Source organism: Bacillus sp. MN7755 (genome assembly GCF_054771475.1).
Window position 1 is genome coordinate 1 of the sequence record NZ_BTRL01000036.1, and the last position, 56626, is coordinate 56626.

General features: G+C 39.1%; 72 protein-coding genes, 1 rRNA gene and 2 other annotated features (1 of these 75 cut by a window edge). Of the genes, 72 read left to right on the forward strand and 1 reads right to left on the reverse strand.

Translation table 11 applies throughout. The features are described from left to right. The 71 genes from rrf to ACYVEC_RS29705 all read left to right on the forward strand — a co-directional run. Window positions 1–100 (forward strand): 5S ribosomal RNA (gene rrf / locus ACYVEC_RS29355); the annotation flags it as partial. A 209-nt stretch (window positions 101–309) separates the two neighbouring features. Then, window positions 310–771, forward strand: a complete 462-nt coding sequence (gene ctsR, locus ACYVEC_RS29360) for a transcriptional regulator CtsR (protein ID WP_060629196.1) — start codon at window positions 310–312, stop codon at window positions 769–771. Between the two features lie 173 nt (window positions 772–944). Further along, window positions 945–1493, forward strand: coding sequence for a UvrB/UvrC motif-containing protein (locus tag ACYVEC_RS29365; RefSeq protein WP_063222339.1), 549 nt, complete (start codon window positions 945–947; stop codon window positions 1491–1493). 4 nt (window positions 1494–1497) lie between these two features. After that, window positions 1498–2562 (forward strand): protein arginine kinase, encoded by a 1065-nt coding sequence (locus ACYVEC_RS29370; RefSeq protein ID WP_063222340.1) that lies wholly within the window; start codon window positions 1498–1500, stop codon window positions 2560–2562. A gap of 22 nt (window positions 2563–2584) precedes the next feature. After that, complete coding sequence (gene clpC / locus ACYVEC_RS29375; RefSeq protein WP_060629199.1) at window positions 2585–5020, forward strand: ATP-dependent protease ATP-binding subunit ClpC; 2436 nt, start codon at window positions 2585–2587, stop codon at window positions 5018–5020. Between the two features lie 96 nt (window positions 5021–5116). Then, complete coding sequence (radA, locus tag ACYVEC_RS29380) at window positions 5117–6493, forward strand: DNA repair protein RadA (protein WP_063222341.1); 1377 nt, start codon at window positions 5117–5119, stop codon at window positions 6491–6493. A gap of 3 nt (window positions 6494–6496) precedes the next feature. After that, window positions 6497–7570, forward strand: a complete 1074-nt coding sequence (gene disA / locus ACYVEC_RS29385) for a DNA integrity scanning diadenylate cyclase DisA (protein ID WP_063222342.1) — start codon at window positions 6497–6499, stop codon at window positions 7568–7570. 160 nt (window positions 7571–7730) lie between these two features. Then, window positions 7731–8840, forward strand: coding sequence for a PIN/TRAM domain-containing protein (locus ACYVEC_RS29390; RefSeq protein WP_063222343.1), 1110 nt, complete (start codon window positions 7731–7733; stop codon window positions 8838–8840). Between the two features lie 16 nt (window positions 8841–8856). After that, window positions 8857–9537, forward strand: a complete 681-nt coding sequence (ispD, locus tag ACYVEC_RS29395; protein ID WP_063222344.1) for a 2-C-methyl-D-erythritol 4-phosphate cytidylyltransferase — start codon at window positions 8857–8859, stop codon at window positions 9535–9537. 115 nt (window positions 9538–9652) lie between these two features. Beyond that, window positions 9653–10129: a 2-C-methyl-D-erythritol 2,4-cyclodiphosphate synthase gene (gene ispF / locus ACYVEC_RS29400; RefSeq protein WP_063222345.1), complete on the forward strand. Its 477-nt coding sequence runs from the start codon at window positions 9653–9655 to the stop codon at window positions 10127–10129. A gap of 89 nt (window positions 10130–10218) precedes the next feature. Further along, window positions 10219–11676: a glutamate--tRNA ligase gene (gene gltX, locus ACYVEC_RS29405; protein ID WP_098557118.1), complete on the forward strand. Its 1458-nt coding sequence runs from the start codon at window positions 10219–10221 to the stop codon at window positions 11674–11676. A 47-nt stretch (window positions 11677–11723) separates the two neighbouring features. Further along, window positions 11724–11969, forward strand: a binding site (T-box leader). A gap of 147 nt (window positions 11970–12116) precedes the next feature. Then, window positions 12117–12782 (forward strand): serine O-acetyltransferase, encoded by a 666-nt coding sequence (gene cysE, locus ACYVEC_RS29410; RefSeq protein WP_063222347.1) that lies wholly within the window; start codon window positions 12117–12119, stop codon window positions 12780–12782. Further along, entirely contained in the window at window positions 12763–14160 is a 1398-nt protein-coding gene (gene cysS, locus ACYVEC_RS29415) for a cysteine--tRNA ligase (RefSeq protein ID WP_060629205.1), read from the forward strand. The genes cysE and cysS overlap by 20 nt, the downstream gene beginning before the upstream one ends. A gap of 2 nt (window positions 14161–14162) precedes the next feature. Continuing rightward, window positions 14163–14570: a Mini-ribonuclease 3 gene (locus ACYVEC_RS29420; RefSeq protein WP_000564261.1), complete on the forward strand. Its 408-nt coding sequence runs from the start codon at window positions 14163–14165 to the stop codon at window positions 14568–14570. Then, on the forward strand, window positions 14567–15310 hold the full coding sequence (gene rlmB / locus ACYVEC_RS29425) for a 23S rRNA (guanosine(2251)-2'-O)-methyltransferase RlmB (RefSeq protein WP_063222348.1): 744 nt from the start codon (window positions 14567–14569) through the stop codon (window positions 15308–15310). The genes ACYVEC_RS29420 and rlmB overlap by 4 nt, the downstream gene beginning before the upstream one ends. A gap of 3 nt (window positions 15311–15313) precedes the next feature. After that, window positions 15314–15826, forward strand: a complete 513-nt coding sequence (locus tag ACYVEC_RS29430) for an NYN domain-containing protein (protein WP_063222349.1) — start codon at window positions 15314–15316, stop codon at window positions 15824–15826. Window positions 15827–15893: 67 nt separating this feature from the next. Beyond that, complete coding sequence (locus ACYVEC_RS29435) at window positions 15894–16553, forward strand: RNA polymerase factor sigma-70 (RefSeq protein WP_000387198.1); 660 nt, start codon at window positions 15894–15896, stop codon at window positions 16551–16553. A 128-nt stretch (window positions 16554–16681) separates the two neighbouring features. Continuing rightward, window positions 16682–16828 carry a 50S ribosomal protein L33 gene (gene rpmG / locus ACYVEC_RS29440; protein ID WP_002070160.1) on the forward strand — a complete coding sequence of 49 codons (147 nt, stop codon included), beginning with the start codon at window positions 16682–16684 and terminating at the stop codon, window positions 16826–16828. Window positions 16829–16860: 32 nt separating this feature from the next. Continuing rightward, window positions 16861–17040, forward strand: coding sequence for a preprotein translocase subunit SecE (gene secE / locus ACYVEC_RS29445; RefSeq protein ID WP_001241321.1), 180 nt, complete (start codon window positions 16861–16863; stop codon window positions 17038–17040). Window positions 17041–17171: 131 nt separating this feature from the next. After that, the gene (nusG, locus tag ACYVEC_RS29450) at window positions 17172–17705 is read left to right on the forward strand and encodes a transcription termination/antitermination protein NusG (protein WP_000415794.1); all 534 of its coding nucleotides are present in this window, start codon (window positions 17172–17174) and stop codon (window positions 17703–17705) included. A gap of 167 nt (window positions 17706–17872) precedes the next feature. After that, window positions 17873–18298: a 50S ribosomal protein L11 gene (gene rplK / locus ACYVEC_RS29455; protein WP_001085872.1), complete on the forward strand. Its 426-nt coding sequence runs from the start codon at window positions 17873–17875 to the stop codon at window positions 18296–18298. 176 nt (window positions 18299–18474) lie between these two features. Then, window positions 18475–19167, forward strand: coding sequence for a 50S ribosomal protein L1 (gene rplA / locus ACYVEC_RS29460; protein ID WP_063222350.1), 693 nt, complete (start codon window positions 18475–18477; stop codon window positions 19165–19167). Window positions 19168–19216: 49 nt separating this feature from the next. Then, window positions 19217–19360, forward strand: a sequence feature (ribosomal protein L10 leader region). Window positions 19361–19399: 39 nt separating this feature from the next. Next, window positions 19400–19900 (forward strand): 50S ribosomal protein L10, encoded by a 501-nt coding sequence (gene rplJ, locus ACYVEC_RS29465; RefSeq protein ID WP_029439120.1) that lies wholly within the window; start codon window positions 19400–19402, stop codon window positions 19898–19900. 67 nt (window positions 19901–19967) lie between these two features. Further along, window positions 19968–20327 carry a 50S ribosomal protein L7/L12 gene (gene rplL / locus ACYVEC_RS29470; protein WP_000159737.1) on the forward strand — a complete coding sequence of 120 codons (360 nt, stop codon included), beginning with the start codon at window positions 19968–19970 and terminating at the stop codon, window positions 20325–20327. 76 nt (window positions 20328–20403) lie between these two features. Further along, window positions 20404–21003, forward strand: a complete 600-nt coding sequence (locus tag ACYVEC_RS29475) for a class I SAM-dependent methyltransferase (protein ID WP_063222351.1) — start codon at window positions 20404–20406, stop codon at window positions 21001–21003. 291 nt (window positions 21004–21294) lie between these two features. Further along, window positions 21295–24828: a DNA-directed RNA polymerase subunit beta gene (rpoB, locus tag ACYVEC_RS29480; protein ID WP_060629208.1), complete on the forward strand. Its 3534-nt coding sequence runs from the start codon at window positions 21295–21297 to the stop codon at window positions 24826–24828. A 37-nt stretch (window positions 24829–24865) separates the two neighbouring features. Beyond that, window positions 24866–28477, forward strand: a complete 3612-nt coding sequence (rpoC, locus tag ACYVEC_RS29485; RefSeq protein ID WP_063222352.1) for a DNA-directed RNA polymerase subunit beta' — start codon at window positions 24866–24868, stop codon at window positions 28475–28477. 113 nt (window positions 28478–28590) lie between these two features. Continuing rightward, window positions 28591–28839, forward strand: coding sequence for a 50S ribosomal protein L7ae-like protein (locus ACYVEC_RS29490; RefSeq protein ID WP_000121828.1), 249 nt, complete (start codon window positions 28591–28593; stop codon window positions 28837–28839). A gap of 114 nt (window positions 28840–28953) precedes the next feature. Continuing rightward, window positions 28954–29376 carry a 30S ribosomal protein S12 gene (gene rpsL, locus ACYVEC_RS29495; protein WP_001142341.1) on the forward strand — a complete coding sequence of 141 codons (423 nt, stop codon included), beginning with the start codon at window positions 28954–28956 and terminating at the stop codon, window positions 29374–29376. A gap of 29 nt (window positions 29377–29405) precedes the next feature. Beyond that, a complete protein-coding gene (gene rpsG / locus ACYVEC_RS29500) occupies window positions 29406–29876 on the forward strand; it encodes a 30S ribosomal protein S7 (protein WP_063222353.1) in 471 nt (156 codons plus the stop codon). A 207-nt stretch (window positions 29877–30083) separates the two neighbouring features. Continuing rightward, window positions 30084–32162 (forward strand): elongation factor G, encoded by a 2079-nt coding sequence (gene fusA, locus ACYVEC_RS29505; RefSeq protein WP_063222354.1) that lies wholly within the window; start codon window positions 30084–30086, stop codon window positions 32160–32162. 117 nt (window positions 32163–32279) lie between these two features. Then, complete coding sequence (gene tuf, locus ACYVEC_RS29510; protein WP_001029617.1) at window positions 32280–33467, forward strand: elongation factor Tu; 1188 nt, start codon at window positions 32280–32282, stop codon at window positions 33465–33467. Between the two features lie 483 nt (window positions 33468–33950). Next, window positions 33951–34259, forward strand: a complete 309-nt coding sequence (gene rpsJ, locus ACYVEC_RS29515) for a 30S ribosomal protein S10 (RefSeq protein ID WP_001040595.1) — start codon at window positions 33951–33953, stop codon at window positions 34257–34259. Window positions 34260–34293: 34 nt separating this feature from the next. Then, window positions 34294–34926 (forward strand): 50S ribosomal protein L3, encoded by a 633-nt coding sequence (gene rplC / locus ACYVEC_RS29520; protein ID WP_000160209.1) that lies wholly within the window; start codon window positions 34294–34296, stop codon window positions 34924–34926. Window positions 34927–34951: 25 nt separating this feature from the next. Beyond that, window positions 34952–35575, forward strand: coding sequence for a 50S ribosomal protein L4 (gene rplD / locus ACYVEC_RS29525; protein WP_001127258.1), 624 nt, complete (start codon window positions 34952–34954; stop codon window positions 35573–35575). Further along, complete coding sequence (gene rplW / locus ACYVEC_RS29530) at window positions 35575–35865, forward strand: 50S ribosomal protein L23 (protein ID WP_001205558.1); 291 nt, start codon at window positions 35575–35577, stop codon at window positions 35863–35865. The genes rplD and rplW overlap by 1 nt, the downstream gene beginning before the upstream one ends. A 28-nt stretch (window positions 35866–35893) precedes the next feature. Then, complete coding sequence (gene rplB / locus ACYVEC_RS29535; protein ID WP_000511584.1) at window positions 35894–36724, forward strand: 50S ribosomal protein L2; 831 nt, start codon at window positions 35894–35896, stop codon at window positions 36722–36724. A 60-nt stretch (window positions 36725–36784) separates the two neighbouring features. Beyond that, the gene (gene rpsS, locus ACYVEC_RS29540; protein ID WP_000124454.1) at window positions 36785–37063 is read left to right on the forward strand and encodes a 30S ribosomal protein S19; all 279 of its coding nucleotides are present in this window, start codon (window positions 36785–36787) and stop codon (window positions 37061–37063) included. A 17-nt stretch (window positions 37064–37080) separates the two neighbouring features. Further along, complete coding sequence (gene rplV, locus ACYVEC_RS29545; RefSeq protein ID WP_001148024.1) at window positions 37081–37422, forward strand: 50S ribosomal protein L22; 342 nt, start codon at window positions 37081–37083, stop codon at window positions 37420–37422. Between the two features lie 3 nt (window positions 37423–37425). After that, a complete protein-coding gene (rpsC, locus tag ACYVEC_RS29550) occupies window positions 37426–38085 on the forward strand; it encodes a 30S ribosomal protein S3 (RefSeq protein WP_000529958.1) in 660 nt (219 codons plus the stop codon). 1 nt (window position 38086) lies between these two features. Further along, the gene (gene rplP / locus ACYVEC_RS29555) at window positions 38087–38521 is read left to right on the forward strand and encodes a 50S ribosomal protein L16 (RefSeq protein WP_000928969.1); all 435 of its coding nucleotides are present in this window, start codon (window positions 38087–38089) and stop codon (window positions 38519–38521) included. Then, the gene (gene rpmC / locus ACYVEC_RS29560) at window positions 38511–38711 is read left to right on the forward strand and encodes a 50S ribosomal protein L29 (protein WP_000855718.1); all 201 of its coding nucleotides are present in this window, start codon (window positions 38511–38513) and stop codon (window positions 38709–38711) included. Before rplP ends, rpmC begins: the two co-directional genes overlap by 11 nt. A 20-nt stretch (window positions 38712–38731) precedes the next feature. After that, window positions 38732–38995 (forward strand): 30S ribosomal protein S17, encoded by a 264-nt coding sequence (rpsQ, locus tag ACYVEC_RS29565; RefSeq protein WP_000004106.1) that lies wholly within the window; start codon window positions 38732–38734, stop codon window positions 38993–38995. Window positions 38996–39038: 43 nt separating this feature from the next. Then, window positions 39039–39407 carry a 50S ribosomal protein L14 gene (gene rplN / locus ACYVEC_RS29570; RefSeq protein WP_000615912.1) on the forward strand — a complete coding sequence of 123 codons (369 nt, stop codon included), beginning with the start codon at window positions 39039–39041 and terminating at the stop codon, window positions 39405–39407. A gap of 38 nt (window positions 39408–39445) precedes the next feature. After that, complete coding sequence (gene rplX, locus ACYVEC_RS29575; RefSeq protein WP_000558200.1) at window positions 39446–39757, forward strand: 50S ribosomal protein L24; 312 nt, start codon at window positions 39446–39448, stop codon at window positions 39755–39757. 26 nt (window positions 39758–39783) lie between these two features. After that, entirely contained in the window at window positions 39784–40323 is a 540-nt protein-coding gene (gene rplE / locus ACYVEC_RS29580) for a 50S ribosomal protein L5 (RefSeq protein WP_001080830.1), read from the forward strand. A gap of 33 nt (window positions 40324–40356) precedes the next feature. Beyond that, the gene (gene rpsN, locus ACYVEC_RS29585; protein ID WP_001085700.1) at window positions 40357–40542 is read left to right on the forward strand and encodes a 30S ribosomal protein S14; all 186 of its coding nucleotides are present in this window, start codon (window positions 40357–40359) and stop codon (window positions 40540–40542) included. A gap of 29 nt (window positions 40543–40571) precedes the next feature. After that, a complete protein-coding gene (gene rpsH, locus ACYVEC_RS29590) occupies window positions 40572–40970 on the forward strand; it encodes a 30S ribosomal protein S8 (protein WP_000245511.1) in 399 nt (132 codons plus the stop codon). A gap of 32 nt (window positions 40971–41002) precedes the next feature. After that, a complete protein-coding gene (gene rplF / locus ACYVEC_RS29595; protein ID WP_063222355.1) occupies window positions 41003–41542 on the forward strand; it encodes a 50S ribosomal protein L6 in 540 nt (179 codons plus the stop codon). Window positions 41543–41573: 31 nt separating this feature from the next. Beyond that, complete coding sequence (rplR, locus tag ACYVEC_RS29600; protein WP_000628818.1) at window positions 41574–41936, forward strand: 50S ribosomal protein L18; 363 nt, start codon at window positions 41574–41576, stop codon at window positions 41934–41936. Window positions 41937–41957: 21 nt separating this feature from the next. Further along, the gene (rpsE, locus tag ACYVEC_RS29605) at window positions 41958–42458 is read left to right on the forward strand and encodes a 30S ribosomal protein S5 (RefSeq protein WP_000554646.1); all 501 of its coding nucleotides are present in this window, start codon (window positions 41958–41960) and stop codon (window positions 42456–42458) included. Window positions 42459–42471: 13 nt separating this feature from the next. Further along, complete coding sequence (gene rpmD, locus ACYVEC_RS29610) at window positions 42472–42654, forward strand: 50S ribosomal protein L30 (RefSeq protein WP_001085231.1); 183 nt, start codon at window positions 42472–42474, stop codon at window positions 42652–42654. A 33-nt stretch (window positions 42655–42687) separates the two neighbouring features. Next, window positions 42688–43128 carry a 50S ribosomal protein L15 gene (rplO, locus tag ACYVEC_RS29615; protein ID WP_000766083.1) on the forward strand — a complete coding sequence of 147 codons (441 nt, stop codon included), beginning with the start codon at window positions 42688–42690 and terminating at the stop codon, window positions 43126–43128. After that, on the forward strand, window positions 43128–44429 hold the full coding sequence (gene secY, locus ACYVEC_RS29620) for a preprotein translocase subunit SecY (protein ID WP_060629212.1): 1302 nt from the start codon (window positions 43128–43130) through the stop codon (window positions 44427–44429). Before rplO ends, secY begins: the two co-directional genes overlap by 1 nt. Window positions 44430–44485: 56 nt before the next feature. After that, window positions 44486–45136, forward strand: coding sequence for an adenylate kinase (locus ACYVEC_RS29625; RefSeq protein WP_063222356.1), 651 nt, complete (start codon window positions 44486–44488; stop codon window positions 45134–45136). Continuing rightward, window positions 45136–45882, forward strand: a complete 747-nt coding sequence (gene map / locus ACYVEC_RS29630) for a type I methionyl aminopeptidase (RefSeq protein WP_000582539.1) — start codon at window positions 45136–45138, stop codon at window positions 45880–45882. Before ACYVEC_RS29625 ends, map begins: the two co-directional genes overlap by 1 nt. Before the next feature lie 68 nt (window positions 45883–45950). Then, window positions 45951–46169: a translation initiation factor IF-1 gene (infA, locus tag ACYVEC_RS29635; RefSeq protein WP_001029884.1), complete on the forward strand. Its 219-nt coding sequence runs from the start codon at window positions 45951–45953 to the stop codon at window positions 46167–46169. A gap of 35 nt (window positions 46170–46204) precedes the next feature. Then, complete coding sequence (gene rpmJ, locus ACYVEC_RS29640; protein WP_000868344.1) at window positions 46205–46318, forward strand: 50S ribosomal protein L36; 114 nt, start codon at window positions 46205–46207, stop codon at window positions 46316–46318. Window positions 46319–46339: 21 nt separating this feature from the next. Continuing rightward, window positions 46340–46705, forward strand: a complete 366-nt coding sequence (gene rpsM / locus ACYVEC_RS29645; RefSeq protein WP_000090790.1) for a 30S ribosomal protein S13 — start codon at window positions 46340–46342, stop codon at window positions 46703–46705. Between the two features lie 24 nt (window positions 46706–46729). Next, complete coding sequence (gene rpsK, locus ACYVEC_RS29650; RefSeq protein WP_000101797.1) at window positions 46730–47119, forward strand: 30S ribosomal protein S11; 390 nt, start codon at window positions 46730–46732, stop codon at window positions 47117–47119. 180 nt (window positions 47120–47299) lie between these two features. Then, the gene (locus ACYVEC_RS29655) at window positions 47300–48244 is read left to right on the forward strand and encodes a DNA-directed RNA polymerase subunit alpha (RefSeq protein WP_000569643.1); all 945 of its coding nucleotides are present in this window, start codon (window positions 47300–47302) and stop codon (window positions 48242–48244) included. Window positions 48245–48279: 35 nt separating this feature from the next. Then, entirely contained in the window at window positions 48280–48642 is a 363-nt protein-coding gene (rplQ, locus tag ACYVEC_RS29660; RefSeq protein ID WP_000331490.1) for a 50S ribosomal protein L17, read from the forward strand. 103 nt (window positions 48643–48745) lie between these two features. Next, window positions 48746–49588 (forward strand): energy-coupling factor ABC transporter ATP-binding protein, encoded by an 843-nt coding sequence (locus tag ACYVEC_RS29665; protein ID WP_142332871.1) that lies wholly within the window; start codon window positions 48746–48748, stop codon window positions 49586–49588. Further along, window positions 49564–50445: an energy-coupling factor ABC transporter ATP-binding protein gene (locus tag ACYVEC_RS29670; protein ID WP_063222358.1), complete on the forward strand. Its 882-nt coding sequence runs from the start codon at window positions 49564–49566 to the stop codon at window positions 50443–50445. Before ACYVEC_RS29665 ends, ACYVEC_RS29670 begins: the two co-directional genes overlap by 25 nt. Further along, the gene (locus tag ACYVEC_RS29675) at window positions 50433–51227 is read left to right on the forward strand and encodes an energy-coupling factor transporter transmembrane component T family protein (RefSeq protein WP_063222359.1); all 795 of its coding nucleotides are present in this window, start codon (window positions 50433–50435) and stop codon (window positions 51225–51227) included. Before ACYVEC_RS29670 ends, ACYVEC_RS29675 begins: the two co-directional genes overlap by 13 nt. A 14-nt stretch (window positions 51228–51241) precedes the next feature. Then, window positions 51242–51985: a tRNA pseudouridine(38-40) synthase TruA gene (truA, locus tag ACYVEC_RS29680; RefSeq protein ID WP_060633077.1), complete on the forward strand. Its 744-nt coding sequence runs from the start codon at window positions 51242–51244 to the stop codon at window positions 51983–51985. A 152-nt stretch (window positions 51986–52137) separates the two neighbouring features. Continuing rightward, entirely contained in the window at window positions 52138–52575 is a 438-nt protein-coding gene (rplM, locus tag ACYVEC_RS29685; protein WP_001260793.1) for a 50S ribosomal protein L13, read from the forward strand. Between the two features lie 21 nt (window positions 52576–52596). Beyond that, window positions 52597–52989, forward strand: coding sequence for a 30S ribosomal protein S9 (rpsI, locus tag ACYVEC_RS29690; RefSeq protein ID WP_000079986.1), 393 nt, complete (start codon window positions 52597–52599; stop codon window positions 52987–52989). A 162-nt stretch (window positions 52990–53151) separates the two neighbouring features. Next, window positions 53152–53580 carry a YbaK family protein gene (locus ACYVEC_RS29695; protein WP_001101006.1) on the forward strand — a complete coding sequence of 143 codons (429 nt, stop codon included), beginning with the start codon at window positions 53152–53154 and terminating at the stop codon, window positions 53578–53580. 66 nt (window positions 53581–53646) lie between these two features. Beyond that, window positions 53647–54360 (forward strand): N-acetylmuramoyl-L-alanine amidase CwlD, encoded by a 714-nt coding sequence (gene cwlD / locus ACYVEC_RS29700; protein ID WP_060629217.1) that lies wholly within the window; start codon window positions 53647–53649, stop codon window positions 54358–54360. Window positions 54361–54505: 145 nt separating this feature from the next. Then, a complete protein-coding gene (locus ACYVEC_RS29705; protein ID WP_016089666.1) occupies window positions 54506–55573 on the forward strand; it encodes an Mrp/NBP35 family ATP-binding protein in 1068 nt (355 codons plus the stop codon). A 56-nt stretch (window positions 55574–55629) separates the two neighbouring features. Here ACYVEC_RS29705 and gerD read toward each other — a convergent pair whose 3' ends face one another. Then, window positions 55630–56247, reverse strand: a complete 618-nt coding sequence (gerD, locus tag ACYVEC_RS29710; protein ID WP_048562644.1) for a spore germination protein GerD — start codon at window positions 56245–56247, stop codon at window positions 55630–55632. Between the two features lie 139 nt (window positions 56248–56386). Between gerD and kbaA the strand changes: the two genes are divergently transcribed. Further along, window positions 56387–56626, forward strand: the 5' end (the start) of a protein-coding gene (gene kbaA, locus ACYVEC_RS29715; protein ID WP_001088507.1) for a KinB signaling pathway activation protein KbaA. Its footprint extends 372 nt past the window's final position; 240 of the gene's 612 nt are visible here — the first part of the coding sequence; it begins with the start codon at window positions 56387–56389; its stop codon lies off the right edge, out of view.

Genomic DNA, 56626 nt, shown 5'->3' on the forward strand with positions numbered 1-56626 from the left:
GAGAGGTCACACCCGTTCCCATACCGAACACGGAAGTTAAGCTCTCTAGCGCCGATGGTAGTTGGGACCTTGTCCCTGTGAGAGTAGGACGTCGCCAAGCAAGCTAAAACACGAATCAAATGATTCGTGTTTTTTTGTGTTTTCTTTTATAATCCATAGTAATTAAAAAATGTGTTTAAATAATAATTATTTTGATTAAATACAAGGGAACGTGGCTAGGATAGTGAATAAGCAAAAGAGTTGCAAATTTTATTAATACGTATATAATTAAAGTCAAAGATAGTCAAAGTCAATAAAGGTGGCGGATAAATGAGAAATATATCTGATATCATTGAGCAATATCTAAAGCAAGTTATTGACTTAAGTAATAATAATGTGATTGAAATCAAAAGAAATGAGATTGCGGATCGATTCGAGTGCGTACCATCTCAAATCAATTATGTAATCAATACCCGTTTTACGTTAGAAAGAGGATTTGTAGTAGAAAGTAAACGTGGTGGAGGAGGTTACATTCGCATTATAAAAGTCAAACTGCATGATGATATAGACATTATTGATCAAATGCTTCATATGATTGATCATAGCATTGCACAAGGGAATGCAGAGAGTATGATTATACGTTTAATAGAAGAGGGAATCATAACAAATCGTGAAGCTAAACTTATGCTAAGTGTACTAGATCGTTCTGTATTATCAATGGATGTTCCTTCTCGAGATGAACTTAGGGCTCGAATATTATGCGCAATGTTAAGAACACTGAAATATAAATAAATACAGCTGTTGTAAAAGAATAATAACTAAGAGATAAGGTAGTTAAATATTGTAGAGGTTTTGAAAAAAGAACACGCACTTTTATTTAAACGAATAAAGGAAAGTGAACCATCTAGTAATGTATGAAAAGTACTATGAGATAGATCGTTCCTGTTATAAAGGTGGGGATAGTGATGACTTGTCAAAACTGTAATATAAGACCAGCAACTTTACATTATACAAAAGTAATCAACGAAAAGAAGGCGGAAGTTCATCTTTGTGAGCAATGTGCAGAACAAAGTGGCTATACGTCTTTCTTTCAATCATCGCAGTCTAACTTTTCATTTCATGATTTATTTGCTGGGTTATTACACGGTGAATCAACAATGTTTGAAGAAGGAAAAAACGGGTTTTCGAATACAAGTATATTAAGATGCCCAGATTGTAAGATGACATATGAACAATTTACAAAGGTGGGACGCTTTGGATGTGCTTCTTGTTACGATACATTTAAGGAACATTTAAAGCCATTATTAAAACGTCTTCACGGGGGACATACAGATCATTGTGGAAAAATTCCGGAACGTATAGAAGGAAATGTTCACTTAAAGAAAGAATTAGATGAACTAAAACTCATTCTGAAACAATACGTACAGAAAGAGGAGTTTGAGAAAGCTGCTGAAGTAAGGGATAAAATTCGAGGTCTTGAAAATCAGCTTAGTGAGCATAGAGAGGGGGAATAGTTCTATGTCACTGGACAAAATTATGAATGAAGCGATTAGTCCATGGATGAAGGGGGATGGCCCTGATTCTGATATTGTTTTAAGTAGTCGAATTCGTTTGGCTCGTAATTTTAAAAAATATCAATTCTCTACTATGCAAAGCGAAGAAGAAGCTAAACAGATTCATGAATTATTTAAAAAGGAATTTATAAATAAAACGGTAGAACCTTTTGGAGAGTTTGAACTATTAAAAATGAATGAATTAACACCTCTTCAAAGGAGAGTATTAGTTGAAAAGCATTTAATTAGTCCCAACCTTGCAGGAACAGAATATGGAGCATGTCTATTGTCAGAAAGCGAACATATTAGTGTTATGCTTAATGAAGAAGACCATATTCGAATTCAGTGCTTATTTTCAGGATTGCAATTATCAGAGGCTCTTCAAAGTGCCAATCAAATAGATAATTGGATAGAGGAAGAGGTTGAATATGCTTTTGATGAATCACTTGGATATATTACGAGTTGTCCTACTAACGTTGGTACTGGATTAAGGGCTTCTGTAATGATTCACTTACCAGGACTCGTTTTAACGAAAAGAATTAGCCGTATTATACAAGTAATTCAGAAATTAGGGTTAGTAGTAAGAGGAATATACGGTGAAGGTAGCGAAGCGTTAGGTAATATATTTCAAGTGTCAAATCAAATGACGCTAGGAAAATCTGAAGAAGATATTATTGCAGATTTAAAGAGTGTCATTCAACAAATCATACAACAAGAAAAAATGGCTAGAGAATTAATTGTACAAAATTCAAGCATTGAGCTTGAAGATAAAGTTTATCGCTCTTATGGCATACTAGCAAACAGTCGGTTAATTCAATCTGCGGAAGCAGCCACTTGCTTATCAGATGTACGACTTGGTATTGATTTAGGATATATAAAAGGTGTATCGAGAAATATTTTGACTGAGCTAATGGTCCTTACACAACCAGGCATTTTACAACAATATGCAGGAGGACCTTTGGGACCAGAAGAAAGAGATTATCGAAGAGCAACCTTAATCCGTGAGCGATTACGTATTGAAAAAAACTAAGCGCAAGTAGGAGGCGATTTCTATGATGTTTGGAAGATTTACAGAAAGAGCACAAAAAGTATTAGCTTTATCTCAAGAGGAAGCAATTCGCATTGGGCATAATAATATTGGAACAGAACATATTTTACTTGGGCTTGTACGCGAAGGGGAAGGAATTGCAGCAAAAGCGTTGATTGCTCTAGGATTAAGTCCAGAGAAAGTTCAAAAAGAAGTAGAAGCGTTAATTGGACGCGGAACAGAAGCTTCTCAAACGGTACATTATACACCGCGTGCTAAAAAGGTTATTGAGTTGTCTATGGATGAAGCTCGTAAATTAGGTCATTCTTACGTTGGAACAGAACATATCTTACTTGGTTTAATCCGTGAAGGTGAAGGTGTAGCAGCGCGTGTTTTAAATAACTTAGGTGTTAGCCTAAATAAGGCAAGACAACAAGTATTGCAACTTCTTGGAAGTAATGAAGCAAGTTCAGGTCACCAAGGTGGCTCTTCAACAAATGCAAATACACCAACACTGGATAGCTTAGCACGTGATTTAACAGTTGTTGCACGTGAAAATCGTTTAGACCCTGTTATTGGGCGTGGTAAAGAAATTCAACGTGTAATTGAAGTGTTAAGCCGTAGAACAAAAAACAATCCTGTATTAATTGGAGAGCCTGGTGTAGGTAAAACGGCGATTGCTGAAGGATTAGCACAACAAATCGTAAATAATGAAGTTCCTGAAACTTTAAGAGATAAGCGTGTTATGACATTAGATATGGGTACAGTGGTAGCTGGAACGAAATATCGTGGTGAATTTGAAGATCGTTTGAAGAAAGTAATGGATGAAATCCGTCAGGCGGGAAATATTATTCTATTTATTGATGAACTTCATACATTAATTGGTGCAGGTGGAGCAGAAGGTGCTATTGATGCATCGAACATTTTAAAACCTTCTTTAGCTCGCGGGGAGTTACAATGTATTGGGGCGACAACGTTAGATGAATATCGCAAATATATTGAAAAAGACGCGGCTTTAGAGAGACGTTTCCAACCAATTCATGTTGATGAGCCAAGTTTAGACGAATCAACTCAAATCTTGAAAGGTTTACGTGATCGCTATGAGGCACATCACCGCGTATCTATTACAGATGATGCAATTGATGCAGCTGTAAAGCTTTCAGATCGTTATATTACAGATCGTTTCTTACCAGATAAAGCAATTGATTTAATTGATGAAGCTGCTTCTAAGGTTCGCTTACGCTCTTATACAACACCACCAAATTTAAAAGAGCTTGAAGTGAAGCTTGAGGAAATTAGAAAAGAAAAAGATGCAGCTGTACAAAGTCAAGAATTTGAAAAAGCTGCTTCCTTACGTGATATGGAACAACGCTTGCGTGAGAAGTTAGAAGATACGAAGCGTCAGTGGAAAGAGAAACAAGGACAAGAAAACTCAGAAGTAACAGTAGAAGATATTGCAAATGTCGTATCTACGTGGACGCGTATTCCGGTTTCTAAACTTGCACAAACAGAGACTGATAAATTATTAAACTTAGAATCCATTCTTCACGATCGTGTTATTGGTCAAGATGAAGCGGTAGTAGCTGTAGCGAAAGCCGTTCGTCGTGCTAGAGCAGGATTGAAAGATCCGAAACGTCCGATTGGTTCATTTATTTTCTTAGGACCAACAGGTGTAGGTAAGACGGAGCTAGCAAGAGCGTTAGCGGAATCTATGTTCGGTGATGAGGATGCAATGATTCGCATCGATATGTCTGAGTACATGGAGAAGCATTCTACCTCTCGTTTAGTTGGATCTCCTCCAGGATATGTTGGATATGAAGAAGGTGGACAATTAACAGAAAAGGTTCGCCGTAAGCCATATTCAGTTGTCCTATTAGATGAAGTAGAGAAAGCTCATCCTGATGTGTTTAATATTTTACTACAAGTATTAGAAGATGGTCGCTTAACGGATTCTAAAGGGCGTACGGTTGATTTCCGTAATACAATTGTTATTATGACATCTAACGTTGGTGCAGACGCGTTAAAACGTAATAAACATCTTGGATTTAACGTACAAGATGAGAGCCGCGATTATTCAGATATGAAAGGTAAAGTAATGGATGAACTGAAAAAAGCATTTCGTCCAGAATTCTTAAACCGTATTGATGAAATTATCGTGTTCCATATGCTTGAGAAAAAACATATTCAAGAGATTGTAACACTTATGGTGAATCAGTTAGTGAATCGCTTAAAAGAGCAAGAGATTGAATTGCATTTAACAGAAGGAGCGATTTCAGCCATTGCTGATAAAGGATTTGACCGAGAATACGGTGCTCGCCCGCTTCGTAGAGCAATTCAGAAACATGTAGAAGATAGACTATCGGAAGAACTTTTAAAAGGTGCTATTGAGAAAGGACAAAAAGTTATCTTTGATGTTGAAGGAGAATCATTTGTCATTCATAGTGCTGAAAAGGTAAAATAAGTATAGACAAACTAAGAGGGCTACGAGATAGCCCTCTTTCTTGTACGAGAAGGATAAATTGTTTATAGATGAAAGTGAAGTGAAATATAAAACGATATGGCTAAAAAGAAAACAAAATTCACATGTCAAGAGTGTGGTTATCAGTCACCGAAATATATGGGGAAGTGCCCTGGATGTGGTCAATGGAATACGCTTGTTGAAGAGATGGAGCCGGTTATATCATCAAGGCGCCTTAATTATGCCAATGCGATTCAAACAGAAGTAACAAAGCCAAGACGTCTTACTGAAGTAGAAACAAAGTCTGAGGCGCGTATTGAAACAAAATTTCAAGAGTTTAACCGTGTACTTGGGGGCGGGATTGTAGATGGGTCCTTAGTACTTATTGGTGGAGATCCTGGGATTGGAAAATCAACATTGTTATTACAGATTTCATCACAATTAGCGGATTCTTCATATGATGTACTATACATATCGGGTGAGGAGTCAGCAAAGCAGATTAAACTTCGTGCAGATCGTTTGCATGTAAAGGGTAGTAATCTATTTGTTGTAGCAGAAACGGATTTACAGCGAATTGCAGCACACATTGAAGAGATGAATCCAGCTTTTGTTGTTATTGATTCTATTCAAACGATACATTTACCTGAGGTGACGTCAGCACCGGGAAGCGTGGCACAAGTACGTGAATGTACAGCAGAATTAATGAAACTTGCAAAAACGAAAGGAATCCCTATTTTTATCGTCGGACATGTGACAAAAGAAGGTGCAATTGCAGGACCTCGTATGTTAGAACATATGGTCGATGCAGTTCTTTACTTTGAAGGAGACCGTCATCATACATATCGTATTTTGCGAGCTGTGAAGAATCGTTTTGGTTCCACGAATGAAATGGGTATTTTTGAAATGAAAGAACTTGGCCTTGCGGAAGTCTTAAACCCTTCTGAAATTTTCCTTGAGGAAAGACCTGTTGGGGTTGCAGGATCAACAGTGGTAGCCTCAATGGAAGGAACAAGACCAGTTTTAGTAGAAATACAAGCATTAATCTCCCCTACTAGTTTTGGAAACCCTCGAAGAATGGCGACGGGAATTGATCATAACCGTGTATCACTTATTATGGCAGTGTTAGAAAAAAGAACAGGTTTATTATTGCAAAATCAAGACGCATATTTAAAAGTAGCAGGTGGTTTGAAATTAGATGAACCAGCAATTGATTTAGCTGTGGCTTTAAGTATAGCTTCAAGTTTTAGAGATAAATCTACGGCACCAACCGATGCAGTAATAGGAGAAGTAGGATTAACTGGAGAAATAAGAAGAGTATCAAGAATTGAACAACGTGTACAAGAAGCAGCTAAATTAGGATTTCAACGTGCTATTATTCCTAGAAAAAATTTGGGAGGATGGACAATTCCGGATGGGATTGAGGTAGTAGGTGTATCTAATTTGGGAGAAGCGCTTCGTTTGACATTAGGAGGCTAGGCTATGGAAGAAAACAAGCAACGTGTCAAAAATATGATTAATATTTTACAGCTCGTGGCTCCGGGAACACCACTGCGCGAAGGGATAGATAATGTACTTCGCGCACAAACAGGGGGATTAATTGTTCTTGGATATAACGAGCAGATTAAAAGTATTGTCGATGGAGGTTTTCATATTAATTGTGCATTCTCTCCTGCTAGTTTATACGAGTTAGCAAAAATGGATGGGGCACTTATTTTAAATGAAACGGGAAGTAAAATTTTAATTGCGAACGCACAATTAGTTCCAGAGGCATCTATTGATTCTATTGAAACGGGAATGCGTCACCGAACGGCAGAGCGTGTAGCGAAGCAGACAGGTAGCCTTGTTGTGGCTATTTCACAAAGACGTAACGTAATTACACTATATCAAGGGAATTTACGTTATACACTAAAAGATATAGGTGTTATTTTAACAAAGGCAAACCAAGCTATTCAAACGTTAGAAAAATATAAAGCTGTATGGAATGATGGGATTACGAATTTGGGCATTCTAGAATTTGAAGAGGTTGTTACAATGTCCGAGGTGGTTCATGTTTTACATAGTGTTGAAATGGTACTACGTATTAAAAATGAAATATTGAGCTATATTCATGAACTAGGAACAGAAGGTAGGTTAATTCGTTTACAACTTACTGAACTACTAGCTGATTTAGAAGCAGAGGCAGCGCTATTAATAAAAGATTACCATCAAGAAAAAACACAAGACCATCATCAAATTTTGAAAAAGTTACAAGAACTTGCAAATACACAACTTCTAGAGGATAGTGATTTAGTTAAATTGCTTGGATATCCAGGGCAAACGAGTTTAGAAGAAAGTGTGACACCGAGAGGATACCGAATCACCAGCAAAATTTCACGTGTTCCACCACTTATCATTGAAAATTTAATTAATCGATTTAAAACTTTGCAAGGTGTTTGTCGGGCAACTATTAATGAATTAGATGATGTGGAAGGAATTGGGGAAGTCAGGGCGAAGAAAATACGAGAAGGCCTAAAAAGAATTCAAGAGCATCTCTATATGAGTAGACACAATTAAGAATATTACATTGATTCCATAATATAACGACACTAGAACACTTTTGGTATATGATATGATATATTGGTAAATAAAACTATTTATAAAAAAACACGTCCGCTTTTGCATTCGGCGTTTTGATTAGCGAAACAATGGTTAATAATGAGTAGGAGGTGGTTGGATGTTAAAACGGATTGTACAGCTCTTCTTTTTAGTAATCGGGGGAGCATTAGGGATTTACTTAATCCCAAAAGTTATTAATGTATTAGACATGGGTGCCGTTCCTTTATTGGAAGGATCGTATGTTCGTGCAATTATTGGTGCAATTATTTTATTTTTAACAACATTTTGGCTTGTAGATTATATCGTTCAACTTATTAAGCATATTGAAGAGGCCCTTGTAAAGGCGCCTGTAGCGGATGTTTTATTTGGTACATTAGGGTTAATCTCTGGTCTTATTGTTGCATATTTAATTTTAATACCAATTCGTGAATTTACAATTCCAGTTATTAGTACAGTGTTGCAAGTGTTCTTTACTCTTTTACTTGGATACTTAGGATTCCAAGTAGGGTTTAAGAAGAGGAATGAATTGCTAGGATTATTTACATTACCACAACGTGGGAAGAAGAAAAATAATAATAGTGAGAATGAAGAAACTGAAACTGAGGTAGAAGAATCTACAACTCATTGGAAAATTCTTGATACGAGTGTAATTATCGATGGACGTATTGCTGATATTTGCCAAACAAAGTTTTTAGAAGGAACAATTGTGATTCCACAATTCGTGTTAGAAGAACTTCAGCACATTGCCGATTCTTCTGATGCTTTAAAGCGTAATCGTGGTCGCAGAGGATTAGATATTTTAAATCGTATTCAAAAAGAGATGCCGATTCCGGTAGAAATTTATGAAGGCGATTTTGATGATATTCAAGAAGTGGATAGCAAACTTGTAAAGTTGGCGAAAATCACTGGTGGAACGGTAGTAACGAATGATTTCAACTTAAATAAAGTCTCTGAATTACAAGGGGTAACGGTGTTAAATATTAACGATTTAGCTAATGCGATTAAACCTGTTGTACTCCCAGGTGAAGAACTAAGTGTTTATGTTGTAAAAGATGGAAAAGAACAAAATCAAGGTGTTGCATATTTAGATGATGGCACGATGATTGTAGTAGAAGATGGTAGAGAATACGTAGGTTCGCAACTTGATGTACTTGTTACGAGTGTGTTACAAACATCAGCTGGTCGTATGATTTTCGCCAAACGTAAATTATTAGAAAAAGCATTATAAGTAGAGGATTATTAATATGTATACATTAATTATTCCAGCAGCTGGTCAAGGAAAGCGAATGGGTGCTGGCAAAAATAAGTTGTTTTTACTTATTAATGAAGTACCGATTATTGTGCATACGTTACGTGCTTTTGAAAAGGATAAAGCATGTAAAAATATTATCATGGCAATTAACGAAGAAGAGCGCCCATATTTTGAAGAGCTAATGCATAAGTATCCGGTTGAAAAGCCAGTACAATTTATTCAGGGTGGAGCTGAAAGACAAGATAGTGTGTATAACGCGATTCAGCATACGAGTGATGTTGAGTATGTTCTTGTACATGACGGTGCGCGCCCGTTCGTAACAAATAAAGTGATCCAAGATGTATTAACTGCAGCAGAAAAATATGGAGCTTCCATTTGTGCGGTGCCAGTGAAAGATACCGTTAAGAAAGTACAGCAGGGTGTTGTTGTCGAAACAGTAGAAAGATCTCAGCTTAAAGCTGTACAAACACCGCAAGGGTTCTCTGTTTCTCTTTTGTTAGAAGCTCATAGAAGTGCGAAGCAGAGTTGTTTCCTTGGTACAGATGATGCAAGTCTCGTGGAACGTATCGGGAAGCAAGTAGGTGTAGTAGAGGGGAGTTACTATAATATTAAAGTGACGACTCCAGAGGATTTACTAATTGCTGAAAGCTTTCTTCACGTTCAAAAGAAATAATAGCAATGATTATAGCGAAGAAAAGCTCGGCAAAGGCCGGGCTTTTCTTTATAGGGATAGCGATATAATATAGAGTCATAAAGCTTAGTAGTTTAGCTTGAGGAGGATGTAAAGAATGTTTCGAATTGGACAAGGTTTTGACGTACATGAATTTGCGGAAGGTAGACCGTTAATTATCGGTGGAATTACAATTCCTCATGAGAAAGGATTGATCGGTCACTCGGATGCAGATGTATTATTACATACGATCGCAGACGCATGTTTAGGTGCAATTGCGGCAGGTGATATTGGAAAACATTTCCCCGATACAGACCCTACCTTTAAAGATGCGGATTCAGCTGTGTTGTTACAGAAGGTTTGGGAATTTGTACGTGAACAAGGTTATGAGCTAGGGAACCTAGATTGTACAATTATCGCCCAAAAGCCGAAAATGGCACCACATATTGAAAGTATGCGTAAACGCATTAGCGAACTATTAGAAACGTCTATTGATAATATCAATGTAAAGGCAACAACAACAGAAAAATTAGGATTTACAGGTAGGGAAGAAGGAATTGCTTCTCAAGCAGTTGTTTTATTACAGAAAAAATAATGGTTTTTAATTCGTAAGATGGATAATCACATTTTTTTGGTGTACAATTATAGAATGTGTTGACATTAAGAATGGAAGGTGTACCAATTATGGAAAAGCAAGTGAGAGTGCGCTATGCGCCAAGTCCAACAGGACACTTACATATCGGAAATGCGCGTACGGCATTATTTAATTATTTATTTGCTCGTCATCAAGATGGTAAGTTTATTATTCGTATTGAAGATACTGATGTAAAACGTAATGTTGCTGGTGGAGAAGAAAGCCAATTAAAATACTTGAAATGGCTCGGTATGGACTGGGATGAAGGTGTTGATGTTGGTGGTGAATTTGGACCATATCGTCAAACAGAGCGTTTAGATATGTATAAAAAATTATATGAAGATTTATTAGAGCGTGGTTTAGCTTACAAATGTTATATGACAGAAGAAGAGCTAGAAGCGGAACGTGAAGGGCAAATCGCTCGTGGTGAAACACCTCGTTACGCAGGTAACCACCGTGATTTAACTGAAGCACAAGTGAAAGAATTTGAAGCTGAGGGACGTATTCCGAGTATTCGTTTCCGTGTACCAGCTGACCGTGATTACACATTTAAAGATATTGTAAAAGATGAAGTTGCATTCCATTCAAATGATTTTGGTGATTTCGTTATCGTGAAAAAAGATGGAATTCCAACTTATAACTTTGCGGTAGCAGTAGATGATCACTTAATGGAAATTACACACGTACTTCGTGGTGATGATCATATTTCAAACACGCCAAAACAAATGATGATTTATGAAGCTTTCGGTTGGGATATTCCGCAATTCGGTCATATGACTTTAATTGTAAATGAAAGCCGTAAAAAATTAAGTAAGCGCGATGAATCTATTATTCAATTTATTGAGCAATATAAAGAGCTTGGATATCTTCCAGAAGCAATCTTTAACTTTATTGCATTACTAGGTTGGTCGCCAGTGGGAGAAGAAGAAATCTTCTCTCAAGAAGAGTTTATCAAAATGTTCGATGCAGCTCGTTTATCAAAATCACCTGCATTATTTGATTCTCAAAAACTAAAATGGATGAACAACCAATATATGAAAAAGCAAGATTTAGATACGGTGGTAGAATTAAGCTTACCGCATCTAGTGAAAGCTGGACGTATAGGTGAAACTTTAAGTGAACAAGAACAAGCTTGGATTCGTGATGTAATTGCGTTGTATCATGACCAAATGAGTTTTGGAGCTGAAATTGTAGAGCTTTCTGAAATGTTCTTCAAAGATCATGTTGATTATGAAGAAGAAGGACAAGAAGTATTAAAAGGTGAACAAGTACCAGAAGTACTTCGTGCATTTGCCGGTCAAGTAGAAGCACTAGAAGCGATGGAACCAGCAGCAATTAAGGCGGCTATTAAAGCAGTCCAAAAGGAAACAGGTCATAAAGGTAAAAACTTATTTATGCCAATCCGTGTTGCAACTACTGGTCAAACACATGGCCCAGAACTTCCTAATGCTATTGTACTTCTTGGAAAAGAAAAAGTGTTAAATCGTCTTCAAAAAGTAATTGGTTAACATTTTCTAGGTTTAGAAATATAATAAGTATACTTAAAACCTAATAAGGAAAAGCGACGAGAAGGAGAAGTAGAAAATCAGGCTTTTTACAGAGAGAACCACCTTTAGGCTGGAAGTGGTTTATAAGCGGATTTTTGAAATGCCCCTTCGAGTCTTCTGCTGAACAGCAAATTGTTTTGTGAAATGTCTTAGGGCGTAAAGTAAGCAGAAGCGGTGTGTACCGTTATCAGAGATGAGTTTGAGGCTTCTTTAGCCTAAACAGAGTGGAACCGCGCTTATAAGGCGTCTCTGTCAATATGACAGAGGCGTCTTTTTTTATACCGTAAAAATGGGTATGAGTATAAGTTTTATCCCCGTGCATAAAGATTTAGGGGGAGAAGTAGGGAGTTAAGGGAGTTAGTTCGCTCGAAAAAGCATCCCATAAAGGGGAGGGAACGTCGATGTTTAAGAGGCTTCGGGAAGATATTGAAGTCGTTTTTGAACAGGATCCAGCGGCAAGAAGTTATTTCGAAGTCATTTTGACTTACTCTGGATTACATGCAGTTTGGGCCCATCGAATTGCACATGCTTTTTATAAAAAGAATTTCTTCTTTATTGCACGTTGGGTCTCACAGGTTAGTCGTTTCTTTACTGGCATTGAGATTCATCCAGGAGCAACAATTGGTCGTCGTTTTTTCATAGACCATGGAATGGGGGTTGTAATTGGAGAAACGTGTGAAATTGGTGATAATGTAACGATCTATCAAGGAGTTACATTAGGTGGTACGGGTAAAGAAAAGGGAAAGAGGCACCCTACAATTCAGGATAATGTATTAATTGCAACAGGTGCTAAGGTACTAGGTTCTATTACAGTTGGAGAGAATTCTAAAATTGGAGCGGGGTCTGTCGTATTAAAAGAAGTCCCTGCACATTCTACAGTTGTAGGTATACCTGGCCGAGTCGTTATTCAAAATGGAGTAAAGATCGGTCAAGAATTAAATCATTCTGACCTTCCAGACCCAATTTTTGATAAATTAAAGGTCATGGAAGTAGAACTTGATAAATTGAAAAAACAACTTGAAGTAAAGGTAGAAAGGAAGGATAAAAATGACTATTCACATTTATAATACGTTAACACGTCAAAAGGAAGAGTTTACTCCATTAGAAGAAAATAAGGTAAAGATGTATGTATGTGGACCTACAGTTTATAACTATATTCACATTGGGAATGCAAGACCACCTATGGTATTTGATACAGTACGCCGTTATTTAGAATATAAAGGGTATGATGTGCAGTACGTATCTAACTTTACTGACGTAGATGATAAGTTAATTAAAGCAGCAAATGAATTAGGTGAAGATGTGCCGACAATTGCTGACCGTTTCGTTGAAGCGTACTTTGAAGATGTAACAGCACTAGGTTGCAAACATGCAACGGTTCATCCGCGTGTAACGGAAAATATGGATATCATTATTGAATTTATTCAAGAACTTGTGAATAAAGGATATGCATATGAATCAGAAGGCGATGTGTACTTTAGAACGAAGGAATTTGAAGGGTACGGTAAATTATCGCATCAACCAATCGCAGACTTACGCCACGGTGCGCGTATTGAAGTAGGAGAAAAGAAACAAGACCCTCTTGATTTTGCTTTATGGAAAGCTGCGAAAGAAGGAGAAATCTTCTGGGAAAGCCCTTGGGGTAAAGGTCGTCCAGGGTGGCATATTGAATGCTCGGCAATGGCGCGTAAATACTTAGGAGATACAATCGATATTCACGCTGGTGGTCAAGACTTGGCATTTCCTCATCATGAGAATGAAATTGCGCAGTCTGAGGCGTTAACAGGAAAAACATTTGCACGTTATTGGATGCACAATGGATATATTAATATTAATAATGAGAAGATGTCTAAGTCACTTGGGAACTTCATTTTGGTTCACGATATCATTAAGCAATATGATCCACAGTTAATTAGATTCTTTATGCTATCAGTACATTACCGTCACCCAATTAATTTCAGTGAAGAGTTATTACAAAGCACAAATAACGGACTGGAAAGAATTAAAACGGCTTACGGTAACTTAAAACACCGTATGGAAAGTAGTACGGATTTAACAGATCATAATGAGAAATGGTTAGCTGAGCTGGAAAAATTCCAGACTGCATTTGAAGAAGCAATGAATGATGACTTCAACACTGCTAATGCAATCACTGAATTATATAATGTAGCAAATCATGCAAATCAATATTTACTGGAAGAGCATACGTCTAAAGTGGTAATTGAAGCGTATGTAAAACAACTTGAAACATTATTTGATATTCTAGGGTTAGAATTAGCGCAAGACGAGTTGCTTGATGAAGAAATTGAGGCGCTTATTCAAAAACGCATTGAAGCTCGTAAAAATCGTGATTTTGCGTTATCAGATAAAATTCGCGATGATTTAAAAGACCGTAATATTATTTTAGAAGATACCGCTCAAGGTACAAGATGGAAAAGAGGATAAGAATGATTGATGCAAAGCAATTAAACAGCTTAGCGTTAGCATATATGGGTGATGCGGTATATGAACAATATATCCGCTATCATCTACTTCAAAAAGGGAAAGTTCGTCCTAATCAATTGCATCGATTAGGGACGAGCTTTGTTTCGGCAAAAGCACAGGCGAAAGTTGTTTATCATTTATTAGAGACAGCATTTTTAACTGAGGAAGAAGAAGCGGTACTAAGAAGAGGGCGTAATGCAAACTCAGGTACTGTTCCAAAAAATACGGATGTACAAACATATCGACATAGTACAGCATTTGAAGCGCTAATTGGCTATCATCACTTATTAAATAATCGTGAAAGATTAGACGAAATTGTATATAAGGCAATTGCTGTTTTAGAAGAAAAGGAAGGGGGCACATCATCATGAGTAGTGAATATATTATCGGACGTAACCCTGTAATTGAAGCGTTACGATCAGGAAGAGATATCAATAAAATTTGGGTTGCAGAAGGTGCTGCCAAAGGACAAGTACAAATTGTACTAGCACTAGCGAAAGAAAATAAGATTATTTTACAACATGCACCAAAAAAGAAGTTAGATCAATTAGTTGAGGGGAACCATCAAGGGGTAATTGCTCAAGTGGCTGCCTATCAATATGCTGAGTTAGAAGATCTATTCAAAGTAGCAGAGAAGCGTAATGAAGATCCGTTCTTCTTAATTTTAGATGAAATTGAAGACCCGCATAACCTAGGTTCTATTATGCGTACTGCGGATGCAACAGGAGCTCATGGAATTATTATTCCGAAAAGAAGAGCTGTGGGACTTACAGCATCAGTTGCGAAAGCATCTACTGGAGCAATTGAATATATTCCCGTTGCACGCGTAACGAATTTATCTCGTACAATTGATGAATTAAAAGAACGTGGACTTTGGATCGCTGGTACGGATGCAAAAGGGAAAACGGATTACCGTAATTTAGATGGTAAAATGCCAATTGGATTAGTAATTGGCAGTGAAGGAAAAGGTATGAGTCGTATTATTGGTGAAAAATGTGATTTCCTAATAACTTTACCGATGGTCGGTAAAGTTACATCCTTAAATGCTTCAGTAGCCGCAAGTTTGTTAATGTATGAGGTATATCGTAAACGTCACGAAATTGGTAAATAAAAAATGAACGATATTTTAATCGTTGACGGTTACAACATTATCGGAGCTTGGGGAGAATTGAAGAAACTACGGGATGTAGATTTGCAATCATCAAGAGATGCACTGATTGATAAGATGGCGGATTACCAAGGTTACACAGGTACAAAGGTAATGATAGTTTTTGATGCTTATACAGTCCACGGTATTGAAAAAAAGATGAAACAATCGCATGTGGAAGTCATATTCACGAGGAAGAATCAAACTGCAGATGAAAAGATAGAGCAGCTTGCGATCGAGCTTAGAAATATAAATACACAAATATATGTTGCGACTTCTGATTATACGGAACAATGGGTTATATTTGCACAAGGTGCTCTTCGGAAATCTGCACGTGAATTAGAGTTAGAAGTACAAGCGATGGAGCAACAAGTAAGAAGGCGTACACAAGACACAAAAGAAAAGCAACCCGCCATGCGAAAGATATTCAGTAAAGATATTACAGAAAAATTAGAAAAATTAAGAAGAGGAGAGCGTTGAAGCATTGACGCTCTTTATCTTTTTACTGTATAATATTGCTAAATAAATAGCGGTCGGAGGGATCAAGGTGGAAGCAGGCTTCGTAAGTGTAGGCGACGTTACATTTCGTGATTTAGAGGATGAGGCAATCGTTGAGTTAGTTCGAAAAGGTAATACTGACGCTCTAGAATATTTGATTCACAAATATAAGAACTTTGTTCGCGCGAAATCAAGATCTTATTTCTTAGTGGGTGCCGATCGAGAAGATATTGTGCAAGAAGGTATGATTGGATTGTTTAAAGCGATTCGTGATTATAAAGAGGACAAGCTGTCTTCATTCAAAGCATTTGCTGAACTGTGTATCACTCGACAAATTATTACCGCTATTAAAACAGCAACCAGGCAAAAACATATTCCGTTAAATTCGTATGTGTCTTTAGATAAGCCGATTTATGATGAGGAATCTGATCGGACATTATTAGATGTTATTTCGGAAGCGAAGGTAACTGATCCTGAAGAAATGATTATAAGTCAGGAAGAATATACAGACATAGAATCTAAAATATCTGAATTATTAAGCGATTTAGAAAGGAAAGTGCTTTCTTTATATCTAGACGGTCGTTCTTATCAAGAGATTTCGGAACAGTTAAATAGACATGTGAAATCTATTGATAATGCTTTACAGAGGGTGAAGCGGAAATTGGAACGATATATGGAAATGAGAGAGAGTACCACTTTAAATTCATAACAAGTGCTACAGGTGTAAAAAATCACCTGTTTTCTTTTTGCAGAGAGTACAAAAGGCATGTCATTGACATTGTCTTTTGTTGTATGATACATTTTTAGGGACATAATGTTACAAGGTTGGTGTAACTAATGAGGAAAAAAGTTGTACTCTCATGTGAAGAGTGTAAAAATCGAAACTACTCTACGATGAAAGATACGAGCTCGGTAGAGCGACTTGAAATAAAGAAATTCTGTAAAACATGCAATCAGCATACAGTTCACAAGGAAACAAAATAAATAATTGAAATAATACACTGGAGGTCCCGTAGATGCGTTTAACGAACTTTTTCGGCGATGTAGGTCGCGAAATGAAAAAAGTAAGTTGGCCTAAAAAAGATGAATTACTCCGTTCAACAGCGACTGTTATCGCTACAGTTGTCTTCTTTGCGATTTTCTTCGCAGTGGTTGATATGGGCATTTCTTCTTTAATTCGGTTAATTCTTGGTTAATTCTTGAATAAGAAGCACTTATCCATGATATAATGTTATTTATAAGAACTGTGTAAAAGCCCGGTGAACGGGTTTTTTCATTTGCGCAAAAAAATGTACGTCAGGGAGGGAAGGACGCTCGTCCTAAATGAATGGAAAAAAGTTGGTATGTTGTCCATACTTATTCTGGATATGAAAATAAAGTAAAAGCAAACCTAGAGAAACGTGTAGAATCAATGGGTATGCAAGATAAAATTTTCCGTGTTGTTGTCCCGGAAGAAGTAGAAGTAGAAATGAAAAACGGTAAAGAAAAATTAATGAAAAGAAAAGTGTTCCCAGGTTATGTATTAGTAGAATTAATCATGACTGATGACTCTTGGTATGTTGTACGTAACACGCCAGGTGTAACTGGGTTCGTTGGCTCTTCTGGTTCTGGATCTAAACCATCACCTCTATTAGAAGAGGAAGTTGTTACCATTATGAAACATATGGGAATGGACAACGAAGTGGTTGATTTCGACTTTGAACTTCATGAGACAGTACGTGTAAATGAGGGACCATTCGCAGATTATACAGGTGCTATCGAAGAAATTGATGTGGAGAAGAAAAAGGTTAGCGTGCTTGTGGACATGTTTGGTCGCGAGACTCCAGTTGAACTTGACTTCCATCAAATTGAAAAATTATAAAATGAAACTTGAAATGATTTGTAAAAAGTGATAATATCTTTTAAGTCAGTACGTCTTCGTTATCGGAGACGTTTTTTGAAAGATTTTATCCTTACAGATAAAATATGACGTGGGAGGGCAAATCACTGTCCAATTGACCACATCACGGACTTAAGGAGGTGTGTCTCGTGGCTAAAAAGGTAATTAAAATGGTAAAACTTCAAATTCCTGCAGGTAAAGCTAACCCAGCTCCACCGGTTGGTCCAGCATTAGGACAAGCAGGTGTTAACATCATGGGCTTCTGTAAAGAGTTTAACGCTCGTACAGCAGATCAAGCTGGTCTTATCATCCCTGTTGAAATTACGGTATTTGAGGACCGTTCATTCACTTTCATTACTAAAACTCCTCCTGCTGCTGTTCTTCTTAAGAAAGTAGCTGGTATTGAGTCTGGTTCTGGTGAACCAAACCGTAATAAAGTGGCAACTGTTAAGCGTGATAAAGTACGCGAAATCGCTGAAACTAAAATGCCTGACCTAAACGCTGCTAGCGTAGAAGCTGCAATGCGTATGGTTGAAGGTACTGCACGCAGTATGGGCATCGTTATCGAAGACTAATTCGATTTGTTTTTAAAAAAGGTTGCGGGTCTGGAATTCCAATTCGCAACCTTTATTATCGTAAATGATTATCGTTTTTAAATAAATGGATGGCGCGCATCCTCAGGTTATACCTGAAAATAAGCGTAAACGTGGGAGGTTATTCCGCTAAAACCACATTCGAGGAGGAAATAAAAATGGCTAAAAGAGGTAAAAAGTACGTAGAAGCTGCAAAGCTTGTTGATCGTGCAGCTGCTTACTCTGCAACAGAAGCAGTAGAATTAGTAAAGAAAACAAACACAGCTAAATTTGATGCAACTGTAGAAGCTGCATTCCGTTTAGGTGTTGACCCTAAGAAAGCTGACCAACAAATCCGTGGTGCAGTAGTTCTTCCACACGGTACTGGTAAAGTACAACGTGTATTAGTATTCGCTAAAGGCGAAAAAGCTAAAGAAGCTGAAGCTGCTGGAGCTGATTTCGTAGGCGATACAGATTACATCGGTAAAATCCAACAAGGTTGGTTCGATTTCGATGTAGTAGTAGCAACTCCTGACATGATGGGTGAAGTTGGTAAACTTGGTCGCGTATTAGGACCTAAAGGTTTAATGCCAAACCCTAAAACTGGAACAGTTACTTTCGATGTAACTAAAGCTGTTAACGAAATCAAAGCTGGTAAAGTTGAATACCGCGTTGATAAAGCTGGTAACATCCACGTTCCAATCGGTAAAGTATCTTTCGAAGATGCTAAATTAGTAGAAAACTTCAGAACAATTGCTGACACTTTACAAAAAGTTAAGCCAGCAGCTGCAAAAGGTACTTACATGAAGAACGTAACAGTTGCTTCTACAATGGGACCTGGCGTACGTGTAGACGTTTCTACATTAGCGTAAAATTTGGAAGTTGACTTCATAAAGAAGTTTTTATATAATCATTTATGTTGTGAATTTAAATAGTGTACCGTAGACAGTAGGTGTCAATAGACTTAATTTCCTACCTAGGTGTTAATATACGAAGCGGAATTTTTTTCTGTGACTATATGCCTCCATGTCTACAAGTTGGGCATGGAGGTTTTTAGTGCACTTTCGGTACATCTTCTATATAATCTACAGGAGGTGTAATAACATGAGCAAAGTAATCGAAACTAAACAACAAGTTGTGACTGAAATCGCGGACAAACTTCGCGCTAGTAAATCTACAATCGTTGTTGACTACCGTGGTTTAACAGTTTCTGAAGCAACAGAATTACGTAAGAACTTACGTGAAGCTGGCGTTGAGTTCAAAGTTTACAAAAACTCTCTAACTCGTCGTGCTGCAGAATCTGCTGAAATGGCTGAGTTAAATGAATTCTTAACAGGACCAAACGCAATCGCGTTCAGTAACGAGGATGTAGTTGCTCCTGCGAAAGTATTAAACGACTTCGCTAAAGATCATGAAGCTTTAGAAATTAAAGCGGGCGTAATCGAAGGTAAACTTGTAACACTTGATGAGGTTAAAGCTATCGCTACTCTTCCATCACGTGAAGGCTTACTTTCTATGCTTCTTAGCGTTCTTCAAGCTCCAATCCGTAACCTTGCACTTGCTACTAAAGCAGTTGCAGACCAAAAGGAAGAGCAAGGCGCTTAATTTTTTAAAAGATAATTACGTATTATCGATAAAACAATACAAACCTATTTAAGGGAGGATATTTACAATGACTAAAGAACAAATCATTGAAGCAGTTAAATCTATGACTGTATTAGAACTTAACGACTTAGTAAAAGCTATCGAGGAAGAATTCGGCGTAACTGCTGCTGCTCCTGTAGCTGTAGCTGGTGGCGCTGGTGAAGCTGCTGCTGAGAAAACTGAGTTTGACGTAGTACTTGCAAGTGCTGGCGCTCAAAAAATCAAAGTTATCAAAGCTGTACGTGAAATCACTGGTCTTGGCTTAAAAGAAGCTAAAGAATTAGTTGACAACACTCCAAAAGCAATCAAAGAAGGCGTTTCTAAAGAGGAAGCTGAAGAAATGAAAGCTAAACTTGAAGAAGTTGGCGCTGCTGTAGAAGTTAAGTAATTAACTTTTGATGCTTTAAAAAAAGCTCGCTCTCATGCGAGCTTTTTTTTTAACTGTAAAGAAAAGAGGTGGCCATATGGCAGACCATTATTTTTCTAACGACCCTTCTAGTAAAAGTGATCGTAAGCGATGGGAATTTACACTTCGTGGATCTCAATTTACTTTCTTATCTGACCGTGGGGTGTTCTCGAAAAACGAAGTGGACTTTGGTTCTCGTCTTTTAATTGAAGCGTTTCAAGTGCCGGATATTAAAGGTGATATATTAGACGTAGGTTGTGGATATGGACCGATTGGTTTATCGTTGGCGAAAGAGTTTCAAGACCGTAAAGTTCACATGGTGGATGTGAATGAAAGGGCACTTGAGCTTGCGAAAGAAAATGCCGCTAACAATAGAATTGGAAATGTACACATTTCTCAAAGTAGCGTCTATGAAAACGTAGACGGTATGTATGCTGCTATTCTATCTAATCCTCCAATTCGTGCAGGTAAGGATATCGTGCATGAGATTTTAGAAAAGGCTGTAGAGTATTTAGTTCCAGGTGGAGAGTTGTGGATTGTTATTCAAAAGAAGCAAGGTGCACCATCTGCACTGAAGAAACTAGAAGAAGTATTTTCTGAAGTCGAAGTTGTAGAAAAGAAAAAAGGATATTATATCATAAAATCAAAAAAACGTTGACGGTTATTTTTGGCTATGTTAACATTATACAATGCCAATATATGATTTTCTGCGTTGAGAAAGATGTATATTTTTGTTTCTCTTGGAAAAGATAGTAAAATCAGCAGATTATGAAACAGAATGATGGTTTTCTTCTAGAAGCCATTTTTCTTTTTTGAGCAGGTAGAAAGACTCAACGTATTTATCTTTAAGAGAAAGAAACTACGCTAATAGCAGTAGTTGTATTTATTTGTGATTTTGCACAAATTTTTTTGTGCATTTATAATACTCATGATTTGAGGGGTGAAGCAGTTGACAGGTCAACTAGTTCAATACGGACGCCACCGCCAACGAAGAAGTTATGCCCGTATTAGTGAAGTATTAGAGTTACCAAATCTTATCGAAATTCAAACCTCTTCTTATCAGTGGTTTCTTGATGAGGGTTTGCGAGAAATGTTCCAAGACATTTCTCCGATTGAAGACTTTACGGGAAATCTATCGCTTGAATTTATCGACTACAGCTTAGGTGAACCTAAATACTCTGTAGACGAATGCAAAGAGCGTGATGTGACGTATGCAGCACCACTTCGTGTAAAAGTGCGTCTAATCAACAAGGAAACTGGTGAAGTAAAAGAACAAGATGTGTTCATGGGAGATTTCCCACTCATGACAGAGACTGGAACATTCGTAATTAACGGTGCAGAACGTGTTATCGTTTCCCAGTTAGTTCGCTCTCCAAGCGTATACTATAGTGGCAAAGTGGATAAAAACGGAAAACGTGGTTTTACTGCTACTGTAATTCCAAACCGCGGAGCTTGGTTAGAGTATGAGACAGATGCTAAGGATGTTGTATATGTGCGTATTGACCGTACGCGTAAACTTCCTGTAACTGTTTTGTTACGCGCATTAGGGTTTGGCTCTGATCAAGAAATCACCGAGCTTTTAGGTGATAACGAATACTTAAGCAACACATTAGAAAAAGACAACACAGATAGCACAGAAAAAGCATTGCTTGAAATTTATGAGCGTCTACGCCCTGGTGAACCACCAACAGTAGAAAATGCAAAGAGCTTACTTGTGTCTCGTTTCTTCGATCCAAAGCGCTACGATTTAGCAAATGTAGGTCGCTATAAGATCAACAAGAAGTTACACATTAAAAACAGATTGTTTAACCAACGTTTAGCTGAAACATTAGTAGATCCAGAAACTGGTGAAATTTTAGCGGCAGAAGGAACAATCTTAGATCGTCGTACACTTGATCGCATTTTACCTTACTTAGAGAAAAACATTGGATTCAAAACAGCGAAACCAATGGGTGGAGTGGTAGAAGGCGATGTTGAGCTGCAATCTATTAAGATTTATGCTCCTGAGTCAGAAGGCGAACGCGTAATTAATGTAATTGGTAATGCAAATATTACTCGTGATGTAAAACACATCACACCAGGCGATATCCTTGCTTCTATCAGTTACTTCTTCAACCTACTGTATAAGGTAGGGGATACAGATGATATCGACCACTTAGGAAACCGTCGTCTGCGTTCTGTTGGAGAACTATTACAAAATCAATTCCGTATCGGTCTTTCTCGTATGGAACGTGTTGTTCGTGAGAGAATGTCGATCCAAGATACAAATGCAATTACACCACAGGCACTAATTAATATTCGTCCTGTTATTGCATCTATTAAAGAGTTCTTCGGAAGTTCTCAGTTATCTCAGTTCATGGACCAAACAAACCCATTAGCAGAGTTAACTCACAAACGAAGACTATCTGCATTAGGACCCGGTGGTTTAACGCGTGAGCGCGCAGGCTTTGAAGTACGTGACGTTCACTACTCTCACTATGGTCGTATGTGTCCGATTGAAACACCAGAGGGACCAAACATCGGTTTGATTAACTCATTATCTTCGTTCGCGAAAGTAAATGAGTTTGGTTTCATCGAAACACCATACCGTCGTGTTGACCCAGAAACTGGTCTTGTAACAGGGCAGGTTGATTATTTAACAGCAGATGAAGAAGATAATTATGTTGTAGCCCAAGCGAATATGAAGTTATCTGAAGAAGGAGAATTCCTTAGTGAAGATATCGTAGCTCGTTTCCGTGGTGAAAACATTGTTACAAATAAAGAACGCATCGACTACATGGATGTATCTCCAAAACAAGTAGTGTCGGCAGCGACAGCTTGTATTCCGTTCTTAGAAAACGATGACTCTAACCGCGCACTTATGGGAGCGAACATGCAACGTCAGGCGGTTCCGTTAATGAATCCGGAATCTCCGATTGTAGGTACAGGTATGGAGTACGTATCAGCAAAAGACTCAGGTGCTGCAGTAATCTGTAAACACCCTGGTGTTGTTGAACGCGTAGAAGCACGTGAAGTTTGGGTACGTCGCTATGTAGAAGTTGACGGTCAAACAGTAAAAGGCGACTTAGATCGCTACAAAATGCAAAAATTCATTCGTTCTAACCAAGGAACTTGCTACAACCAACGTCCAATCGTAAGTGTTGGAAATGAAGTTGTAAAAGGTGAAATCCTTGCGGATGGTCCTTCTATGGAATTAGGTGAACTAGCACTTGGACGTAACGTGCTTGTTGGCTTCATGACTTGGGACGGTTATAACTATGAGGATGCGATCATTATGAGTGAGCGCCTTGTAAAAGATGATGTGTACACTTCTATTCATATTGAAGAATATGAATCAGAAGCTCGTGATACGAAGCTTGGACCAGAAGAAATTACACGTGACATTCCGAACGTTGGGGAAGATGCATTACGCAACCTTGACGAGCGCGGTATTATCCGCGTTGGTGCTGAAGTAAAAGATGGAGACCTACTTGTTGGTAAAGTAACACCTAAAGGTGTAACAGAGTTAACAGCAGAAGAACGTCTATTACATGCGATCTTCGGTGAAAAGGCACGTGAAGTACGTGATACATCACTACGTGTACCACACGGTGGTGGCGGTATTATCTTAGACGTAAAAGTATTCAACCGTGAAGATGGCGATGAATTGCCACCAGGCGTGAATCAACTTGTACGTGCATATATCGTTCAAAAACGTAAAATTTCTGAAGGTGACAAGATGGCCGGACGTCACGGTAACAAAGGTGTTATCTCTCGTATTTTACCAGAAGAAGATATGCCTTACTTACCAGACGGAACACCAATCGATATCATGTTAAACCCATTAGGGGTACCATCTCGTATGAATATCGGTCAGGTATTAGAGCTTCATCTTGGTATGGCAGCAAGATACCTTGGCATTCACATTGCAACACCAGTATTCGATGGTGCTCGTGAGGAAGATGTTTGGGGCACAATTGAAGAAGCTGGTATGGCAAATGACGCGAAAACAATCCTGTATGACGGACGTACTGGTGAACCATTCGATAACCGCGTATCTGTTGGTGTCATGTATATGATCAAACTTGCGCACATGGTTGACGATAAACTTCATGCTCGTTCTACTGGACCATACTCACTTGTAACGCAGCAGCCTCTTGGAGGTAAAGCTCAGTTCGGTGGACAGCGTTTCGGTGAGATGGAGGTTTGGGCACTTGAAGCTTACGGTGCTGCTTATACTCTTCAAGAAATCTTAACAGTGAAGTCTGATGATGTTGTTGGACGTGTTAAGACATATGAAGCAATTGTTAAAGGTGAAAATGTTCCAGAACCAGGCGTTCCTGAATCATTCAAAGTATTGATTAAAGAGCTGCAAAGTTTAGGTATGGACGTTAAAATGATGTCTAGCGACGATACAGAGATTGAAATGCGTGATACGGAAGATGACGATGATCATCAATCAGCAGATAAATTGAATGTCGAAGTTGAGACAACTAAGGAATAATTGGGATAACCTGTAGACTAAAAGGGAGGTAGGCCCCTTGATAGATGTAAATAACTTTGAATATATGAAGATTGGACTTGCTTCACCTGACAAGATTCGTTCTTGGTCATACGGTGAAGTTAAGAAACCAGAAACAATTAACTATCGTACGTTAAAGCCTGAAAAAGATGGCTTGTTCTGTGAGCGTATTTTCGGACCACAAAAGGACTGGGAATGTCATTGCGGAAAATACAAACGTGTACGTTATAAAGGTGTAGTTTGTGATCGATGTGGCGTTGAAGTAACGCGTGCAAAAGTTCGTCGTGAACGTATGGGTCATATCGAATTAGCTGCTCCTGTATCTCATATTTGGTATTTCAAAGGTATCCCGAGCCGCATGGGACTTGTCTTAGACATGTCCCCTCGCGCGCTTGAAGAAGTAATTTATTTCGCTTCTTATGTTGTAACAGAAAGTGGAGATACACCACTTGATAAGAAGCAATTACTTTCTGAAAAAGAATACCGTGCATATCGCGATCGATATGGTAGCACATTCCAAGCTGCTATGGGTGCAGAAGCGATTAAAAAGCTACTACAAGACATCGATTTAGATAAAGAAGTAGACTTCTTAAAAGAGGAATTAAAAACAGCACAAGGACAACGCCGTACTCGTGCTATTAAACGTCTAGAAGTATTAGAAGCATTCCGTAACTCTGGAAATCACCCATCTTGGATGATCCTAGATGTTCTTCCAGTTATCCCACCAGAACTACGCCCAATGGTACAGTTGGATGGTGGACGTTTTGCTACTTCTGACTTAAACGACTTATACCGTCGTGTAATTAACCGTAATAATCGTTTAAAACGTCTATTGGACTTAGGTGCACCAAGCATCATCGTTCAAAACGAAAAACGTATGTTACAAGAAGCTGTAGACGCATTAATCGATAATGGTCGCCGTGGCCGTCCAGTTACTGGACCAGGTAACCGTCCATTAAAATCACTATCTCACATGCTTAAAGGTAAACAAGGACGTTTCCGTCAAAACTTATTAGGTAAACGTGTTGACTACTCTGGTCGTTCTGTAATCGTTGTAGGACCGAACTTAAAGATGTATCAATGTGGATTACCGAAAGAGATGGCGCTTGAACTGTTCAAACCTTTCGTAATGAAAGAGTTAGTTGAAAAAGGATTAGCACACAACATTAAGAGTGCGAAACGTAAAATCGAGCGTGTACAACCTGAAGTTTGGGACGTTTTAGAATCTGTGATCAAAGAGCATCCAGTACTTCTAAACCGCGCACCAACACTTCACCGTCTTGGTATCCAGGCGTTTGAACCTACATTAGTAGAAGGTCGCGCAATTCGTCTTCACCCACTTGTATGTACTGCATACAACGCGGACTTTGACGGTGACCAAATGGCGGTTCACGTTCCGTTATCATCAGAGGCACAAGCAGAAGCTCGTATTCTTATGTTAGCGGCACAAAACATCTTGAATCCAAAAGACGGAAAACCAGTTGTTACTCCATCTCAGGATATGGTATTAGGTAACTACTACTTAACACTTGAGCGTGAAGGCGCAATCGGTGAAGGTATGGTCTTCAAAGATGCAAACGAAGCGATACTTGCATACCAAAATGGATATGTACATCTGCACACACGTGTTGCAGTTGCTGCAAGTTCAGTAAATAACGTAACATTTACTGAAGAGCAAAAAGGTAAGCTTCTATTAACAACAGTTGGTAAATTAATATTTAACGAAATCTTACCAGAGTCGTTCCCTTATATTAACGAACCGACAAACTCAAACCTTGAAAAAGAAACACCAGCGGAATATTTCGTTGAAAAAGGTGCGAACATTAAAGAAATTATTGCTAGTCGCGAAGAAGTGGCGCCATTCAGCAAGAAAATCCTTGGTAATATCATTGCGGAAGTGTTTAAACGTTTCAAAATTACAGAAACGTCTCGCATGCTTGACCGTATGAAAAACTTAGGATTCAAGTACTCTACAAAAGCTGGTATTACAGTTGGGGTATCTGACATTCTTGTATTAGGCGAAAAAGATGAAATTCTCCACGAAGCACAAGCAAAAGTAGATAATGTAATTAAACAATTCCGTCGCGGTTTAATCACGGAAGAAGAACGTTACGATCGCGTTATCTCTATTTGGAGTAATGCAAAAGATGTTATTCAAGGAAAACTGATGAAATCCTTGAATAAACGCAACCCAATCTTCATGATGAGTGATTCCGGTGCCCGTGGTAACGCATCGAACTTTACTCAGCTTGCTGGTATGCGTGGTCTGATGGCCAATCCATCTGGTCGTATCATCGAACTTCCAATCAAATCAAGTTTCCGTGAAGGTTTAACAGTACTTGAGTACTTCATCTCTACGCATGGTGCGCGTAAAGGTCTTGCCGATACAGCACTAAAAACTGCCGATTCTGGTTACTTAACACGTCGTCTTGTTGACGTTGCACAAGATGTAATCGTTCGTGAAGATGATTGTGGAACAGATCGTGGTTTATTAATTGGTGCGATTAAAGAGGGTAATGAAGTTATTGAGTCATTATATGATCGTCTTGTTGGACGTTTTGCAAGAAAAACTGTAAAACATCCTGAAACAGGTGAAGTATTAGTTGCTGAAAATCAATTAATTACTGAAGATATTGCTCATATCGTTGAAAATTCGGGTGTTGAAACTGTAAACATTCGTTCAGCGTTCACGTGTAACACTCGCCACGGTGTATGTAAGAAATGTTACGGTCGTAACTTAGCAACTGGAACAGACGTAGAAGTAGGGGAAGCGGTAGGTATTATCGCAGCTCAATCTATCGGTGAGCCAGGTACACAGTTAACGATGCGTACGTTCCATACAGGTGGGGTTGCCGGAGATGATATCACACAAGGTTTACCTCGTATCCAGGAGATCTTCGAAGCTCGTAATCCGAAAGGTCAGGCAGTTATCAGTGAAATCGACGGTGTTATCGCAGCGATCAACGATGTTAAAGATCGCCAAGAAGTAGTAGTACAGGGTGAAGTTGAAGCTCGTACGTATGCTATTCCTTACGGTGCTCGTCTGAAAGTAACTCCAGGACAGCAAATTAGCCACGGTAAAGAGTTAACAGAAGGTTCTATTGATCCGAAAGAATTACTAAAAGTAACGGACATTACGGCAGTTCAAGAATACTTATTACGTGAAGTTCAAAAAGTATACCGTATGCAAGGGGTAGAAATTGGTGACAAACACGTAGAAGTAATGGTACGTCAAATGTTACGTAAAGTTCGTGTAAGTGATGCAGGTGAAACAGATGTATTACCAGGAACATTACTAGATATCCATCAGTTTACTGATGCGAATGCGAAGGTGTTACTGCAAGGTAAACAGCCAGCGACAGCTAGACCTGTTCTACTTGGTATTACAAAAGCTTCACTTGAAACAGATTCATTCTTATCTGCAGCATCGTTCCAAGAAACAACTCGTGTCTTAACTGATGCAGCAATTAAAGGTAAGCGCGATGAGCTTCTAGGATTGAAAGAAAATGTTATTATCGGTAAACTTGTTCCTGCTGGAACAGGTATGAATCGTTATCGCAAAGTGGATCTTGTTAAAACAACACAAGATGACATGAATGTAGAAAACGATGAAGTTTATGTGGAACAGTAAAATTTTCCGTCGTAAATTTTGTATAAAAACAGTTAATCCTAGTTGACATTGTATGAGTCAAAATGTTACTATAATCAAGGTTGCTCCTGAACGATGCTTTGGAGGATATTTATATGTCTTATCAAAAAGTGTCAAATGCTGAAAATGTAGTCGTTGGTCATAAACGCACATTGGAAGCAATCAAAAATGGTATAGTTAAAGAAGTTGTCATTGCGGAAGATGCTGATATGCGGTTAACCCATATGATCATTCGTACTGCTTTGCAACATAACATACCCATAACTAAAGTTGAATCAGTTCGTAAGCTTGGAAAAGTTTCGGGGATTCAAGTGGGAGCTTCAGCAATAGGAATAATAAGTTAAAACTGTTTTTGTGAGGAGAGAGCATTTGCTCTCCCTTGCAAAAACTTTGTTTTCAACTAATAATGAACCACCTGGATATGTGGTCATACAAACATGCGAAGGGAGGATAATCAAATGCCTACTATTAACCAATTAGTGAGAAATGGTCGTACTGATAAAGTATGGAAATCTAAATCACCTGCGTTAAACAAAGGGTTCAACTCTTTAAAGAAAAAATCAACTGATATCTCTGCACCTCAAAAACGTGGTGTATGTACTCGTGTTGGTACAATGACTCCAAAGAAACCTAACTCAGCGTTACGTAAATACGCTCGTGTACGTTTAACAAACGGTATCGAGGTTACAGCTTACATCCCAGGTATCGGTCATAACCTACAAGAGCATAGCGTAGTATTAATTCGCGGTGGTCGTGTAAAGGATTTACCGGGAGTACGTTACCACATCGTTCGTGGTGCGCTTGACACAGCTGGTGTTGACAAACGTATGCAAGGACGTTCTAAATATGGTACTAAGCGACCAAAACCTGCTAAAAAATAATAACTTTAAAATGAAAGGAGGAACTCAATATGCCTCGTAAAGGACCTGTTGCGAAACGTGACGTGTTACCAGATCCAATGTACAATTCTAAGCTAGTAACACGCCTTATCAACAAAATGATGGTTGACGGTAAAAAAGGTAAATCTCAAACAATTCTTTATAACGCTTTCGATATCGTTCGTGAACGTTCAGATAAAGACCCTATGGAAGTATTCGAGCAAGCTCTTAAGAACATCATGCCTGTTCTTGAAGTACGTGCTCGTCGTGTTGGTGGTGCTAACTACCAAGTTCCAGTTGAGGTTCGTCCAGAACGCCGTACAACTTTAGGTCTTCGCTGGTTAGTAAACTATGCTCGTCTTCGTGGTGAAAAAACTATGGAAGAGCGTCTAGCTTACGAAATCTTAGATGCAGCTAACAACGCTGGTGCATCTGTTAAGAAACGTGAAGATACTCATAAAATGGCAGAAGCTAACAAAGCATTTGCTCATTACCGTTGGTAGGATTCAACGTAAAATAAATGTAAGCATAAACCGCTTTATTTGTCGCTTATGGAAGTGTGGAGAGGGAGAATGCCTCTCCCTTTCGTTGGGCGCTCGTTTTACATAATGAGGGTACTGGACATACTGACATGTGTAACAATATAAAGTGGCTTTTTTGCTACTTAAAATAAAAAATCCAATCCATATATGGAAGGAGCAAGACACCAAATGGCAAGAGAGTTCTCTTTAGAAAACACTCGTAATATTGGTATCATGGCTCACATCGATGCTGGTAAAACAACAGCAACTGAGCGTATTCTGTATTACACAGGACGTATTCATAAAATCGGTGAAACTCACGAAGGTGCATCTCAGATGGACTGGATGGAGCAAGAGCAAGAGCGTGGTATCACAATTACTTCTGCTGCAACTACAGCACAATGGAAAGGTCATCGCGTAAACATCATTGACACTCCAGGACACGTAGATTTCACAGTAGAAGTAGAACGTTCTTTACGCGTACTTGATGGCGCAGTAGCAGTACTTGATGCACAATCTGGTGTAGAACCACAAACAGAAACTGTTTGGCGTCAGGCTACTACTTACGGCGTACCTCGTATCGTATTCGTTAACAAAATGGATAAAATCGGCGCAGATTTCTTATACTCTGTAGGAACAATCCACGATCGTTTACAAGCAAACGCACACCCAATTCAGTTACCAATCGGTGCTGAAGATGAGTTCAATGGTATCATTGACCTTGTTGAAGAATGTGCTTACATGTACGGTAACGATTTAGGAACAGACATTCAACGTGTTGAAATTCCTGAAGAGCACAAAGAATTAGCTGCAGAATACCGTGGAAAACTTATTGAAGCGGTAGCTGAGCTTGATGAAGAAATGATGATGAAGTACCTAGAAGGTGAAGAAATCACTGTAGAAGAGCTTAAAGCTGGTATCCGTAAGGCTACAACTTCTGTAGAATTCTTCCCAGTAATCTGTGGTTCTGCATTCAAAAACAAAGGTGTTCAAATTCTGTTAGACGCAGTTATCGACTACCTACCATCTCCATTAGACGTACCTGCTATTAAAGGTACTCTTCCGGATACAGATGAAGAAGTAGAACGTAAGTCTAGCGATGAAGAACCATTCGCAGCTCTAGCATTCAAAATCATGACTGACCCTTATGTTGGTAAGTTAACGTTCTTCCGTGTGTACTCTGGTGTGTTAAACTCTGGATCATACGTGAAAAACTCAACTAAAGGTAAGCGTGAGCGTGTAGGTCGTATCCTACAAATGCACGCTAACAGCCGTGAAGAGATCTCAACAGTTTACGCTGGTGATATCGCTGCTGCTGTAGGTTTAAAAGATACTACTACTGGTGATACTCTTTGTGACGAGAAGAGCCTTGTTATCCTTGAGTCTATGGAATTCCCAGAGCCAGTTATCTCTGTAGCTATCGAACCAAAATCAAAAGCTGACCAAGATAAAATGGGTACAGCATTATCTAAGCTTTCTGAAGAAGATCCAACATTCCGTGCTCACACTGACCAAGAAACTGGCCAAACAATCATCGCTGGTATGGGTGAACTTCACCTTGATATCATCGTTGACCGTATGCGCCGTGAATTCAAAGTGGAAGCAAACGTTGGTGCTCCTCAGGTAGCATACCGTGAGACTTTCCGCGCTGCTGCGAAAGTTGAAGGTAAGTTCGCTCGTCAATCTGGTGGTCGTGGACAATTCGGTCACGTTTGGATTGAGTTTGAACCTAATGAAGAAGGTAAAGGTTTTGAATTCGAAAACAAAATCGTCGGTGGTGTAGTTCCACGTGAATACATCCCAGCTGTTGGAGCGGGTCTTGAAGACTCACTTAAAAATGGTGTACTAGCTGGTTATCCACTAGTTGACATCAAAGCTGCGTTAGTTGACGGATCTTACCATGATGTTGACTCCTCTGAGATGGCGTTCAAAATCGCTGCATCTATGGCACTTAAAGCTGCGGTTTCTAAATGTAGCCCAGTAATTCTTGAGCCAATGATGAAAGTTGAAGTTGTAATTCCTGAAGAGTACATGGGTGACATTATGGGCGACGTAACATCTCGTCGTGGACGTGTAGAAGGTATGGAAGCTCGCGGTAACGCACAAGTTGTTCGCGCTATGGTTCCACTTTCTGAAATGTTCGGTTATGCGACGGCATTACGTTCTAACACTCAAGGACGCGGAACATTCTCAATGACATTTGATCATTATGAAGAAGTACCGAAGTCTGTTTCTGAAGAAATTATTAAAAAAAATAAAGGTGAATAATTGATTTTTATCGATTGTTCAAGTATAACTACTTATGTAAGCTTAGAAAGTGAGACGCAAGTTTCGCTTTCTAGTCTAAATATAAAATAACCTATATAAACTAAGGAGGAATTTAGAATGGCTAAAGCTAAATTCGAACGTTCTAAACCCCATGTTAACATCGGTACAATCGGCCACGTTGACCATGGTAAAACTACATTAACTGCTGCGATCACTACAGTTCTTGCAAAAGCTGGTGGTGCTGAAGCACGCGGATACGATCAAATCGACGCTGCTCCAGAAGAAAGAGAGCGCGGAATCACAATCTCAACTGCACACGTTGAGTACGAAACTGAAACTCGTCACTATGCACACGTTGACTGCCCAGGTCACGCTGACTATGTTAAAAACATGATCACTGGTGCTGCTCAAATGGACGGCGGTATCTTAGTAGTATCTGCTGCTGATGGCCCAATGCCTCAAACACGTGAGCACATCCTTCTTTCTCGTCAAGTAGGTGTTCCTTACATCGTTGTATTCTTAAACAAATGCGACATGGTAGACGACGAAGAATTATTAGAATTAGTTGAAATGGAAGTTCGTGACCTATTATCTGAATACGGATTCCCAGGCGACGACATTCCTGTAATCAAAGGTTCTGCTCTTAAAGCTCTTCAAGGAGAAGCTGATTGGGAAGCAAAAATCATTGAATTAATGACTGAAGTTGATGCTTACATCCCAACTCCAGAACGTGAAACTGACAAACCATTCTTAATGCCTATCGAGGATGTATTCTCTATCACAGGTCGTGGTACAGTTGCAACTGGTCGTGTAGAGCGCGGAATCGTTAAAGTTGGTGACGTAGTAGAAATCATCGGTCTTGCTGAAGAAAATGCTTCTACAACTGTAACTGGTGTAGAAATGTTCCGTAAACTTCTTGACCAAGCTCAAGCTGGAGACAACATTGGTGCTCTTCTTCGTGGGGTTGCTCGTGAAGACATCCAACGTGGACAAGTTCTTGCTAAAACTGGCTCTGTAAAAGCACACGCTAAATTCAAAGCTGAAGTTTTCGTATTATCTAAAGAAGAAGGTGGACGTCACACTCCATTCTTCGCTAACTACCGTCCTCAGTTCTACTTCCGTACAACTGACGTAACTGGTATCATCCAATTACCAGAAGGTACTGAAATGGTAATGCCTGGTGACAACATCGAAATGACTATCGAACTTATCGCTCCAATCGCTATCGAAGAGGGAACTAAATTCTCTATTCGTGAAGGTGGACGTACAGTAGGTTACGGCGTAGTTGCTACTATCGTTGAGTAATCTTAACTGATATAAAAAACCCCAAGGGATTTTCCCTTGGGGTTTTTGTTTGCTGTTATCGAGTATTAACGAGCACGCTGAATGGTTCAATTAATAATCATTGGGGGGTAAACAAAAACCCAATGATCAAAGTTTCGCTTTATATAATGAATGAATTATATTTTTTATGTTTTGACGAGTTTCTTCTATAGTATATAAAAAAGTAATAAAACAAACCCAGAAACTGTAAAATGAATTCTGGTAGATGAAAACTTGAAATTCTTTAAAGTGCCATGTATAATAGCAAAAGTAGAGAAAAGCAGATGCAAACAAAAAGATGCTTGCATCTAGACGAATAACATTGTATAATAGACAATGTTGGTCTTTGACTGCGATGAAGTGGAAGGTTGCTGACACACCCGGCCGCTTTGCCATGGCATGGTGTGGGGAAATTTCCATGGAGAAGGTCTATTTTAGAAATAGGCGAACGAAGGAGGGAAAATAATGGCAAAAGAAAAAATTCGTATCCGTTTAAAAGCTTATGATCACCGTATTCTTGATCAATCAGCTGAGAAAATTGTAGAAACAGCTAAGCGTTCTGGGGCAACAGTTTCTGGTCCGATCCCATTACCAACTGAGAAGACTATTTACACAATTCTTCGTGCTGTTCATAAGTACAAAGATTCTCGTGAGCAATTCGAAATGCGCACACACAAACGTTTAATCGATATCGTGAGTCCTACTCCACAAACAGTAGATTCATTAATGCGTTTAGACTTACCGTCTGGTGTAGATATCGAAATCAAACTATAAATTATATAACTTAAAAATGTAGGAGGTGTAACTCATGACCAAAGGAATCTTAGGAAGAAAGATCGGTATGACTCAAGTATTTGCTGAGAACGGTGAGTTAATCCCAGTAACAGTTATCGCTGCTAATCCAAACGTTGTTCTTCAAAAGAAAACAACTGAAACTGATGGCTACAATGCAATCCAGTTAGGATTTGAAGATAAACGTGAAAAGTTAACTAACAAACCTGAACAAGGCCACACTGCTAAAGCATCTACAACTCCTAAGCGCTTCATTCGCGAAATCCGCGATGCAGACGTGGACGGATTAGAGGTTGGTCAAGAGGTAAAAGTTGAAGTTTTCGCTGCAGGTGAAATCGTTGACGTAACAGGAATTTCTAAAGGTAAAGGTTTCCAAGGTGTTATCAAACGCCACGGACAATCTCGCGGACCTATGTCTCATGGTTCTCGCTATCACCGTCGTCCAGGTTCAATGGGCCCAGTTGCTCCGAACCGTGTATTCAAAGGCAAAAAACTTGCTGGACGTATGGGTGGAGACCAAGTTACTATCCAAAACTTAGAAATCGTTCAAGTTGACACTGAGCGCAACTTATTACTAGTAAAAGGTAACGTTCCAGGTGCTAAGAAATCTCTTGTAGTTGTTCAAGGCGCTGTGAAGGTTAGCAAATAATTCACAATAGGAAGGAGGAATTCCAATGCCAAAAGTTACTGTATATAACCAAACTGGTTCACAGGTTGGTGAAATCGAATTAGCTGAAGCTATTTTCGGTATCGAACCAAATGAAGCTGTACTTTTCGAAGCTGTAATGATGCAACGTGCATCTTTACGTCAAGGTACACACAAAGTAAAAACTCGCTCTGAAGTTCGCGGTGGTGGTCGTAAACCATGGCGTCAAAAAGGAACTGGACGTGCTCGTCAAGGGTCTATCCGCTCTCCTCAATGGCGTGGTGGTGGTACGGTATTCGGACCTACACCAAGAAGCTATGCGTACAAACTTCCTAAGAAAGTTCGTCGTTTAGCAATCAAATCTGCATTAGCTACTAAAGTAGTTGAGAACAACATTGTAGTTCTTGAAGACCTAGTGTTAAATGCACCAAAAACAAAAGATATGCTAGCAGTACTTAAAGGATTAACTGTTGAGAAGAAAGCTCTTATCGTAACTGCTGATGCAAACGAATCTGTAGAGTTATCTGCTCGCAATATCCCTGGAGTAACAGTAATCACTGCTGATGGCGTAAACGTTTTAGACGTGCTTCATCATGATAAGCTAATCATGACAAAAGCGGCAGTGGAAAAAGTAGAGGAGGTGCTTGCATAATGAGAGATCCTCGTGATATCATTAAGCGCCCAGTTATCACTGAACGTTCTATGGAAATGATGGCTGAAAAAAAATACACGTTCGATGTGGACGTTAAATCTAATAAAACAGAAGTTAAAGATGCTCTTGAAGCGATCTTTGGTGTTAAAGTAGAAAAAGTGAACATCATGAACTACAAGCCGAAAGCAAAACGCGTTGGTCGTCACGCTGGTTTTACTAGCCGTCGTCGTAAAGCAATCGTTAAGCTAACTGCTGACAGCAAAGAAATCGAAATCTTCCAAGGCGTTTAATTCTTACTAAAGAAGGAGGGAAATTGAGATGGGAATTAAAAAGTATAATCCAACTACTAACGGTCGTCGTAATATGACTACGAATGATTTCGCTGAAATCACGACTGACAGACCCGAAAAGTCATTACTTGCTCCTTTAAGCAAGAAGGCGGGTCGTAATAACCAAGGTAAAATTACTGTACGTCATCAAGGTGGCGGACATAAGCGTCAATACCGTATCATCGACTTTAAGCGTAACAAAGATGGAATTCCAGGACGCGTTGCTACGATCGAATACGATCCAAACCGCTCTGCGAATATCGCATTAATTAACTACGTTGACGGTGAAAAACGTTACATTCTTGCTCCTAAAACTTTAGAAGTAGGTATGGAAGTTATGTCTGGCCCTGAAGCTGACATTAAAATCGGTAACGCATTACCATTAATCAACATTCCAGTAGGTACTGTTGTTCATAACATCGAGCTTAAGCCTGGTCGTGGCGGACAATTAGTTCGTTCTGCTGGTACATCTGCTCAAGTACTTGGTAAAGAAGGAAAATACGTACTTGTACGTTTAACTTCTGGTGAAGTACGTCTTGTATTATCTGCTTGTCGCGCTTCAATCGGTCAAGTTGGTAACGAACAACACGAACTTATCAAAATCGGTAAAGCAGGTCGCTCTCGCTGGTTAGGTAAGCGCCCAACAGTTCGTGGTTCTGTAATGAACCCGGTTGATCACCCACACGGTGGTGGTGAAGGACGCTCTCCAATCGGACGTAAGTCTCCAATGTCTCCATGGGGTAAACCAACTCTTGGATTCAAGACTCGTAAGAAAAACAAAGCGTCTGATAAATTTATCGTTCGTCGTCGTAAAAAATAATGGGATTGTAGTACGGTTCGTTTCAAGAACCGTACGCCAATCACGAAGGGAGGCACCAAAATGGCTCGTAGCTTAAAAAAAGGACCATTTGTCGATGATCACTTAATGAGCAAAATGGAAAAATTAGTTGCATCTGAGCAAAAACAAGTTGTTAAAACTTGGTCTCGCCGTTCAACTATCTTCCCTCAGTTCATCGGACACACAATCGCTGTATATGATGGTCGTAAACACGTACCTGTGTACATCACTGAGGATATGGTTGGCCATAAGTTAGGTGAATTCGCACCAACTCGTACGTATAAAGGTCACCTTGCTGACGATAAGAAAACTAGAAGATAATGAGAGGAGGCACTTCAATGCAAGCTAAAGCAGTAGCGAGAACAGTTCGTATTGCTCCTCGTAAAGTTCGTTTAGTAGTAGACTTAATCCGAGGTAAGCAAGTGGGTGAAGCGATTGCTATCCTTAACCACACACCAAAAACTGCTTCTCCAGTTGTAGAAAAAGTTTTAAAATCTGCAATCGCAAATGCAGAGCACAATTATGAGATGGATATTAACAACTTAGTTGTTGAAAAAGTATTCGTTGACGAAGGTCCAACGTTGAAACGTTTCCGTCCACGTGCAATGGGTCGTGCAAGCCAAATTAACAAACGCACAAGCCACATCACAGTTGTGGTATCAGAAAAGAAGGAGGGATAATCGATGGGTCAGAAGGTTAATCCAATTGGTCTTCGTGTCGGTGTTATCCGTGACTGGGAATCTCGTTGGTTCGCTGAGAAAGATTACGCTACATTATTACATGAAGACATCAAAATCCGTGAGTACATTACTGTACGCTTAAAAGATTCTGCTGTTGCTAAAGTAGAAATCGAACGTGCAGCAAATCGTGTAAATGTTACAATTCACACTGCAAAACCTGGTATGGTAATTGGTAAAGGTGGTACTGAAGTTGAAGCACTTCGTAAAGCTCTTAACCAATTAACAGGCAAGCGTGTACACATCAATATTTTAGAAGTTAAGAGAGCTGATCTTAACGCTAAATTAGTAGGCGAAAACATCGCTCGTCAATTAGAAAACCGTGTATCATTCCGTCGTGCACAAAAGCAAGTTATTCAACGTGCTATGCGTGCAGGTGCTAAAGGTATTAAAACACAGGTTTCTGGTCGTCTTGGCGGAGCTGATATCGCTCGTGCAGAATCTTACAGTGAAGGAACTGTTCCACTTCATACACTTCGCGCTGATATTGACTATGCAGCAGTTGAAGCTGATACAACATACGGTAAATTAGGCGTAAAAGTATGGATCTACCGTGGAGAAGTCCTTCCTACAAAAAAGAAAGCTTCTGAGGAAGGAGGAAAATAATATGTTAATGCCAAAACGCGTAAAATATCGTAGAGAGCATCGTGGTAAAATGCGTGGTCGTGCAAAAGGTGGAACTGAAATTGCTTTCGGTGAATTCGGTTTACAAGCACAAGCTGCTTCATGGATTACAAACCGTCAAATCGAAGCTGCTCGTCGTGCAATGACTCGTTACATGAAACGTGGCGGTAAAGTATGGATTAAAATTTTCCCTTCTAAACCTTACACTGCAAAACCTCTAGAAGTACGTATGGGTTCCGGTAAAGGGGCACCAGAAGGCTGGGTAGCAGTAGTAAAACCTGGGAAAATTATGTTTGAAATCGCGGGTGTATCTGAAGAGGTAGCACGCGAAGCATTACGTCTTGCAGCTCACAAGTTACCTGTGAAATGTAAATTCGTAAAACGTGAAGAAAATGGTGGTGAATCTAATGAAAACTAATGATATTCGTGAATTAACCACTGCCGAAATCGAAACAAAAGTTAAAGCTTTAAAGGAAGAATTGTTCAATCTTCGCTTCCAACTTGCTACAGGACAATTAGAGAATCCAACTCGCATCCGTGAAGTGCGTAAAGCGATTGCTCGTATGAAAACTGTAGTTCGTGAAAGAGAGATCGGAATTAATCGATAAATTGAGGGGAGGTTTGCATAGTGAGCGAACGTAACCAACGCAAAGTTTATACTGGTCGTGTTGTGTCTGATAAAATGGACAAAACGATTACAGTTTTAGTTGAAACTTACAAAACTCATTCCTTGTACGGAAAACGTGTTAAGTATTCTAAAAAGTACAAAGCCCATGATGAGCAAAACCAAGCGAAACTTGGCGATATCGTTAAAATCATGGAAACTCGCCCGCTTTCTGCTACTAAGCGTTTCCGTTTAGTTGAAATCGTTGAAGAAGCGGTTATTATCTAAATAGACGAATCGGAATTTTTAGTCCGAAGGGAGGTTTCATAACATGATCCAACAAGAATCTCGTTTGAAAGTTGCTGACAACTCTGGTGCACGTGAACTTTTAACAATTAAAGTATTAGGCGGCTCTGGTCGTAAATATGCTAACATTGGTGACATTATCGTTGCTACGGTAAAACAAGCAACACCAGGTGGCGTTGTTAAAAAAGGTGACGTTGTTAAAGCAGTAGTAGTACGTACGAAGAGCGGAGCTCGTCGTCCGGACGGTTCTTATATCAAATTTGATGAAAACGCAGCGGTTATCATCAAAGACGATAAGAGCCCACGTGGTACTCGTATCTTCGGACCAGTAGCTCGTGAATTACGTGATAGCAACTTCATGAAGATCGTTTCTTTAGCTCCAGAAGTTCTATAATTTAAGGTATTGCCTTGCTAAGGAGGTGCAGAATTAAGATGCATGTAAAAAAAGGTGATAAAGTACAGGTAATCACTGGAAAAGACAAAGGAAAACAAGGCGTTATCCTTGTGGCTTTCCCAAAGCAAAACCGTGTTATCGTTGAGGGTGTTAACATCGTTAAAAAACACTCTAAGCCATCTCAATTAAATCCACAAGGTGGAATTATTACTAAAGAAGCACCTATCCACGTTTCTAACGTTATGATTTTAGATCCGAAAACAGGTGAACCTACTCGCGTAGGCTTCAAAGTAGAAGATGGTAAAAAAGTTCGTATTGCAAAAAAATCTGGTGAATTATTAGATAAATAATTTTCTTAAGAAAGGAGGTCACTTCATTGAATCGCCTTAAAGAGAAGTTCCAAAAGGAAATTACTCCTGCTCTAGTGAGCAAGTTTAACTATAAATCTGTGATGGAAGTACCGAAAATCGAAAAGATCGTAATCAACACTGGTGTTGGTGACGCGGTATCTAACTCAAAAGCTTTAGACAATGCAGTAGAAGAATTAACACAAATCGCAGGTCAAAAGCCTGTTGTAACTCGTGCTAAAAAATCAATCGCTGGTTTCCGTCTTCGTGAAGGTATGCCAATCGGTGCAAAAGTAACTTTACGCGGACAACAAATGTATGAGTTCTTCGACAAATTAGTATCAGTTTCTTTACCACGTGTACGTGATTTCCGTGGTGTTTCTAAGAAATCATTTGATGGTCGTGGGAACTACACATTAGGTGTTAAAGAGCAACTTATCTTCCCTGAGATTGATTATGATAAAGTAAGCAAAGTCCGCGGTATGGACATCGTAATCGTTACTACAGCGAAAACTGATGAAGAAGCTCGTGAACTTTTAACACAATTCGGTATGCCATTCCAAAAATAATGGAAGCCAACGCTAAGTAGAGGAGGCGAAAACGTGGCTAAAAAATCTATGATAGCGAAACAAAAGCGTACTCCTAAGTTTAAAGTACAAGAGTATACACGTTGCGAACGCTGCGGTCGTCCGCATTCTGTATACCGCAAATTTAAGCTTTGCCGTATTTGTTTCCGTGAACTTGCATATAAAGGTCAAATTCCTGGTGTTAAAAAAGCTAGTTGGTAAAACCCACAAATGGGAAGGAGGTAAAACACATGGTGATGACAGATCCAATTGCAGACATGCTTACTCGCATCCGTAATGCGAACATGGTACGTCATGAGAAATTAGAGGTTCCTGCTTCTAAAATCAAAAAAGAGATCGCTGAACTTTTAAAACGTGAAGGTTTCATTCGTGATGTAGAATACATCGAGGATAACAAACAAGGTATCCTTCGTATTTTCCTGAAATATGGTGCAAACAATGAACGTGTAATCACTGGATTAAAACGTATCAGTAAACCTGGCTTACGCGTTTACGCTAAAGCTGATGAAGTACCACGTGTACTTAACGGATTAGGTATCGCTCTTGTTTCTACATCTAAGGGAGTAATGACAGATAAAGACGCTCGTCAATTACAAACTGGTGGAGAAGTAGTAGCATACGTTTGGTAATATATATTTAAAACGAACGGAGGTGTGACCACATGTCTCGTATTGGTAAAAAGATTCTTGAAATCCCTGCAGGTGTTACTATTACAATTGCAGAAGACAATACTGTAACAGTAAAAGGCCCTAAAGGTGAATTAACTCGTAAATTCAATGCTGATATGTCTATCAAAATTGAAGAAAATACACTAACAGTTGAGCGTCCATCTGAACAGAAGGAACACCGTGCATTACACGGTACAACTCGTGCTTTAATCGGAAACATGGTTGAAGGTGTAACTACAGGTTTCGCACGCGGACTTGAATTAGTCGGTGTTGGTTACCGTGCTCAAAAACAAGGAGATAAACTTGTATTAAGCGTAGGTTATTCTCATCCAGTAGAAATGACTCCGGAAGCAGGTCTTGAAGTTGAAGTACCTGCACCAACTAAAATCGTAATCAAAGGTATCGACAAGCAACGTGTTGGCGAATTTGCTGCTAACATCCGTGCTGTACGTGCTCCTGAGCCATATAAAGGTAAAGGTATTCGTTACGAAGGCGAAGTTGTTCGTCGTAAAGAAGGTAAAACTGCTAAGTAAACCCGTTAGGTGAGAGAAAGGAGTGACAAGAATGATCACTAAAGCTGATAAAAATGCGACTCGTAAGAAAAGACATGCACGTGTACGTGCTAAACTTACTGGTACTGCAGAACGTCCACGTTTAAACGTGTTCCGTTCTAATCAACATATTTACGCTCAAGTTATTGATGATGTGAATGGTGTAACGTTAGTAAGTGCATCTACTCTTGATAAAGACCTTGCTCTTAACGGTACTAGCAATACTGAAGCTGCTACGAAAGTAGGAGAATCAGTTGCTAAGCGTGCTGTAGAGAAAGGCGTTAAAGAAGTAGTATTTGATCGCGGTGGTTACTTATACCATGGCCGTGTTAAAGCTCTAGCTGAAGCTGCTCGTGAGGCTGGATTACAATTTTAATGGTCAAAGGAGGGAAAATTGATGCATCGCATTGACCCAAGTAAATTAGAACTTGAAGAACGTGTAGTTACGATAAATCGTGTCGCGAAAGTTGTTAAGGGTGGTCGTCGTTTCCGCTTTGCTGCACTAGTTGTAGTTGGCGATAAAAACGGTCATGTTGGATTCGGTACTGGTAAAGCACAAGAGGTACCAGACGCAATTCGCAAAGCTATCGAAGACGCTAAGAAAAACTTAATCGCTGTACCATTAGTTGGTACAACAATTCCACACACAATCAACGGTCATTTTGGAGCTGGTGAAGTATTCTTAAAACCTGCTGCTGAAGGTACTGGTGTTATTGCAGGTGGACCTGTTCGTGCGGTACTTGAATTAGCTGGTGTACAAGATATTCTTTCGAAATCTCTTGGTTCTAACACACCAATCAACATGATTCGCGCTACTGTGAACGGATTAAGCGAACTTAAGCGCGCTGAAGATGTTGCAAAATTACGCGGTAAATCTGTAGAAGAGCTACTAGGTTAAGGAGGGAAAACAAATGGCGAAAAAGTTAGAAATTACCCTCACTCGTAGTGTAATTGGTCGTCCACAAGATCAACGTGCGACGGTAGAAGCTTTAGGTCTTAAAAAGTTGAATTCAACTGTAGTTAAGGAAGAAACTCCTGCTATTCTTGGTATGATCAACAAAGTTTCTCACCTTATAACTGTAAAAGAAGCTTAAGGATAACTCATTAATATAAGGAGGTGCCTGGGAATGAAACTTCATGAATTAAAACCTGCAGAAGGTTCTCGTAAAGTACGTAACCGTGTCGGTCGTGGTATCGGTTCTGGTAACGGTAAAACTGCTGGTAAAGGTCATAAAGGACAAAACGCACGTTCTGGTGGCGGTGTTCGTCTTGGCTTCGAAGGTGGTCAAACTCCATTATTCCGTCGTTTACCAAAACGCGGCTTCACAAACATTAACCGTAAAGAGTTTACTATTGTAAACTTATCAACGTTAAATCGTTTTGAAGATGGTACAGAAGTAACACCTGAATTATTGCTGGAAACTGGCGTTATCAGCAAGTTAAACGACGGTGTTAAAATTCTTGCAAGCGGAGCAGTAGAGAAAAAATTAACTGTTAAAGCGCACAAGTTCTCTTCAAGTGCTAAAGAAGCAATTGAAGCAGCTGGCGGATCAGTTGAGGTGATCTAATGTTTCGTACAATCTCCAACTTTATGCGCGTTGCTGAGATAAGACGTAAAATATTATTCACTTTAGCGATGTTAATCGTATTCAGGATTGGCACGTTTATCCCCGTGCCATTTACAAATGGAGACGTACTGAAAGCACAAGATCAATTAAATGCCTTAGGTATCCTAAATACATTTGGCGGTGGCGCCTTGAAAAACTTTTCCATCTTCGCGATGGGAATCATGCCGTATATTACAGCATCCATCATCGTGCAATTATTGCAGATGGATGTTGTTCCTAAATTTTCGGAATGGTCAAAGCAAGGTGAAATGGGCCGTCGTAAACTAACGCAATTCACGCGTTACTTTACAATTGTTCTTGCGTTTATTCAGGGGTTTGGTATGTCAATCGGTTTTAACGGTATGGTAGGTGGGCAATTAATTTTGAATCCTGGTTGGAGCACTTATTTATACATTGCTACGGTACTGACTGCTGGTACTGCATTTTTAATGTGGTTAGGTGAACAGATTACAGCTAAAGGTGTAGGTAATGGTATTTCCATCCTTATCTTTGGTGGTATTGCCGCAGCGATCCCAAGTGTTATATCTCAAGTGTATCAGCAACAGTTTCAAAATATCGGAGATCAATTGTTCATGAGTATCGTTAAAGTTGCATTGATCTTACTAGCTGTGCTAGCAGTTATTGTGGGTGTTATTTTCATTCAACAGGCTGTTAGAAAGATCCCAATTCAATATGCAAAGCGTGTAACAGGAGCGAATGGGAATCATGCTGGAGCACAAAACACTCATTTACCACTTAAGGTAAATAGTGCGGGTGTTATTCCAGTCATTTTTGCTGTTTCATTCTTAATTACACCACCAACTATTGCACAGTTCTTCCCGAAACATGATGTATCGCAGTGGATTATTGCAAACTTTAACTATTCTCACCCAGTGGGAATGATCATATATGTTGCGCTCATTGTAGCCTTCACATATTTCTATGCGTTTGTTCAGGTTAATCCAGAGCAGATGTCAGAGAATCTAAACAAGCAAGGTGGATATGTTCCAGGTATTCGTCCGGGTAAGAATACGGAACAATATCTAACAAAAATCTTGTATCGTTTGACCTTTGTAGGATCAATTTTCCTAGCAGCGATTGCAATCTTACCAGTTATCTTTACGAAACTGGGAAATCTTCCTCCATCTGCACAGATTGGTGGAACGAGTATGTTAATCGTTGTCGGCGTTGCTTTAGAAACAATGAAGCAGCTAGAAAGCCAACTGGTAAAACGCCATTACAAAGGGTTTATCAAGCAGTGAGTAAGTGGGAAGAAGCGTCTTCCCTACATGCTCATGTACTCTGAGGGGGAACAAGGATGAACTTAATTTTAATGGGGCTTCCTGGTGCTGGTAAAGGTACACAAGCCGAACAGATTGTTGCCAAGTATAACATCCCTCACATTTCAACAGGAGATATGTTCCGTGCAGCTATGAAGGCTGAAACTGAAATGGGTTTACAAGCTAAATCTTTTATTGATAAAGGTGCTCTTGTCCCAGATGAAGTTACAATCGGAATTGTTCGTGATCGTTTAAGTCAAGAAGACTGCGTAAGAGGATTCTTACTAGACGGTTTCCCACGAACTGTTGCACAAGCATCAGCTCTTGAAGAAATTATGAAAGATCTTGGCAAAAAAATCGACTATGTTTTAAACATTAATGTGGATTCAGGGTTGTTATTAAAACGTCTTACAGGCCGTCGCATTTGTAAAGAGTGCGGTGCGACTTACCACTTAGAATTCAATCCACCAGCGAAAACTGATGTGTGCGATAAATGTGGTGGCGAATTATACCAACGCTCTGATGACAATGAAGAAACTGTAGCAAATCGTTTAGATGTAAATATTAAGCAAACAAAACCTTTGCTTGATTTCTACGAGGAGCTTGGTTACTTAGAAAGCATTAATGGTGAGCAAGATATCAATAAAGTATTTGCTGATATCGATGTTCTCATCGGAGGCTTAGCGTAATGATAATCTGCAAAACTCCTCGCGAGATAGAAATCATGCGAGAAGCTGGCAGGATCGTTGCTTTAACTCATCAAGAGTTAAAACAGCACATTACTCCAGGAATTACAACGAAAGAGCTCGATCAAATAGCGGAAAAGACGATTCAAAAATATGGTGCTACGCCATCTTTTAAAGGATACAACGGATTTCCGGGGAGCATATGTGCTTCTGTAAATGAAGAGCTTGTACACGGAATTCCAGGGAAGCGCAAGCTCAAAGAGGGCGATATCATCAGTATCGATATTGGTGCGAAATACAATGGGTACCATGGAGATTCTGCATGGACGTATCCAGTTGGAAACATTTCTGAATCTGTTCAAAAGCTACTTGATGTCACAGAAAAATCGTTGTATCTTGGTCTAGAACAAGTAAAACCAGGCGAAAGATTATCAAATATCTCACATGCGGTTCAAACCCATGCTGAAGAGAATGGATTCTCGATCGTTAGGGAGTATGTTGGTCACGGAATCGGGCAAGACTTACATGAGGACCCTCAAATCCCGCACTATGGTCCACCAAATAGAGGCCCTAGATTAAAGCCGGGAATGGTCATCTGTGTTGAGCCGATGGTGAATCAAGGAAGACGATATGTAAAAACACTATCTGATGACTGGACAGTGGTAACGGTAGATGGTAAATGGTGTGCCCATTTTGAGCACACGATTGCTCTTACAGAAGCAGGATACGAAATCCTTACCACTTTATAAGTAGCTGGCTCTCCGGGATTTCAGAGCAGTGTAAAATGTTACTGATTTGAAGAAGGGAGAACTATTGAATGGCTAAAGATGATGTAATTGAAGTCGAAGGTACCGTTCTTGAAACGTTGCCAAATGCTATGTTCAAAGTAGAATTAGAGAATGGGCATGTCGTATTGGCTCACGTTTCTGGTAAAATCCGTATGAACTTCATTCGTATTTTACCAGGAGACAAAGTTACGGTAGAATTATCTCCGTACGATTTAAATCGTGGTCGTATTACGTACCGTTTTAAATAATATAGCACTCCGTAATCTTTAAGGAGGTTCGAGACATGAAAGTAAGACCGTCAGTTAAACCAATCTGCGAAAAATGTAAAGTTATTCGTAGACGTGGAAAAGTAATGGTTATTTGTGAAAACCCTAAACATAAACAAAAACAAGGTTAATCAGAAGGAGGTGCATTCAGAATGGCACGTATCGCAGGTGTAGATATTCCTCGAGACAAACGCGTTGTTATTTCTTTAACTTACGTATTCGGCATTGGTCGCACAACTGCTGAAAAAATTCTTACTGAAGCTGGTATTTCTTCAGAAACACGAGTTCGTGATTTAACGGAAGACGAATTAGGACGTATCCGTGATATCATCGATCGTATTAAAGTTGAGGGAGACCTTCGTCGTGAAGTATCTCTTAACATTAAACGTCTAATGGAGATCGGTTCTTACCGTGGTCTTCGTCACCGTCGTGGCTTACCAGTTCGTGGTCAAAACTCTAAAAACAATGCTCGTACACGTAAAGGTCCACGTCGTACAGTAGCAAATAAAAAGAAATAATAAGTAAAGGAGGTTGAACTAACAATGGCACGTAAAACAAACACTCGTAAAAAACGTGTGAAAAAGAATATCGAAGCTGGTATAGCTCATATTCGTTCTACTTTCAACAACACAATCGTAACACTTACAGATACTCACGGTAACGCACTTTCTTGGTCTAGTGCTGGTGCACTTGGTTTCCGTGGATCTCGTAAATCTACTCCATTCGCTGCGCAAATGGCTGCTGAAGCTGCTGCTAAAGTTGCAATGGAGCACGGTTTAAAAACTTTAGAGGTTACTGTTAAAGGTCCTGGTGCTGGTCGTGAAGCTGCAATTCGTGCTCTTCAAGCTGCAGGTCTAGAAGTAACAGCAATTAGAGATGTTACTCCAGTTCCTCATAATGGATGTCGTCCGCCAAAACGTCGTCGTGTGTAATTTTTCTGTATAGAATTTTCCCTTTTGTCTATAATGGATATGATGCATTATCGAGAAATTTCGTACAGAAACATCGCTTGTTGTGCACAATCGGGAACTGCCTAAGGGGGACTTTCGGTTAAACAGAGGCTATACCTTTGTTTAACCGGGGTTTCGACGTTTTGAAGGAGGGTTTAGTTAATGATTGAAATCGAAAAGCCGAAAATCGAAACGGTTGAACTTAACGAAGATGCTAAATATGGTAAATTCGTAATTGAACCGCTTGAGCGTGGATATGGTACTACTTTGGGTAACTCCTTACGTCGTATTCTTTTATCCTCACTCCCTGGTGCCGCTGTTACTGCTATCCAAATCGATGGCGTATTACATGAATTTTCAACAGTTGAGGGCGTAGTAGAAGACGTTACGACGATCATCTTAAACTTGAAAAAGTTAGCTCTTAAAATCTACTCTGAAGAAGAGAAGACGTTGGAAATTGATGTGCAGGGCGAAGGTATTGTCACAGCTGCTGATATTACTCACGATAGTGATGTAGAAATCTTAAATCCAGATTTACACATTGCAACGTTAGCAAAAGATGCGCATTTCCGCGTGCGTTTAACTGCAAAGCGTGGCCGTGGGTATACGCCAGCTGATGCAAATAAAAGCGAAGATCAACCAATAGGAGTAATTCCTATTGATTCTATTTATACTCCGGTATCACGTGTGACTTACCAAGTGGAAAAGACACGTGTCGGACAAGTGGCTAATTATGATAAGCTTACGCTTGATGTATGGACGGATGGAAGCATCGGGCCAAAAGAAGCTATCTCTTTAGGTGCCAAAATCTTAACTGAGCATTTAAATATCTTTGTTGGTTTAACTGACGAAGCACAAAATGCTGAGATTATGGTCGAGAAGGAAGAAGATCAAAAAGAGAAAGTTCTTGAGATGACTATCGAAGAACTAGATCTTTCTGTTCGTTCTTATAATTGCCTAAAACGTGCAGGAATTAATACTGTACAAGAGCTTGCGAACAAAACAGAAGAAGATATGATGAAAGTTCGTAACTTAGGACGTAAATCCTTAGAAGAAGTTAAACATAAACTTGAGGAATTAGGTTTAGGTTTACGTAAAGACGACTGAGGATTTAAACCCATCAACAAAGGAGGGAACTACGAATGGCATACAGAAAATTAGGCCGTACAAGTGCGCAACGTAAAGCTATGTTACGTGACTTAGCTACTGATTTAATTATCAACGAGCGCATCCAAACGACAGAAACTCGTGCAAAAGAACTTCGTTCTGTAGTGGAAAAAATGATCACTTTAGGTAAACGCGGAGATCTTCATGCTCGTCGTCAAGCAGCAGCTTTCATTCGCAATGAAGTAGCTAACGCTGAGACTGGTCAAGATGCACTTCAAAAATTATTCGCTGATGTAGCTCCACGCTATGCTGAGCGCCAAGGCGGATACACTCGTATTGCAAAAATTGGTCCACGTCGCGGAGACGCAGCACCAATGGTAATTATCGAGTTAGTATAATGATAATTAAAAGGGCAGGACAGTTCTTTTCAAGAAACTGGTCATGGCCCTTTTTTTTAAATATAAAAATAGGTTAACTTGGCGAAGGAAAGGGTGCCTTGTATTGAAAAAAGAGAAACTTCGGACAGAAAATATATCATTTCAATATCCTGGGGCAGCCACTTATGCATTAAAAGATGTTTCATTTTCCTTATATGAGGGAGAATGGGTATCTGTTATTGGACAAAACGGTTCAGGGAAGTCTACACTTGCAAAATTATTGAATGGTTTGTTTTTGCCGGAAGCAGGGACAATTACAGTAAACGATACAATGGTTTTATCAGAGGAAACGGTATGGGATGTTCGAAAACAAATTGGAATGGTATTTCAAAATCCAGATAATCAATTTGTTGGAACAACAGTGCAAGATGATGTTGTATTTGGTTTAGAGAATATCGGAATGCCAAGAGAGCAGATGATAGAAAGGTTAGAACAGGCCTTGCGACTTGTCCGTATGGAAGATTTTCTTAATGATGAGCCTCATTCGTTATCTGGTGGACAAAAGCAGCGAGTGGCAATAGCAGGTATTTTAGCACTTCAGCCATCTATTTTAATACTAGATGAAGCAACTTCAATGTTAGACCCCCAAGGGAGACGTGAAGTAGTAGAAACGGTTAGACAACTTGTTAATGAAAAAGGTATTACTGTGTTATCAATTACGCACGATTTAGAAGAAGCGGCACAGTCAGACCGTGTCATTATTTTAAATAAGGGAGAGATATTAGAGGAAGGGACTCCAGAACAAATTTTCAAGTCCTCTCATATGCTCCAAGAAATTGGATTAGATGTACCATTTTCAGTGAAAATAGCAGAATTATTAAAAAGAAATGAAATTCTCTTGCAAAATACGCATCTTACAATGGAAAGCTTGGTGAACGAACTTTGGAGATTACATTCCAAAAAGTAGAACATCGTTATCAATATAAAACTCCGTTTGAAAGACGCGCACTTTATGATGTGGACGTGTCGTTTCCAAGTGGGGGCTATTATGCCATTATCGGTCATACTGGTTCAGGTAAGTCGACGATGATTCAACATTTAAATGGTTTATTGCAGCCGACAAGTGGTACCGTTCAAATTGGGGAACATTTTATTTCGGCAGGAAAGAAAGAGAAAAAGCTAAAGCCACTACGTAAAAAAGTAGGGGTTGTCTTTCAATTCCCAGAACATCAGTTATTTGAAGAGACTGTGGAGAAAGACATTTGTTTCGGCCCCACTAATTTTGGAGTATCTGTAGAAGAAGCGAAGCAAAAGGCAAGAGAGGCAATTGAACTTGTAGGATTAGAACCAGCACTGTTAACACGTTCGCCATTTGAGTTAAGCGGTGGGCAAATGAGGCGTGTTGCGATAGCAGGCGTACTGGCGATGGAACCTGAAGTGCTTGTCTTAGATGAACCTACAGCTGGACTAGATCCTAAAGGGCAGAATGAACTTATGGAGATGTTTTATAAGCTTCATAAGGAGAAAGGTCTTACAGTTATCCTTGTAACGCATAATATGGAGGATGCTGCTAAGTATGCGCAGCAGATTGTAGTTATGCATAAAGGAACGGTCTTTTTGCAAGGAAGTGCAGAGGAAGTATTTTCACATGCTGATGAACTAGAGAAAATTGGCGTGGATCTTCCTATGTCTTTAAAGTATAAACGTGCGATTGAAGAGAAGTTTGGTATTTCAATTCCAAAGGCTACCTTATCTTTAGAGGATCTTACTCATGAAGTTGTGCAGGTATTACGAAAAGGTGGTCATGAATCATGCAGCAGTTGATTATTGGAAGGTATATTCCAGGGAATTCGCTTATTCATCAACTTGATCCACGTACGAAGCTGCTGATTGTCTTTTTATATGTATTTGTTGTTTTCTTAGCAAATAATGCGATTTCATATGGATTTTTATTTTTATATGCACTCATTGCTTTATTTTTTGCAAAAGTGCCGATTCGTTATGTACTTTCGGGCTTAAAACCAATTCTATGGATTTTTCTTTTTACATTTTTCCTGCATATTTTTACAAATAAAGAAGGGGAAGTACTATTCCAGCTTGGTTGGTTTTCGATACATGAAAAAGGATTAGAGCAAGGGATATACATTTCTATACGATTCTTCGTTATTATTTTAATGACAACATTATTAACGCTAACGACGACACCTATTGAGATTACAGATGGTCTGGAGACGTTATTAAAGCCGTTGAAGCGTATAAAAGTTCCTGTTCATGAAATCGCATTAATGATGTCAATTTCTCTTCGTTTTATCCCGACATTAATGGATGAAACGAGTAAAATAATGAAGGCACAAGCGTCACGTGGTATTGATTTCGCAGGGGGACCGATAAAAGATAGGATAAAAGCTATTATTTCACTACTTGTCCCTCTATTTATTAGTGCTTTTAAGCGTGCAGAGGACTTAGCAATTGCTATGGAAGCTCGTGGATATCAAAGTGGCGAAGGACGTACTAAATTTAGGCAACTACGCTGGAAAATAAGCGATACAGTAACGATTATAAGCTTACTTTGTTTAGCTTGTATTTTGGCATGGGTGCGATCGTAATGGAGAATAGAGAAATGGATAGAATAAAATGTACGGTTGCATATGATGGCATGCATTTTTGTGGTTATCAAATTCAGCCGCAGCATCGTACTGTTCAACAAGAGATAGAGAAAGCTTTGCAGAAATTGCATAAAGGAGAACTTGTTCGTGTTCAGGCATCGGGCAGGACGGATTCTACCGTTCATGCTAAAGGACAAGTCATACATTTTGATACACCGTTGTCTCTTGAAGAGTGGCAATGGAGTAATGCATTAAACACAATGCTGCCAGATGATATTGTTATCAGACAGGTAGAGAAAAAAACAGAAGAATTTCATGCGCGTTACGGTGTCGAGAGAAAAGAATATCGTTACCGTGTATTATTATCAAAGACTGCGGATGTATTCCGTAGAAATTACGTATATCAATATCCATATCCGCTCGAAATCAATTCTATAAGAAAAGCGATTCCTTATTTTATCGGAACGCATGATTTCACTTCTTTTTGTTCGGCAAAAACTGACAAAAAAGATAAAGTGCGAACAATTTATGAAATTGAGTTAATTGAGCAAGACGATGAATTAATTTTTCGTTTTGTAGGGAATGGATTTTTATATAATATGGTCAGAATTATTGTTGGTACGTTGCTTAGCGTAGGGCAGGGAAAGCTTGATCCTGATAGCATTCCAGAGATTTTGGCGAAACAAAATCGTCAGTTTGCTGGAAAGATGGCTCCAGGTCATGGGCTTTACTTATGGCAGGTAAACTATAACAACTAATCCTGGTGTAACATTTGCTTGACATTAGAAACTCAAAAGTATATCATAACATATGGTATTGTTTCTAAAACCACGATTAGCCCCGGAAGGAAATCGTGTTTAAGATAAACAATAGATTTTTTCTATGGAAAAGATAACGAGGAGGGAAACACATGCGTACGACTTTTATGGCAAAAGCTAACGAAGTTGAGCGTAAATGGTATGTGGTTGATGCTGAAGGTCAAACTTTAGGTCGCCTTGCTAGTGAAGTAGCATCCATTTTACGTGGTAAAAACAAACCTACATTTACACCACACGTTGACACGGGTGATCATGTAATTATTATTAACGCTGAGAAAATTCATTTAACAGGTAATAAATTAAACGATAAAATTTACTACCGTCACACTAACCACCCAGGTGGACTTAAACAAAGAACAGCTCTAGAAATGCGTACAAACTACCCTGTACAAATGTTAGAGCTTGCAATTAAAGGCATGCTTCCAAAAGGACGCTTAGGCCGTCAAGTTTCTAAGAAACTAAACGTGTATGCTGGAGCAGAGCATCCACACCAAGCACAAAAACCAGAAGTTTACGAACTTCGCGGATAATCAATTAAAGGAGGGCTTACTTTGGCACAGGTTCAATACTATGGCACTGGACGTCGTAAGAGTTCAGTAGCGCGCGTACGCCTAGTTCCAGGCGAAGGACGCGTTATCATTAACGGTCGTGATTTTGAAAACTATATCCCATTTGCTGCATTACGTGAAGTAGTGAAACAACCTCTAGTTGCAACAGAAACTTTAGGTAACTACGATGTACTTGTAAACGTAAATGGTGGTGGATACACTGGTCAAGCTGGTGCTATTCGTCACGGTATTTCTCGCGCTTTATTAAAAGCTGATCCAGAATACCGTCTAACACTAAAACGTGCAGGTCTATTGACTCGTGACGCACGTATGAAAGAGCGTAAAAAATACGGTCTTAAAGGCGCACGTCGTGCACCTCAGTTCTCAAAACGTTAATTTTTGCGAACTACAAACCCCAACCATTTTGGTTGGGGTTTTTTTATGTTTCATTCCTCTTTTGTGATTTTTGTAGTTTGGAATATTTTAGTGCTATCCTCTCGCGTATGCTTCTTCTTTAGAAGTTTAGACTAATACGTATTAGGGAGGTTTATAAGTACTATGAATGTCATTGTCAGCTTACAAGAAAAACAAAAAGAAAAGCAGTTGAAATATGAACGGAAGATGCTGCGAGAATTATCATTAAAAACATTACGTTCAAATATTAGGGATGCCTTTCAGATGCAGGAACTTCATCGTCAGTATGAAGATTATTGTATTGAATTAGGGATAGAGTCGTATTTATTAGGAGCGAGATACAGTAAGTTTGGTTATTATGGTGAATCATTCTTTGATGTGAAATATAGAGCCTTAGAAGAAGAGCAACAATTAACGGAAACACTATTTCAATTTTTAACGAGCATGACTATGAGGGAAATTAAGTTACAAGATGAGGAATTGCTTTTTGAATCTTGCCAGCAGTTTATCGGCTTATGGTGGCAGGAGGGGTATGAAAAAGGTGAAAGAAGATATCGTTTAAAGCTTCATTAAGACAAGCATAAACTTTCCTCTTGTCCCATATAAGTAATTAGAGGGACTAGCTGGAGGAGGAAAGGTATGAAGAGAATTCGAATTATCTCTTTTGCACTCGCTGCGGTTGTTTTGTTTTTTTTAGTCAAACAAGAGTTTCAAATTACAAAATCGTGGCGAGCTTGGAATTTACCCTTATCAGGGAAAGTAATTGTATTAGATGCTGGGCATGGTGGGCCAGACGGAGGGGCTGTTGGTGGAAAGGATATTGTAGAAAAGGATATTACGCTTGAGATTACAAAGAAGGTACAAGATTATTTACAAGAGCAAGGTGCACTAGTCATTTTAACGCGTGATGGAGATTATGATTTAGCTCAGAAAGATACAAAATCATATAGTAGACGTAAAGCAGAGGATTTAAAAAAGCGTGTAGAGATTATTAATAAACCTGATGTAGACTTTTTTGCGAGTATTCATTTAAACGCTTTAACTAGTAGTGGATCGAAAGGCGCACAAACGTTCTATTACCGTTCTTCGATTGAAAATGAACGTGCTGCGAAATTTATACAAGCTGAATTGAGAACGAGTTTAGAGAATACGAATCGTTCTGCTAAAACAATTTCTCATGTGTATTTATTAAAGTATGCGAAAACACCAGGCGCTTTAATTGAAGCTGGATTTTTATCGAATGTAAATGAAAGGTATATGTTAAATTCGGAGAAATATCAGCAAAAGGTAGCGGCTGCAGTATATCGTGGTATATTACGTTATTTCACGGAAAAAGGAAATCCTCCAGAATAAGGAGGATTTTTTTGAGTTTCTCTCGTTAACGAAGTTTTCCGAAAATATGTTATACTGGAAATGTAAACGCATTTATTTCAAAAATAAAGAGAGAGACATTTAATTTAACATTACGTTATTTTTCATACAGGGGGCTGGGCTAATTATGGTAACGAAAGAGCAAGTAGTGGAAGCGTTAGAAGGGATTGTAGATCCGTTTTTACATAAAACGTTAAAAGAAACAGGTGCAATTAAAGAGGTAACAGTCAAGCCTGAGAAGGAACATGTAAGTGTTAAAATTGCAATTGTAAAAACCGGTACTGCGGAACAAATGCAGTTGCAATCTGGAATTGTAAAATTAGTAAAAGAACTAGGGGCAGCAACAGTAGGGCTTCGCTTTGCAGAATTTACAGAAGAGGAATTAGCTCAGTTTGCACCGGAACAGGAAGAAGAGCAAAATGAATCTTTATTGTCACCAAATTCAAAAACGACATTTTTAGCAGTAGCGAGTGGAAAAGGTGGAGTCGGAAAATCAACAGTTTCTGTTAACCTTGCCATTGCTTTAGCTCGTCTAGGGAAAAAGGTTGGTATAATTGATGCCGATATTTATGGTTTTAGCGTACCAGATATGATGGGGATAGAAAAACGTCCTGTTGTAAGAGGAGATAAAATAATTCCAGTGGAGCGTCTAGGTGTAAAGGTAATCTCAATGGGATTCTTTGTAGAAGATAATGCACCGGTTATTTGGAGAGGGCCTATGCTTGGGAAAATGTTAAATCATTTCTTTACAGAAGTGGAGTGGGGCGATTTAGACTATTTAGTTTTAGATTTACCACCGGGTACAGGTGATGTTGCGCTAGATTTACATTCAATGTTGCCGGCTTGTAAAGAGATTATTGTAACAACGCCGCATCCAACAGCGGCATTTGTAGCAGCGCGTGCTGGAGCTATGGCTTTACGTACAGAACATAGTATTCTTGGTGTTGTTGAAAATATGGCTTATTTCGAAAGTAAAACAACCGGTGAAAAAGAATATGTGTTCGGAAGAGGTGGAGGAGATAAATTAGCTACAGAACTTCAAACAGAAGTACTTGGCAGAATCCCTCTTCAACAACCCGATTGGAATAAAGAAGACTTTGCACCGTCAGTATATGAAGATACACATACGACAGGTCTTATTTATCGCACGATAGCTGAGACAGTAATTGATAAAACAGCTGTTGCACAAAAATAAAATAATAATGAGTGGGCGATACATATATTGTCCACTCATTATTATCGTTATTATTTTTACTGCTGTTCCTTTTTACCGTCTTGGGAACCACCCTCGCCGCCTGCTTCTTTCTTATCAGATCCACTTTTTTCGGCTTTTTGTACACCTTTACTAATAATATCAATCATCTTAGCTTGGAAGAGTGGGCTTTCAGCAGTTTCTGTTAGTACTTGTTGTAAATATTGACGGTATTCTTTGCTCTTCATTGTTTGTAACATCATTTTTTCTACTTCAGGGTTTTTCATAATTTCTATAACGCCTGCTTGGTATTCAGGGTCTTTTAGTAATGTTTTCATTAAGGTTGTTTGTTCTTTCCCCATACTTTTAGCAAATTTTGATGAGAACTCAGGGTCTTTAAAGAGCTTTTCCCAGAATTGTTGCCCTTTGTCGGATACCATTGCATCTTCAATCGTTTTCTTTACTACTGTTTCATCTAGTATGAGTGCTTGTTTCATTTTTTCATCAGTTAACACATCTTGAATGGCTTTCTTACCTTGATCGGTTTTTAAAATATCAACAATCATTTTCTTTGTTTGATCATAATCAAGTTCGGACTTTGCTTCTTTTTCTTGTGCACATGCTACAAGTACAAGAAATAGAAAAGAAGAAGTCAAAACGAGCAGCATCCGTTTCATAAGTTGGAACTCCTTTCAGCACAGTTCTCTCTTTTTAATATAAATATCTTTAAGGAATTTATACATGAACATGGCTAGCTTTTTGAAATTGTCATTGATACAATTTAATTAGAAATATAAGGATAATGGGGGATGTGTTGTGAATAGCCGCAAGTGGGTACGACTATTTTTTACGACGTTGTTTCTTGGTGGGATTAGTACGGTCATTATTGGGTTTGTTTTGGAGTGGGACAAGTACGCTAAATTTTTTCAAAATTTCGACGGAAAGGAGATTTTAGCAGTTTCCTTTTGGTTGATGGGTGTAGGATTTATTTTTAGTGTTATAAGTCAAATGGGGTTCTTTGCCTATTTAACAATCCATCGTTTTGGGCTAGGTATG

Coding starts and splice junctions, on each gene's coding strand:
- infA (WP_001029884.1), top strand. CDS start 45,951: ATGGCTAAAGATGATGTAATTGAAGTCGAAGGTACCGTTCTTGAAACG.
- ctsR (WP_060629196.1), top strand. CDS start 310: ATGAGAAATATATCTGATATCATTGAGCAATATCTAAAGCAAGTTATT.
- fusA (WP_063222354.1), top strand. CDS start 30,084: ATGGCAAGAGAGTTCTCTTTAGAAAACACTCGTAATATTGGTATCATG.
- ispD (WP_063222344.1), top strand. CDS start 8,857: ATGTATACATTAATTATTCCAGCAGCTGGTCAAGGAAAGCGAATGGGT.
- rpmJ (WP_000868344.1), top strand. CDS start 46,205: ATGAAAGTAAGACCGTCAGTTAAACCAATCTGCGAAAAATGTAAAGTT.
- ACYVEC_RS29705 (WP_016089666.1), top strand. CDS start 54,506: ATGGTAACGAAAGAGCAAGTAGTGGAAGCGTTAGAAGGGATTGTAGAT.
- map (WP_000582539.1), top strand. CDS start 45,136: ATGATAATCTGCAAAACTCCTCGCGAGATAGAAATCATGCGAGAAGCT.
- ACYVEC_RS29430 (WP_063222349.1), top strand. CDS start 15,314: ATGAACGATATTTTAATCGTTGACGGTTACAACATTATCGGAGCTTGG.
- clpC (WP_060629199.1), top strand. CDS start 2,585: ATGATGTTTGGAAGATTTACAGAAAGAGCACAAAAAGTATTAGCTTTA.
- ACYVEC_RS29655 (WP_000569643.1), top strand. CDS start 47,300: ATGATTGAAATCGAAAAGCCGAAAATCGAAACGGTTGAACTTAACGAA.
- rplV (WP_001148024.1), top strand. CDS start 37,081: ATGCAAGCTAAAGCAGTAGCGAGAACAGTTCGTATTGCTCCTCGTAAA.
- rplM (WP_001260793.1), top strand. CDS start 52,138: ATGCGTACGACTTTTATGGCAAAAGCTAACGAAGTTGAGCGTAAATGG.
- rplR (WP_000628818.1), top strand. CDS start 41,574: ATGATCACTAAAGCTGATAAAAATGCGACTCGTAAGAAAAGACATGCA.
- tuf (WP_001029617.1), top strand. CDS start 32,280: ATGGCTAAAGCTAAATTCGAACGTTCTAAACCCCATGTTAACATCGGT.
- rplP (WP_000928969.1), top strand. CDS start 38,087: ATGTTAATGCCAAAACGCGTAAAATATCGTAGAGAGCATCGTGGTAAA.
- ACYVEC_RS29695 (WP_001101006.1), top strand. CDS start 53,152: ATGAATGTCATTGTCAGCTTACAAGAAAAACAAAAAGAAAAGCAGTTG.
- rplL (WP_000159737.1), top strand. CDS start 19,968: ATGACTAAAGAACAAATCATTGAAGCAGTTAAATCTATGACTGTATTA.
- truA (WP_060633077.1), top strand. CDS start 51,242: ATGGATAGAATAAAATGTACGGTTGCATATGATGGCATGCATTTTTGT.
- rpsG (WP_063222353.1), top strand. CDS start 29,406: ATGCCTCGTAAAGGACCTGTTGCGAAACGTGACGTGTTACCAGATCCA.
- cwlD (WP_060629217.1), top strand. CDS start 53,647: ATGAAGAGAATTCGAATTATCTCTTTTGCACTCGCTGCGGTTGTTTTG.
- ispF (WP_063222345.1), top strand. CDS start 9,653: ATGTTTCGAATTGGACAAGGTTTTGACGTACATGAATTTGCGGAAGGT.
- ACYVEC_RS29625 (WP_063222356.1), top strand. CDS start 44,486: ATGAACTTAATTTTAATGGGGCTTCCTGGTGCTGGTAAAGGTACACAA.
- rplC (WP_000160209.1), top strand. CDS start 34,294: ATGACCAAAGGAATCTTAGGAAGAAAGATCGGTATGACTCAAGTATTT.
- rplD (WP_001127258.1), top strand. CDS start 34,952: ATGCCAAAAGTTACTGTATATAACCAAACTGGTTCACAGGTTGGTGAA.
- rplA (WP_063222350.1), top strand. CDS start 18,475: ATGGCTAAAAGAGGTAAAAAGTACGTAGAAGCTGCAAAGCTTGTTGAT.
- secY (WP_060629212.1), top strand. CDS start 43,128: ATGTTTCGTACAATCTCCAACTTTATGCGCGTTGCTGAGATAAGACGT.
- rpsC (WP_000529958.1), top strand. CDS start 37,426: ATGGGTCAGAAGGTTAATCCAATTGGTCTTCGTGTCGGTGTTATCCGT.
- rplX (WP_000558200.1), top strand. CDS start 39,446: ATGCATGTAAAAAAAGGTGATAAAGTACAGGTAATCACTGGAAAAGAC.
- rplF (WP_063222355.1), top strand. CDS start 41,003: ATGTCTCGTATTGGTAAAAAGATTCTTGAAATCCCTGCAGGTGTTACT.
- rplJ (WP_029439120.1), top strand. CDS start 19,400: ATGAGCAAAGTAATCGAAACTAAACAACAAGTTGTGACTGAAATCGCG.
- rpsM (WP_000090790.1), top strand. CDS start 46,340: ATGGCACGTATCGCAGGTGTAGATATTCCTCGAGACAAACGCGTTGTT.
- rplO (WP_000766083.1), top strand. CDS start 42,688: ATGAAACTTCATGAATTAAAACCTGCAGAAGGTTCTCGTAAAGTACGT.
- rplN (WP_000615912.1), top strand. CDS start 39,039: ATGATCCAACAAGAATCTCGTTTGAAAGTTGCTGACAACTCTGGTGCA.
- rplB (WP_000511584.1), top strand. CDS start 35,894: ATGGGAATTAAAAAGTATAATCCAACTACTAACGGTCGTCGTAATATG.
- gerD (WP_048562644.1), bottom strand. CDS start 56,247: ATGAAACGGATGCTGCTCGTTTTGACTTCTTCTTTTCTATTTCTTGTA.
- cysS (WP_060629205.1), top strand. CDS start 12,763: ATGACTATTCACATTTATAATACGTTAACACGTCAAAAGGAAGAGTTT.
- rplW (WP_001205558.1), top strand. CDS start 35,575: ATGAGAGATCCTCGTGATATCATTAAGCGCCCAGTTATCACTGAACGT.
- rpsK (WP_000101797.1), top strand. CDS start 46,730: ATGGCACGTAAAACAAACACTCGTAAAAAACGTGTGAAAAAGAATATC.
- ACYVEC_RS29490 (WP_000121828.1), top strand. CDS start 28,591: ATGTCTTATCAAAAAGTGTCAAATGCTGAAAATGTAGTCGTTGGTCAT.
- rlmB (WP_063222348.1), top strand. CDS start 14,567: ATGAGTAGTGAATATATTATCGGACGTAACCCTGTAATTGAAGCGTTA.
- nusG (WP_000415794.1), top strand. CDS start 17,172: ATGGAAAAAAGTTGGTATGTTGTCCATACTTATTCTGGATATGAAAAT.
- ACYVEC_RS29370 (WP_063222340.1), top strand. CDS start 1,498: ATGTCACTGGACAAAATTATGAATGAAGCGATTAGTCCATGGATGAAG.
- rplQ (WP_000331490.1), top strand. CDS start 48,280: ATGGCATACAGAAAATTAGGCCGTACAAGTGCGCAACGTAAAGCTATG.
- rpsE (WP_000554646.1), top strand. CDS start 41,958: ATGCATCGCATTGACCCAAGTAAATTAGAACTTGAAGAACGTGTAGTT.
- ACYVEC_RS29390 (WP_063222343.1), top strand. CDS start 7,731: ATGTTAAAACGGATTGTACAGCTCTTCTTTTTAGTAATCGGGGGAGCA.
- rpsL (WP_001142341.1), top strand. CDS start 28,954: ATGCCTACTATTAACCAATTAGTGAGAAATGGTCGTACTGATAAAGTA.
- disA (WP_063222342.1), top strand. CDS start 6,497: ATGGAAGAAAACAAGCAACGTGTCAAAAATATGATTAATATTTTACAG.
- ACYVEC_RS29675 (WP_063222359.1), top strand. CDS start 50,433: ATGCAGCAGTTGATTATTGGAAGGTATATTCCAGGGAATTCGCTTATT.
- ACYVEC_RS29420 (WP_000564261.1), top strand. CDS start 14,163: ATGATTGATGCAAAGCAATTAAACAGCTTAGCGTTAGCATATATGGGT.
- ACYVEC_RS29475 (WP_063222351.1), top strand. CDS start 20,404: ATGGCAGACCATTATTTTTCTAACGACCCTTCTAGTAAAAGTGATCGT.
- radA (WP_063222341.1), top strand. CDS start 5,117: ATGGCTAAAAAGAAAACAAAATTCACATGTCAAGAGTGTGGTTATCAG.
- secE (WP_001241321.1), top strand. CDS start 16,861: ATGCGTTTAACGAACTTTTTCGGCGATGTAGGTCGCGAAATGAAAAAA.
- gltX (WP_098557118.1), top strand. CDS start 10,219: ATGGAAAAGCAAGTGAGAGTGCGCTATGCGCCAAGTCCAACAGGACAC.
- rpmG (WP_002070160.1), top strand. CDS start 16,682: ATGAGGAAAAAAGTTGTACTCTCATGTGAAGAGTGTAAAAATCGAAAC.
- rpsS (WP_000124454.1), top strand. CDS start 36,785: ATGGCTCGTAGCTTAAAAAAAGGACCATTTGTCGATGATCACTTAATG.
- rpmC (WP_000855718.1), top strand. CDS start 38,511: ATGAAAACTAATGATATTCGTGAATTAACCACTGCCGAAATCGAAACA.
- cysE (WP_063222347.1), top strand. CDS start 12,117: ATGTTTAAGAGGCTTCGGGAAGATATTGAAGTCGTTTTTGAACAGGAT.
- rpmD (WP_001085231.1), top strand. CDS start 42,472: ATGGCGAAAAAGTTAGAAATTACCCTCACTCGTAGTGTAATTGGTCGT.
- rpsJ (WP_001040595.1), top strand. CDS start 33,951: ATGGCAAAAGAAAAAATTCGTATCCGTTTAAAAGCTTATGATCACCGT.
- rpsH (WP_000245511.1), top strand. CDS start 40,572: ATGGTGATGACAGATCCAATTGCAGACATGCTTACTCGCATCCGTAAT.
- ACYVEC_RS29365 (WP_063222339.1), top strand. CDS start 945: ATGACTTGTCAAAACTGTAATATAAGACCAGCAACTTTACATTATACA.